Here is a 57,671-nt window from a genome sequence, read left to right on the forward strand (position 1 = left end):
ATTGTAGATAATCAATAGCAAAAAAGTGCGCCAAGCTTAACATAAACTTAGCGCACCTTATTCTTTCGATATCATTATCAGTAAGGAGTATGGTTACTCTGTACTGTTTACTATTTGCGCTTTTACCAAACGCGCGCCAGGCTTGCCCATTCAATCATACTGTTCGGTAGTATCCCGAAAAAGAGAATAGCTAAAGTTACGCCAATGACCATAATACCACCAGTACGCAAGCCCCACTGTCCAGAGACATCGAATTCTACGTAAGCCTTTGGACGCTTAAATAATGTCAGCATCACGCGCAGATAATAGAACAGACCGATTGAGCTACCTAAGATAATCATCGCCGCCAAGAACCAATTGGTACCTTGCACCGCGGCAAGTACTGCGAATAGCTTAGTAATAAAGCCTGCCGTCAGCGGAATACCAGCGAGCGATAACATCATAATCGTCATGACTGCAGTCAACACTGGGCGACGCCAAAACAGCCCCTGATAGTGCACTAACTCGTCCGCCTCCCCTGATAATCTGTAAGGGCTTGACATCAAAGTCACCACACCAAAAGCACCGATAGAGGTAAAGGCATATACCGCCATATACATGCTAGAGATGCTATCAGCGCCCGCGCCGAGGCTCACAATAACGATCAGCACATAACCCATGTGCGCGATAGAAGAATAACCAAGCAGACGCTTAAGGTTCGTCTGACGTACCGCGAGCAAGTTACCGACCAAGATAGATAAAGTCGCCATCACCATCAACAGCATCTGTACAGAGGGCAAAGCCAACAATGAGGTATCAATTAAGAACCGCACCGCTAATGCCATCATCGCCACTTTAGAGACTGACGCCAGATAAGTGGCGATAGGAGCAGGCGCGCCTTCATAGACATCAGGCGTCCACGCATGAAAGGGCGCCGCTGATAATTTAAAGGCGATACCGAACATCATCATGGCAACGCCAAGTATCAATAGGGGCGACTCAAAAGAGCCTGCCAGCATAATACTAATAGACTTAAATCCTAGCGAGCCTACCTGCGCGTATATAAACGCCATACCCATGAGCAAAGTCGCTGAGGCCGCCGCTGATAACACCAGATACTTAAGCCCTGACTCCAGAGATTTCTCACGCAAGAACGTATAAGCGAGCAAGCCATATAGCGGTACTGATAACAGCTCTAAGCTCATAAAGAACGCCGCTAAATGCTGCGCACAGACCATAAGTAGCGCGCCCACAGTCGACAGTAAAATGAGCATGTATAGCTCTTCTTTATTGTCTTTTAAATTGGCAAGATAAGCATAAGATAGCGTACAACAAGCCAGCGCGCAGACCAGAATAATCATCATGTTGAACTGCGCAAAGTTGTCCACGACAAAGAGCTGCTCAGCAGTAGGCAGTAAGGCTCCGCGCTCAATCATGCCCAGCATCTGACCGATTAAGGTAAATAATGCAATGTTTAATCCGACAACGGTAATAGTGCCTGTGATCGTGTGTGAGCGCTTGATCGTAATGGCAATCATTACTAGCAGCACCGTAATCACCACGATAATAATAGGCGCATAAGGCATCAGCCCCATCAAATCATTCATCATAAAATCATTCATGACTTAACGTGCCTCCATTGCATCAAGTGATTGCAACACATCTGCTTGTGACACTTCACTATAAATATAAGCGTTATTGATCCACTGCATAGAGTGGCTTGAGGTATCGAGAATCGGCTGCGGATACAGTCCCAGCCAGACCAGACCCACTGCTAATACCAGCAGCAGTGAAATCTCGCGGCGACCCAAATCCTTAAGCGGACGCTCGGGCAGTCCATGTGAGCGCGTCTCATGTAAGGCAACTTCTTTGGTATTATTAGCGCCAAATAAGGCACGATAAATCAAGATAAGTGAGTACAATCCTGCCAGCACTAAGCTAAACGTCGCGAGTACCACAAACACTGGATACTGAGCAAAAGCACCGAACAAGATCATAAACTCGCCGATGAAGTTACCCGTACCTGGGATACCCAGTAGCGCGGCACAAAAGAACATCAAGATCGGCGCATAATAGCGGAACTGTCCCCACATACCGCCCATCACGGTCAGATCACGCGTATGCAAACGCTCATAGAGCTGTCCTGCCATAATAAAGAGAGCCGCCGAGCTCAAACCGTGCGCGAGCATCTGAATCATCAGTCCTTGTAAGCTAAGTAGCGTACCTGCGTAAATGGCTAACACAACAAAGCCCATGTGCGAGATACTCGTATAAGCAAGCAAACGCTTCATATCAGTTTGCATAAACGCAAGCCACGCGCCATAAAAGATACCTATCGTACCCAAAGTCATCGCTATTGGCGCAAACTCTTGCGAAGCGGCTGGAAACAGCGGTAAAACAAAACGAATCAAACCGTAAGCGGCGGTCTTAATCAGTACCCCAGCCAAATCCACCGAACCTGCAGTTGGCGCCTGCGCATGCGCATCAGGTAACCAGCCATGAAAAGGCATAATAGGCAGCTTGACCGCAAAGCCAATGAAGAAGCAGAGCATGATCGGATATTCCCAGCCACCAAGGTTAGTGCCGAGCAGATCATTGTAATTAAAGCTGACCACACCGCTTTGCGCGTAACTGATAATCACCAGTACCAAGATACCAATGAGCATAATAAGCCCAGAGGCTTGGGTATAGATAAAGAACTTGGTCGCCGCGTATTCTTTGGTTTTTCCAACGACATCATGACCCCAAATAGCGATTAAGAAGTAAATCGGAACGAGCATCATCTCCCAAAAGAAGAAGAATAAGAACAGATCAATCGCTAAGAATACCCCGATGACCCCGCCCAAACTCCATAGCAAGTTCAAATGGAAGAACCCAACGCGTCGCTGAATCTCGTTCCATGAGCACGCAACTGCCGCTACTCCTAACAAGCCTGTTAAGGCAATCATCAGTAGCGACATACCATCCATCGCCAGATGAAAACTAATACCAAAACTCGGTATCCAAGGCACACTAAACTCAGCGACCCAAGGCACTGCCGATTGCGGCGCAATGACCTGCTTGCTCATACCGCTAAAGTCGCCATATTGCCAGAGTACCAATGACAATAAAAACGTCAGTGTCATACCAATCAGAGCAATCCAGCGCGGTAAACGCTTGTTAAAGCGCTCAACCAACCAGCACAGCAGGCCTGCTATAAAGGGTATTGCAATGAGCGCCGGTAGCATCCACGTTTGTTGTAACTCAATCATCTTATACCACCGTTATCATGACCAATACGAGAAGTGCAGCAACGCCCAAGCCAAAGCTTGCGGCATAACCTCGAAGTGACCCTGTTTGTGTCACAGACAACATCTTATTACCTGCTGATGCCAGCATCGGCAATACATTCCACGTTTTATCAACAGGGTCAGCTTTAAACAAGCGGCCGATGAATAAAAAAGGTTTTACAAAAACTATATCGTATAGCGCATCAAAGCCCATACCGTGATAGCACCAGTAATACAGCGCGCCGCCGATACTTGAGCGCTTAAAGCGCGTCAGCATCCGACCTTTATCAACGACGTACAATACTGCGGCTATCACCAGTCCTGCGAGCATAGCGCCCATAGCGATATATTCTGCGGTGTGCTTAGCCTCTACTTGACCTGCCACTTCTAATAAGTGTCCGACACTCTCGGGCAATACGCCCTGTAGCGGCGGCGAAATTAAAGCGCCAACTGCAGTCGATAAAACCAGTAGTACCGTAAGTGGCAACCAATACGAGATGCCAGACAGTTTGTGCGCATGGGTCTTCTCTTCACCAAAGAAGATGATCCAAATCATACGGAAGGTATAAATAGCGGTTAAGAAAGCCCCAAACACGCCCATATAAAACAGCACTTGATGACCTGTTGCATAAGCTTCCCAAAGGATCGCTTCTTTAGAATAAAAGCCGACGGTTATCCAAGGAATAGCCGCTAGAGCGCCGCCACCGATGATATAGCACCAAAATACTAATGGAATCTTGCGACGCAAACCGCCCATCTTAAAGATGTCTTGCTCATGATGAACCGCTAATATGACCGCACCTGATGCCAAAAACAGCAAGGCTTTAAAAAACGCATGGGTCATCAAATGAAAGATAGCCCCTTGCCAAGCGCCAACGCCTAATGCCAAGAACATATAGCCGATTTGACTCATCGTTGAGTAGGCTAATATACGCTTGATATCAGTTTGTACTAGCGCACAGAATCCTGCGACGACCAAGGTTAATGCGCCCACTGCCCCAACCCAATACAATAAAATACCTGGAGTGAGGACAAATAATGGATGCAAACGAGCGATTAAATAGACCCCAGCAGTAACCATCGTCGCGGCGTGAATCAGCGCCGACACTGGTGTCGGACCAGCCATAGCATCAGCGAGCCACGTATGGAGTGGAATCTGCGCAGATTTACCCATCGCGCCGCCCACGATCATCATCGTGGTCAGGATCATTACCGGATCATTGACGCTGAACATCTCAGGCGCGCGAGTGATAATCTCTTGAATATTAAGGGTGCCAAACTCACGGAACAATAAAAACAAACCAAAGGCTAAGAACACATCACCGACGCGGGTGACAGTAAAGGCTTTCATCGCAGCGCGGCCATTGGCACGGTGCTCGTAATAAAAGCCGATAAGCAAATACGAGCAGATACCAACGCCTTCCCAGCCTAGATATAGCAGCAATAAATCATCGGCGAGTACTAGCAGTAGCATACTGGCGACAAACAAATTCATATAACTAAAAAAGCGTGCAAAGCCTTTATCGCCTTTCATGTACCAAGCAGCGAACAGGTGAATCAAAAAGCCAATGCCTGTAATGACGCCAGTCATGGTTAAGGCAAGACCATCAAAGCTAAGACCAAAGCTTGGTGCAAAATCACCGACTTGCATCCAAGTCCACAGCGGTACTTCTACCACCGTACCTGCAGGATAACTACCTAAAAAGGTGTAGCTGACAACCAAAGTACAAAGCGCTGATAGCCCCATACTGCCAACACCAACAAAGCTGGCGGCTTGTTCGGTGAGCTTGTCACGCATAAAGGCTAAGATTAAAAAGCCGATGAGCGGAAGTATAAAGGTTAAGGGTAATACACTCATGACATCATCCCCTCATCTCATTGGCGCTATCGACATCGAGATGCCCACGCTTATGATAAAACTGTAATAGTATGGCAAGACCGATCGAGGCTTCAGCAGCCGCTAAGGTAAGAATAAAAATAAACATAATTTGCCCATCTGGATCGACCCAGCGGCTGCCAGCGACGATAAACGCAAGCGCTGCGGCGTTCATCATAATCTCAAGGCTCATCAGCATAAACAAAAAATTGCGCCGAACCATAACGCCGCATAGACCGATGGCAAATAAAATCCCTGCCAAGATAAGCCCATGACTCATAGGTATAATACCCAGCACGTTTTGTACTTCAAGAGCAGGCGCTGCTAGGCCTGCTACCTCGTGGGCGAACGGCATAGTCGATACGTCCTGGGCTACGCTAACTGCTTGTACCATCAGTCTAACTCCTTGCGCGTAGCGGCTTGCTTACCGACATAATCATACGGGTCGACGTCTTTGTACTCATAAGGCTCGTTTGAATCAAGCGAATTGACGTCGCTATCATTATCGTGAGATAAGTCAGCGCTGCTGTTACGAGCGCTGCGGGTAGCGGTGTTAAGGGTTAAGCGCTTACTAGGATCGCGAATAGTGTCATCGATTACTATCTCATCATCTAGCGTTGGCTTACCTAAATGATAAGCGGCAACCAAAGCCCCAAGTAGCAATAGTGCAGCGACTTCTACGAGCATAATGTATTTGCTAAATAATGCCACACCGACCGCTTTGGCAGGTACGTTGACACCGCCAATAACTGCTGCCTCGTCATGATTGACACCGATGAACGCGTAAAGCACAACGGCGATAATCAGTGTCAATCCTGTCGGAATAGCCCATGTTCTCGCATCCAGCCAGCGCTCTTCTCGCGCCTCACTTGCCATGCCTAGGTTGAGCATCATAATGACAAAGACGAATAGAACTAAGATGGCACCGGCATAAACGATAATCTCAAGGGCACCTGCGAACGGCGCGCCTAGTATAAACATGATACCCGCAACTGCCAATAAGGAGACGATCATCGATAATATCGCGTGCACGGGGTTGGCATGGGTCACCACGCGTAAGCTTGCAAAAATAGCCACTGCCGCCAGCGCATAGAACCCTGCTAAGTCAGGATTATTCAAAATAGTCATCATGGCAGCAAGCTCCTTAGATCAATAGGCGCTGCTTCGTTTTGCGCAGAACCTTTAGGTTTGTCTGCGACAGCCATACCAGTGACGCGGTAATAATTATAGTCAGGATACTTGCCAGGGCCTGAGATGAGTAGATGCTCTTTTTCATAGACCAAGTCTTGACGATTATACTCGCCAATCTCAAAATCAGGGGTCATCTGAATAGCAGTAGTCGGGCAAGCTTCCTCACACATTCCGCAAAAGATACAGCGCGAAAAGTTAATACGAAAAAACTCAGGATACCAGCGCCCATCATCACGCTCCGCCTTTTGTAAGGAGATACAACCGACAGGGCAAGCGACCGCACACAAGTTACAAGCTACGCAGCGCTCGTCCCCATCTGGATCGCGGGTCAAGATAATACGTCCACGAAAGCGCGGCGGCACAGGTACGGCCTGCTCAGGATAGAGTATGGTATCGCGCGGCCTGAGCGCATGGCTATTGACCATCCACATACTACGAACGATGGTAAACATACCCACGAGCGTCTTTTTTATAGCGGTAATCATTGTCTTATTATCCTTGTTGGCGGGCGCCCTATCTCATTAGCAAAATGACAGCGGCGGTAACCAGCAAATTAATCAAGGTTACAGGTAAGCAAACTTTCCAGCCAAAGTTCATCACCTGATCATAACGGGGGCGCATGAGCGAACCCCGTGCCAAGATAAACATCGTCATAAAGAATAGCGTCTTTATCATGAACCAAAATGCAGGCGGTACAAAAGGAATATCTAAATTGAAGGGGGCAAGCCAACCACCAAAGAACAGACAAGTCATCAGGGCTGAGATGAGTACAACGTTGACATACTCTCCAATAAAGAACATACCAAACTTCATGCCAGAGTATTCAACATGATACCCCTCAGCAAGCTCCTGCTCAGCTTCTGGCTGATCAAAGGGATGCCTGTGAGTGACCGCAACACCTGCGACCACAAAGGTCAAAAACCCTAAGAACTGCGGGATAATGTACCAGCCGTCTATTTGTGATTCAACGATTTCACGTAAGTTAAAGGAGCCTGTCAATGCGACCACGCCCATCAAAGACAAGCCTAAAAATACCTCATAACTAATGGTTTGTGCCGCTGAACGCAGACCGCCTAATAGCGAGAATTTGTTCGCTGACGCCCAGCCGCCAAACATCACCGCGTAAACAGCAATACCTGCCATAGCAAAAAAGAACAAAATACCAATATCCCAGTCCGCAACCCCAAGGGTTGGCGAGATAGGAATAATGGCAAAAGACGCCAAAGCGGTAAACATCGCTACCGCCGGTGCTAAGGTAAAGATAAACTTGTCAGTGAAGTTTGGTGTCCAATCTTCTTTAAAGAAGATTTTGAGCATATCTGCGACCAGTTGCAAGGAGCCAAAGGGACCGACGCGATTAGGACCATAACGATCCTGCCACAATGCAAGCATACGGCGCTCATAGACGATCATCAAAGCGGCGACGATAACCACGACCAAAAATATCACAATCGATTGCACAACCAAAAACAATATAGACCAAGCATCAAAGGTCATCATGTTTGCCAAAAGGGCGGGCACATCAGGGATAATACGAGTCACTTGCATTTTACGCCCCTTGATCGCTAATTGGTGCTACGAGCTCATCATCTAAAGCATCTGTATCATTGACCATGTCATCAGCCATGCTACCTGCGATAGTGACTGGCGCATCAACGCGGCGTACTGAGGCTGGCAATGTCGGATGAATAATGCTGACTTGCCCAACTGGGTAGCCGATACAGCCCTCTGCTAGGTACTGCACTAACTGCACGGGCAGTGTTATCTGCCGATTATCAATCTCTATCGCCAAATAGTCTCCAGCGAGCAGACCCCAAGCCTTGGCATCATCCATACCAACGCGCCAACTGGCAATTGGCAACTGCTTAGCTACAATGGGACTGCGCGAGGCCATCATAGAGCTGGCGTAGATATTATAGATTGGCACTAATTTGGCGCGGCCCTCTTGCATATCAGTTGCCGCGTAAGACGCTGCTTCTGGTGCTACGTACTGACGGCTAGGCAGGCGCTCAAAGCTATCGAACAAGCGCACCCCAGGGTCGCCGCCTTTAAGATGACCGCCAACTTTATCTTGATATTTATTCCAAGCTTGCGGCGAGTTCCAGCCTGCAGCACTGGCAAAAGGAATCATCGCGCCCTTGGTCTGCTTGCCGCTATAGCCTTCCATCGAAAAGGTAAGACCGGTATCTAAGTCTTTGGGCTGCATAGGCTCGTGAACAGATATTGGCGCACGCATCGCGGTACGACCTGAGTAGCGGCGCGGCTGACGGGCGATTTTGAGTCCTGTAATACGGTAATCTGCATCGGGAGCCGCGCCTTTGATACCAGCCAGCTTAGGATGCGTTGCAATCAAAGCGTTAATGACATCATCAAGCTGTGTCCAATCGACCTCTTTGCCCTCGATGCTACTGTGTACCGCGTGCAGCCAGCGCCAACCTTCTTTGATACTGCTCATTGGATGATAGTAGTTGCTGTCGTAGACTTGAAAGAAGCGCTGAGCACGGCCCTCGCTTGACACAAGCGTTCCATCTGCTTCCGCAAAGCTCGCAGCTGGCAGTACAATATCGACGTCTTTATGCCATTCAAGCAGCTGATGATCGAGCGCGATAACCGTTTTATCGCTCAGTAGTTGCGTAAGCTTATTGGCATCAATAGCGTCTGTTAATTGGTTTTCAGCGACAATGACGACATCAAATTCAGTAGCTAATAACTCCTCTACTGAGTGACCGCCTAGCATACACACGCCCATGCTATTGGCATCAGAAACCGTCAGATAAATACCCGCTTGACCGTGATACTGTTTATTGACTTCTTTGAGTTCAAGAGCATCCGCAGGCTCGCGTTCAACGTCGTCTTGGGCATCTTTATTGGTACCCATTTGCGCTTTAGCTGGTTTGGCTTCTAACTCTTTGTCTTCTTCAGGCTGATCATTAGCAGCTTGTGCTTGCGCAGCTTTCACCCTCTCATTGTGCGCCTCAACCTGCTTTTGCTCAGTCGCCTTGATCGCTTGACGTTTTTGCGTAAGCGCTTGAGTAATCTGCGCCGCTGCCTCTATCAAAGCCGTAGATGACAAGCTACTACCTGATATCACTAATGGTCTATCTGCCTGAATCAAATCATAAGCGATCTGTTGAGCCAGCACTTGCATAGGATCATCGCTATCACTGTTACTTAGCTCAGATTTTTGCAGGTCTGCTATCTCTGACAAGTCATCAGCAAAATTGCTAATCTCATCAGCGACCCTAAAGCCAAGGCGCGTGATGTCTTCAGGCGTCGCAACTACGCTTGATTTACTAATATCATCAAGCTTAGTTTGAGTGACATCGATAATATAAACGGGGCTTAAAGCATCTTGAGCGATGCGTTTGACAGGTTCCGCAAGCCAAGACTGAGTCTTGAGCGCTGCCGCCATTTTCAGGCCTTCGTTCTTTGCTGCTTGACGTACGGATAGCGCCACTCGCGATGAGGTTTGAGTGATATCTTCACCCAAGATGAGCACAGCATCATGGCTTTCGATCTCATTCATACTTGGATTATGTATACCCTCAGTGCTGAGCACTTCGATACATTTATGCACTAAGTCTTGTTGCTGATGATTAAGACCTGTCGAGAAGTTGTCAAAACCAACCAAGTTTTTGAGGGCAAAGTTAGTCTCAAGACTCGCTCTAGGTGAGCCAATACCGATGACTTTTTTGTCTGTGAGGCGTTTGATAGTCTCATCTAACGCATAATCAATATTGATCTTGACGTGTTTGTCATTGATACGCTCAAGCGCCCCAGTCGGACGATCAGCACGGTTGACATAGCCATAACCAAAACGACCACGGTCACATAAGAAATAACCGTTGACCTCACCATTGTAGCGGTTTTCAATACGGCGCAACTCACCATAACGCTCACCAGGTGAGATATTGCATCCCGCCGAGCAGCCATGACAGATACTAGGCGCGTACTGCATATCCCATTTACGGTTGTAGCGCTCTGAGTGAGTTTGATCGGTAAACACCCCAGTTGGGCAGACTTCTGTTAAATTACCTGAAAATTCACTTTCAAACTGCCCGTCTTTGTCACGACCAAAATAAACCCGATTGTTTGAGCCATATACACCCAAATCCTCGCCACCTGCATAGTCTTTGTAGAATCTAACGCAGCGATAGCAAGCGATGCAGCGGTTCATCTCATGACCGATAAACGGGCCCAAATCTTGGTTATGATGAGTACGTTTGGTAAAGCGATAGCGGCGCGTATTATGACCTGACATATAGGTCATATCTTGCAAGTGACAGTGACCGCCCTCTTCACAAGTAGGGCAATCGTGTGGATGATTGGTCATCAGTAGCTCAACCATCGAGGCCCGAAACGCTTTGGCCTCGTCATCAGTGACTGAGATGTACATGTCATTGTCTGGCGCGACCATACAGGACATTACTAGTCGCCCCTTGCCCGCTTTCATGTCCTCTTCGTTTTGATACTGCTTAACCGCGCACTGACGGCATGAGCCTACTGAGCCAAGCGCAGGATGATAACAAAAATACGGTACATCAATACCTAGAGATAGACAGGCTTGTAGCAAGTTATCGCTGCTATCTACTTCGACAGTGGTGCCGTCAATATGGATGACTGCCATGCCGCTCTCCTTATTTCACTACTGGCTGAGGATTGGCCGCGGCGTCTATGACGTCAGCACCAACCGCCTGCGCGATTTTTTGATCAAACTCAGGACGGAAATATTTGATAGCACTCATTAGTGGCTCCATCGCTCCTGGCGCGTGGGCACAAAAGGTTTTGCCAATCCATAAATCCCGAGTTAATCCTTCTAATTTTTCGACGTCGCCGATTTGCCCTTCGCCGTCGTTAATCGCAGTGAGCAATTTGACGCCCCACGGTAGACCATCACGGCATGGCGTACAAAAGCCGCACGATTCGCGCTGAAAGAAAATCTCTAAGTTACGTAATAAAGGCACCATATCTTGTGCTTCATCTACGACCATAATAAGACCGGTGCCCATACGGCTACCTGCGTCTTGAATACTATCAAAATCAACGACAATATCTAAATGATCAGCGGTCAAAAAGTCTGTGGACGCCCCACCAGGCAACCACGCTTTTAGCGTCTTACCCTCTAACATACCGCCTGCAAAGTCTTCAATAATCTCACGCGCAGTATAACCAAAGGGCAGCTCCCATAAACCAGGATCCTTGACCAAACCTGAGCAGCCAAATAGCTTGGTGCCAGGGGTTTTGCTTTTGCCTTTAATCTCAGACAATGACTGATACCAGTCTACGCCGTGATTTAGAATAGCTGGCATGTTGCACAAGGTCTCAACATTATTGACAACCGTTGGACGACCCCAAGCGCCAGAGATTTGCGGAAATGGCGGTTTGGTACGTGGGTTAGCACGGCGACCCTCTAGGCAATTGATCAACGCCGTCTCTTCACCGCATATATAACGCCCAGCGCCCGTATGTACGTGCAGATTAAAACTAAAATCTGTCCCTAAGATATTATCGCCCATCAAGTTATTGGCGATACACTCATTAATAGCAGTAACCAAACGCTCGGCGGCCAAAATATACTCGCCGCGAATAAAGATATAGCCGTCGGTAGCCCCAATCGCATGAGCAGTAATGAGCATGCCTTCGATGAGCTGAAACGGTAGGCGCTCCATTAACAAGCGATCTTTAAAGGTGCCCGGCTCCATCTCATCAGCGTTACAAATAAGATAGCGCGGCAAGCCATCTGGTGGCGACATAAAAGACCACTTAAGACCAGCATTAAATCCTGCGCCGCCGCGGCCTCTAACATTGGCCGCTTTGATCATATTTTCGACGTCTTTAAACGGCTTATCTAGTGCCTTTTTTAGCCCATCAAAGCCTTGTAGCGATTGATATGTAGCTAAATCAAGTACGGCGTCATGGTGTGCAAGACGCCATGTAAGCGGCATAGTTTCGCTAGTGGCGCTCGCCTTGTCGCCATAGATGGGGATACGTTGCTCATTGAGCTGGCTTGGCGCTTTGCCTTGCCCGCGCTGAGCGATCTGTTCAGATAAGGTCAGTCTCATGCGTATAGCTCCAGTAGTTGCGCGACCTCAGTAGGCTCAATAGGACCATAAGTGTCCTCATCGATGAGCACCGCAGGGCCTTTATCACAATTGCCCAGGCAGCAAATCGGCAACAAGGTAAAACGGCCATCAGGAGTTGTTTGCCCATATTCGATACCCAATTGCAAGCGTAGCTCAGCCGATAGCGCTTCGTATCCTGTCAAGTAACAGGCTACAGAATCACAAATCAAAATCACGTGACGACCGACAGGCTGACGATAAATACGATTAAAAAAAGTAGCGACGCCGTCCATATCAGTCACGGGAATATCTAAAAGATTGGCAATAGCGTTCACTTGAGCGTCATCGACCCAGCCGTTGCGCTTTTGCACGATTTTGAGGGCATCTAATGAGGCGGCGCGAGCATGCGGATAATGATGCATAAACTCGTGAATCGCATCAATCTCACTTACGGTCAAAATACTAGCCACATCTACTTTTGGCATTTTGTCAGAAACAATTCTCATAATCTCTTGTCAATCCTTACTTATCTTGCGCTCAATTGTTTAGCGATCACAATCTGCCATAACGATATCAATTGAAGCCAAATACATAATAGCGTCAGAAACCAAAGAGCCATTAATCACAGAGGGCATTTGTTGCAAATGGGCAAACGTCGGCGTACGAATACGAGTACGATAGCTCATAGTCGCCTTGTCCGAGGTAATATAATAACTGTTCAAGCCTTTGGTGGCCTCAACTATCGTTGCGCACTCACCCGCTGGCATAACAGGGCCCCAAGAGACAGAAATAAAGTGATTAATCAAGGTTTCGATATCGTTCAAAGTGCGATCTTTAGGCGGTGGTACCGATAGAGGATGATCCGCTTTATAAGGTCCTTGAGGCATGTTATCCATACACTGGCGGATGATACGCAAGGACTGGCGCATCTCTTCGACTTTGATCATACAGCGATCATAAGCATCACCGTTATAACCAATAGGCACTTCAAAATCATAGTTCTCGTAGCCCATGTACGGGCGAGCCTTACGCAAATCAAAGTCTATACCCGTTGCGCGCAGACCTGCTCCTGTCACGCCCCAAGCGAGTGCTTGCTTGGCATTGTATTGAGCGACGCCTTGGGTACGACCTTTGAGTACGCTGTTTTGTAATGCGGCTTTGACATACTCATCCAAGCGCTTAGGCATCCAGTCCAAAAACTCACGAACTAGGCGCTGCCAACCACGCGGTAGATCGGCTGCCGTACCACCAATGCGAAACCACGCTGGATGCATGCGATAGCCGGTTACCGCCTCAATGACGTCATAAGCTTTCTGGCGATCAGTGAACATATAGAATACTGGCGTCATTCCGCCCGCATCTTGAATAAAGGTGCCGACAAAGAGCAAATTATTCGTAATACGGAAAAACTCACTCATCATGACGCGAATGGTCTCAGCGCGCGGCGGAATAGTAATGCCCGCGAGCTTCTCGACCGACATAATGTATGGCAGCTCGTTCATCACCCCGCCAAGGTAATCAATACGGTCAGTGTAAGGAATATAAGAGTGCCAAGTCTGGCGCTCTGCCATCTTCTCAGCGCCGCGGTGGTGATAGCCTATATCAGGGATACAATCGACGACTTCTTCGCCGTCAAGCTGGAGCACCAAACGAAACGCACCATGAGCAGAAGGGTGATTGGGGCCGATGTTCAAGAACATAAAGTCCTCGTCACGTCCCGAGCGCTTCATGCCCCACTCTTCTGGAACAAAACGCAGATTTTCTTGCTCGTATTGTTGTTTAGCGGCATTTAGAAAGTATGGGGTAAATTCTGTCGCGCGCGCATGGTACTCTTTACGTAGCGGATGACCTTCCCAATACTTGGGCAATAAGATACGCGTTAGATGCGGATGCCCGCTAAAGACGATACCGAACATATCCCATACTTCGCGCTCATACCAGTTGGCATTGGGCCAAATATTGGTCGCGCTTGGCACCGTCAGATCGTCTTCATCTAGTGCCACTTTGATACGTACATCACTGTTGCGCTCAAAGGACATCAGATGATAAAACACCGTAAAGTCGCTATCAGGCAGGCCTCGACGATGCTGGCGTAAACGCTCATCCATCGCCGACAGATCAAATAGCGTGACATAGGGTTTGGGTAGCTTACGCAAAAACAGGAGAATATCTAGCAAGTCGGCACGCGCCACCCATACGGTTGGAATCTCATCGACCGTATGCTGCACAACGAACTTACCCGCGTACTTATGGGTCAGCTCTTGAATGACTACCGGTACAGGTTTGATCTTGGGATCTATGTTATCAACTACCGTGACCATGAATGAGGGTTTCCTTCATTACTCATAACTGACTGATAAGCGCAAAGCTAATCTCTAATGCTTAAATACAAAGCTAATCTCTAAATACTATCTGGGCTACGCAGGTTTTTGACTGCGATGCGATCAGCTTGCTTGCGATCGCGCTCAGGCGTCATTTGCGGCTGATAAATGCCCTGTTCATTGACATGAATACCTAGCGGACGGCGCTCTTTAGTAATCGACTCTTGAAGTAACATCAAGCCTTGAATCAGCGCTTCTGGGCGCGGCGGGCAGCCCGGCACATAGACATCAACGGGGATGATTTTGTCCACGCCTTGTACGACAGAATAGATGTCATACATACCGCCTGAATTGGCACATGCGCCCATAGAGATGACCCACTTTGGCTCAAGCATCTGCTCATAAAGGCGCTGAATAACAGGCGCCATTTTGACAAAGCAAGTCCCCGCAACGATCATTACATCAGCTTGACGGGGTGATGCGCGAATGACCTCAGCACCAAAGCGTGATAAATCATGCACAGCGGTCAAAGTGGTTGCGTATTCAACGTAACAGCAAGAGGTGCCGAAGTTAAAGGGCCACAGTGAATGCTTGCGACCCCAGTTGGCGGTCGAGTGTACCATGTCCTCCAAGCGGCCCATAAAGACGTTTTTATTGACTTCATCCTCTATCGGATCGTTGACCGTTTGACGGGTCTGGGCAGGATAAATATCGGCATCAGGATTGGCTTTTGTTAGCGTGTACTTCATAACAGATAACCTTTATTTAAATACGCGGCGGTATTTGATAGATGGTATTAGCTATATGAGAGCCATTATTTGGACGGTTTTTGCACATTATTGTTTTTGTGCTGAGCTGATTCTGCAAAGTCTACCGTGGTCACATTACCTGTTGTATTGATATGATCGATGTTTTGCAAGTGACGACGGTTAGTCTCGATGTTGTTTGAGACATTGATCTGACCTGAGGACTGCGCAGGTATCTTACCTGTCGGATCAACCATCAACTCATCTACGCCATCAAACTTGGTAATACTGGCCAAATTAAACCCTGCAGGCGCGGCGGTTAGACGGGCAGTTTTACGGCGCTTATCAGCAGGTGCCCAGTTCATCGCACCCAGGCTTAGCTCATAGACCAAGCCTATGAGTAGAATAATAATAAAGACAGCGGCAGCTGCAAAACCCACCCAGCCTGCCTCTACGACTGAGACCGAATAAGCATACAAATACAAAGCTTCTAGATCGAAAATCACAAAGAAGATGGCAACCAAATAAAATTTGGCAGACAAGCGAATACGGGCGTTACCAGATCCGACAACGCCTGCCTCAAACACTTCTTCTTTTTGTGAGCCGCTTGAGCGTCCGCCGAGTAATCGCGGTACAACCAGCATGAATACGACCAAACCAATAGCGGCTAAAATAAAAGCAACTGCTGACCAATCAAAAGCAGACATGATAATCCTTGCTCCTCACCTAATCTGTACAAGTGCGCCTCAATAGAGGCATCATACAGATAAAAACACAGATACGCTGTGCTGGTAATGACCAATTATCAGTATTACTGACAACTCACCTTGCGAAGTTAGTATTTTAGGCAATCACAAAGAGTAAAGCGCCATAAATAAGTTAAGCTTGCGAGCGACAAACATATCAAATCAATGTCTTATTCATTGATTTAATAGCTCATAACACAAGGTCAATAATAGGGTGACAACTGGCATAAAATGTTTACATACTATACGCATATCAAGGCTTAAAAGCCAGTTTTTAGATGTATTAACTGGTCATTTTATATGCTACAAAACGTGTATTTTCGTGCTTTTATTTTGGCATAAAGACTACTGATTATGCTTGTTATAATAGCGTATAAACCCTAATACTAAAGCGTTGTAGCAAAGACAAAAACAGACTACTTGCCCCTAGAGTTAAATAGTAATTTTTAGGTATTTAGCAAACCCGATTTTTAAGATAAAAAAAAGGACAAGTCCGATAATGGCTTGTCCTTTTATATTTGAAGCTTGCTGGTATTTTAAGCCTACTGATTGATAACGTCAACGCCTTTTGGTGGCGTGAATTTAAACTGACTGCTATTAATACTCGGATTGAGCTTGATATTGCTAAACTTGATTGAGGTAGTTTGACCCAAAGTATCGTTAAGCACCATCATGACAGGCTTACCGCCACTAAAGCTCATCGACAAACTCTTAAAGCTGGCATCGCCTGATTTGGGATAAAGCACGTAATAGTTTTTGGTTGCATAAGGCTGAGTGACTTTGAAGTTTTGGGCGATTTTGCTTGGGTCACCTGACAATAGTAGCGCTGGTGTATTGCCCACTTGAGTGTCGACCCCTTGCTTAGTGGCCTGCTCTAAATCTTTATCATAGATCCACATTGAGCTACCGTTAGCGACAATGAGTTGCTCAGAGGGCGACTTGGTTTCCCAGCGAAAGTTATTGGGACGCTCAACGCTCATCGAGCCTTTAAAAGTGCCGCTACTTGCGCCTTTGGTCGTTTGGGTAAAGTTGGCGCTCATGCTTTTAGTATTAGTAAGCAATTTATTTAAGCGCTTAGCAGCGGTCAAATTGTCAGCAGGTGCTGCGGTAGCGGTTTGCGTCATCGCTATCATGGGCGCAGCGACCCCTAATGAGGTGACCAAAACGCTAGCTAAAGCGCCGCCCATCAATTTTTGCTTAAAAGTGCTTTGTTTATTTAAATTATTCATAATTATTCCTCTCTAAAATGCACGATCGCATTAATAAAAAATCAAAGTGTTATTCGATACTTAATGACCTTATGCCTTTTTTCTTGAGTGCTATTAGGCAATGACGACAGTGTGCCAGTTTTTTTATTACGCGCCTAGACATGATTTGCAATCATTACTACGCGTGGCATACGCGCTTGTAACGCTCACAGCAACGTCAAATGCCACAAAGATAATATGAGCTGTTTATTATGTGCAGACTCGTTTGTCTGTTTTATACTCTATACATATAAAAAGTCCCTACTACCAATAGGTAATAGGGACTTTATTGCTTGCTCTGCTACGATCTAAAAAACATGACCTAAGCAACAGTATCTAAAAAAGATCATAGATAGCGTGCAATTATGCGTTTTCAACCATAACGTAGCGACGGTTGAATTTGCCTTTAGTTGCAAACTTAACCACACCGTCGTTCAGTGCAAATAAAGTATGGTCGCGGCCCATGCCAACGCCTTCGCCTGCGTGGAATTCTGTACCACGTTGACGAACGATGATGTTACCAGCGGCGATCGTTTGACCACCAAAGATTTTTACACCAAGCATTTTTGGGTTTGAATCACGACCGTTACGACTTGAGCCGGCAGCTTTTTTATGTGCCATGGATAATTCTCCTTGTTAATGTGACTTACCGCTGATGCGATAACTCTTAAGCATTCTGCGCTATATCATTTAGCTTTTGAGCCAAATTCAAAATTAAGCGTTGATCGCTTTGATTTTTAACAAGGTGTACCATTGGCGGTGACCTTGCTCTTTGTGATAATGCTTACGACGGTTGTGCTTGATGATACGGATTTTTTCGCCGCGACCATGCTCAACCACTTCAACTTCTACGCTTGCGCCGTCTACAACAGGCTGACCGATTTTGACGTCATCGCCATCAACAACCATCAACACGTCTTCAAATTTGATCGTTTCGCCTTTCTCTGCCTTTAATAGTTCAACTTTTAAAAGCTCATCGACGACTACACGGTGCTGTTTGCCACCAGTTTTGATTACTGCGTACATTGTCTGACTCCGTTTAACCCGTGTGCCGTGGCTGATATCATACCAGCGCTTTTATGACGAACACGACAGGGAAAAATTAAAGGCAAGATTTTACTTGTCTTTTGCAGCAAAAGCAAGTCATCTCTCTTGTTCGCTCTGCGCTTTTAAATCAGTATACTCACCACTTAGTAAGTAGTCACTCAGTAAGTAGTTAATCTGATAATCTTATAGCACAGCGCTCGCTATTATAGCCTATCTAATCAACGACTTACAAACAGCATTTTGACCTGATAAGATGATATATTAATTATGTCTGTTAGTAGCAATTTTGCTGACTATTTAAGCACCGTCTTAATAGCTGCACGCAATGAGTACGTCTTTTAATACAGCGATTAGACTTGCCAGCTATGCTATTATAAGCGCATTTGCAACTTCATCATTTTTTGTAGACCGATTATTTGCTCATTTTTAAGTGAGTTTTTATTCCTTTGATATGACGATTGATTATGACTAGTGCCCCTTTATCTGCATCAAAAACACCCTCTACCCTAAGCTATAGCGAGATTCAAAGCATCGTTGCAAGCGACTTTGAGATCATGGATAAGCAAGTCTTTGGTAGTCTTAATTCAAAAGTACAGCTGGTGATGAGCGTCTCTCAGCATGTGATTAATGCTGGCGGCAAACGTATGCGCCCGCTGATAACGCTGCTTTGCGCGCGGATGCTAAATGATGAGCCCTCAACGCAGGCCATGCATTTAGCGGCGATTACTGAGATGCTGCATACCGCCACTTTGGTTCATGATGATGTGATTGATGAGTCAGGACAGCGCCGCGGCAAACCCACTGCCAATGCCACTTGGGACAATGCCACCGCTGTGCTCGTAGGCGACTACCTAATTGCCCGCGCTTTTAATTTGCTTGTCGGTTTTGGAAGTTTGTCTCTATTACAATTGTTCTCCGATGGCACTTGTGATATCGCTGAAGGGGAGGTGTTGCAGCTTCAGCATCAGCACAATCCTGCGGCAACTGAGACGGATTACCTGAACATTATCGATGGCAAAACCTCACGGCTGTTTATGATGGCAACCCAAGGCGCCGCCATTTTGCAAAAGCAAGAACAGCATATGCAGGCGCTCTCTGATTTTGGTCAGCACTTTGGCAATGCCTTTCAAATCATTGATGATGTGCTTGATTACAGCGGTGATAGCGAGCTTATGGGCAAAAACTTAGGGGACGACTTAAGTGAAGGCAAACCTACCTTACCGACGATTAAAGCGTTGGAGCTCCTAAAGGGTAGTGACTCAAAAGGTTATGAGCAACTGCGGGTAGCCGTTCAGACGGGCAAAACACCCAATGCTAAGCAGCTTATTGATTTGGTACGTCAGTCAGGAGCGCTTGACTATTGTACTGCGCGAGCATTAGAAGAAACTAAGCTTGCACAACAAGCTCTTAGCACTCTACCTGACAATCGCTATCGACTTGGACTATATCAATTAACTGAGCTTGCCAGCGCACGACTGTTATAGAGTATTATTTGAATCTATAACAAAAGTTAACAATTTTTTATAGGGAATAATTTTTTATTGCTAGTGCTCGATTGTTAAGCCAGCTTATAGGCTACGCGCTTTGTAAGTAGATAAAATACATAGATCTTAATATAAAGCGCTTTATGACGACTTGACTATAGGGTGTACCCAATAGTTTATAATAGCGAATAATTTTTCACTTATACTTTTTACGCATACTTGTTGTTCATACTTAGTTATTCATATTTAGCTTAAACCCCATTATTAGATAGCTTCTAGACATAAAATGATGAGTACCTCAATGGCATTTATCAGCTTAACGGTTATCTACTTTACTTATATCGTATCTATATCGACGAGGACCTTGATGAAGCACTCTACTCTTGCGCTTGTAATGGCCACTGTACTATCTGGAGCTGTACTGGTTGGCTGTGACAAAAAAGACGAAGACGCCGCAGCGGCGCAGCAACAGATGCCGCCCGCTGTTGTCAATGTTCAAGCCGTCACCTTTGGATCCGTTCCTCAAGTTCAAACCTTTTCTGGTCGTACCGCCGCCTTTGAGACCGCCGATGTGCGTCCACAAGTGAGCGGCGTGATTGAAGAGGTATTGTTCCGTGAAGGCAGTAACGTTAAATCAGGTCAGCCGCTTTATCGGATTAACACCGATAACTACGCGTCATCTATTACTAGTGGTCAGGCCGCTATCGCTCAAGCACAAGCCAATCGTCAGACCGCAATAGCCAATAATGCTAACGCCAAAGCTGAGCTCGCTAGCCGTCAAGCGTCGCTTGCACAGGCCCAAAACGATTTGCAGCGACTGCAAGGCTTGGTCGATATCGATGCGATCTCCAAACAGCAATATGATCAAGCCGTCACGCAGGTTCGTACCGCGCAGGCCGCTTTGGAGAGTGCGCGCGCGGCAGTAGGACAAACGCAAGCTGGTATATCTAGTGCAGAAGCAGGCATTCAAAGCGCGCAGGCCGCCCTAGACGCGAGTACTTTGGATCTTAATCGCACCATTGTCAGAGCACCCATTGCAGGTCGTACGGATCGCTCAAGCGTCACCGCTGGTACTTTGGTTAGTGCAGGTCAGCCCGATCCCTTGGTTACCGTCTCACGTCTTGATCCCATCTATGTCGATATTAGTCAGTCTTCATCCGAGCTACTTAAACTGCGCCAACAAATATCTGAAGGCACAGCCCAAGCTGGTATGAATACAGTTGAGCTAGTGTTAGAGGACGGTTCGGTATATCCAGTACGCGGCAGGCTCGCTTTATCAGAAGCTAAAGTGGATCAATCGACAGGCGCAGTCACGCTGCGGGCTATATTTCCAAATCCAAATAACGTTCTGCTTCCAGGTATGTATGTCTCAGCGCGCTTGACGCAAAGCGTTATCACCAATGCCGCCTTACTGCCACAGAGCGCGGTTATGCGTACGCCTAAGAGTGAAACGCAGGTGTATATCGTCGATCAAAACAACAAAATTCAAGTGCGACCCGTTACGGTCAACGGTACTTTCGATGGTCAATGGGTCATCACTGACGGCTTACAAGCAGGCGATCAAGTGGTCATTATTGGCGGCGCTAAAGTCAAACCTGAACAAGAAGTCGTTGCCAAACCGCTTGAGAGTGCCAATCCTGCGCCATCGGCAAATACTGCTAGTGGCAGTGCTAATGCCAAAACGCCGCAGCAAGCTGCCAAAACGATGAATGAGCCAGCTGGCGATGACGCTTCTAATGACAATTCAGTTGAAGCTTCTGCTAACTAATTCCATTCAAAGATAGGAAGACTTAGGGATATACTATGTCAGTTTTTTTTATTAATCGCCCTATTTTTGCATGGGTAATGGCCATTTTGGTCATGCTTATCGGGGTCATATCGGTCATCAATCTGCCGATTGAACAGTATCCACGTATTGCGCCGCCGACGATTTCAGTGAGTGCCAGCTACCCTGGCGCAAATGCGCAAACGGTCGAGAACTCTGTCGTTCAGGTCATCGAGCAGCGCATGAAAGGCCTTGACGGTCTGATGTATATCTCATCGTCTAGCTCCTCTAATGGCGGAGCGACCGTTACGCTCACTTTTGAGAACGGTACTGATCCTGATACCGCACAAGTACAAGTACAGAACAAGCTACAATCGGCTATGAGCTCATTGCCTGAATCCGTTCAGCGCCAAGGGGTCAATGTCAACAAGTCCTCCAGTAGCTTTATGATGGTACAGGCCTTTATCTCAGAAGATGGGAATATGGACCGCGCTGATATTGCTGATTATGTCAGCTCAAATGTCGTCGATCAGCTCAGCCGCGTCGAAGGCGTTGGTGAAGTACAGCTATTTGGTTCTACTTATGCCATGCGTATCTGGCTAGACCCTGCGCGCTTACGTAGCTATAACATGGTGCCAAGCGACGTCGTCAATGCGGTTCGCGCGCAAAACGCTCAAGTCTCAGCAGGACAATTAGGCCAAGCGCCCGCCGATACCGACCAGCAGGTTATTAACGCGACGGTTACGGTACAAAGCTATCTACAAACGCCAGAAGAGTTCGCCAATATCCTACTCAAAACAGACGTCTCAGGCGCGCAAGTGCGCTTGGGTGATGTGGCAGATGTCGAGATTGGTAGTGAAAACTACGGCGTAGTCTCACAGTACAACGGTCAAGAGGCAGCAGGTCTGGGTATCTCGCTTGCAGGCGGCGCTAATGCCTTGGAAACTCGTGAAGCAGTCGCCGATCGTATGGCGCAGCTTGAATCTAACTTCCCAGCAGGTCTAGCTTCTGTTGTACCTTATGACACCACGCCATTTGTGCGCTTGTCTATTGAACAAGTTGTCATGACGCTGCTTGAAGCGATCGTACTGGTGTTTATCGTCATGTTTATCTTTTTGCAGAACTGGCGCGCGACTATTATTCCAACACTTGCTGTTCCTGTCGTTTTGCTTGGCACCTTTGCCGTCTTGTACGTCGCAGGCTTTAGTATCAATGTCTTGACTATGTTTGCGATGGTACTCTCCATCGGTCTACTGGTCGATGATGCCATCGTCGTCGTTGAGAACGTCGAGCGTATATTAGAAGAAGATCCGCATATCTCAATCAAAGACGCGACCATTCAATCAATGGGTGAGATTAGCAAAATTGTAATCGGTATTGCCCTTATCTTGTCGGCGGTATTTGTACCGATGGCGTTCTTTGGCGGCTCAACAGGCGTCATTTATCGTCAGTTCTCGATCACTTTGATTACTGCTATGGTGCTCTCAGCACTAGTCGCCCTTATCTTCACCCCTGCTCTATGTGTGACTTTGCTCAAACGTAGCAAGAGTCATGAAAAAGGCAATACTGAAGCGCAAAAAGGCTTCTTTGGTTGGTTTAACCGTAGCTTCTTTAAGCTCAGCCGCAAATACGAAGGCTTTGTGGGTAAAAGTATCCGTTTTAAATGGTTATATCTGGTTGGCTACGCGATCATCATCGGTATTATGACAGTGGTGTTCTTGCGTATTCCAGGCTCGTTCTTGCCAGAGGAGGATCAAGGTATTATGTTTACCTTAGTCCAGCTCCCAGCAGGTTCCACGCTCGATGAAACCCAAGATGTGCTAGAGAAAGTGCGTACTTATTACGATACCCAAGAGACGGATAATATCGCGTCAGTGTTTACCATTGCAGGTTTTAGTTTTGCCGGACAAGGACAGAATATGGGTCTGGCGTTCGTGCGACTCTCTGATTGGGAGGCGCGTGATGGCGACGAGAACACTGCGCAGGCCGTTGCGGGTCGAGCGATGGGCTACTTCTTTACTCAATTGAACGAAGCGCAAGTATTCGCTATTGTACCGCCTGCCATCACTGAGCTGGGTAACGCTAGTGGTTTTGATTTAATGATTCAAGATACCGGTAATATCGGGCACGATGGGCTGCTTGAAGCGCGCAATATGCTCCTAGGTATGTCCGCGCAAAACGATCAAGTCGCAGGCGTACGTCCTAATGGACAAGAAGATGCGCCGCAGCTTAAAGTCAATATCAATCAAGAGCAAGCGGCGGCCTATGGCTTATCGCTTGGTAGTATCAATAGCGTAATCTCAACCGCTTGGGGGTCAAGTTACATCAATGACTTTATTGATCGTGGCCGTATCAAGCGTGTGTTTGTCCAAGGTGAGCCTAATAGCCGTACCAACCCTGATGATATCGGTAAGTGGTATGTGCGTAATGAGACAGGTGATATGATCTCATTCGATGCCTTCTCAAGTAGTGAGTGGCAATCAGGCTCGCCGCGCTTAACCCGCTATAACAGTCTACCGTCTATGAACATTCAAGGTAGCGCCGCCCCAGGTCTTAGTACAGGTGAGGCGATGAGCGCGATGGAAAACATGATAAGCGAGTTACCCGAAGGTGTGGGTTACGAGTGGACAGGTATGTCACTAGAGGAACAAAAATCTGGTGCGCAGGCTCCTATGCTTTATGCGCTATCTATTTTGGTCGTCTTTTTATGTTTAGCCGCGCTGTATGAGAGCTGGTCTATTCCCTTCTCAGTGCTGCTAGTTATCCCGCTTGGGGTATTAGGTGCGGTCATCTTTACATGGCTGCGAGACTTTGCCAATGATATCTATTTGCAGGTCGGCCTGCTCACCGTCGTCGGTCTCTCTGCTAAGAACGCCATTTTGATTATTGAGTTTGCCAAAGAGCATCAAGAGGAAGGTTATAGTCTCAAAGAGGCGGTTATGACCGCAGCCCGCCAGCGTCTGCGTCCTATTATTATGACCTCGCTTGCCTTTGGCCTAGGTGTCGTGCCGTTATTTATCGCCAGTGGCCCAGGTTCTGGTAGTCAAAACGCGATCGGTACCAGTGTTGTCGGCGGCGTTCTGACAGCAACCTTTTTGGGTATATTCTTTATTCCTATGTTCTATGTTTGGGTACGTAGTCTGTTCCCGCATAAATATGGCAATAACAAACCGCGTGATCCAGATGATGATGGTCACGATAATGGCCCTAACGACGACTCAACAGATGACACTCAGACTTTAGTCACCTCTGAGAATTATCAGCCTGCAAGCTTTGGAGATAATACACAATGAGTAATCCCTCTATTACTGCCCATACAGTGCCCAAGGCAATCACTACAAAAAAGCGAATGCTCGCGTGCAACCCTGTAAAAAAAGCATTTGTAGGGCGCTCAACCCGCCTTTTGAGTTTGAGCGTATTAACGCTAAGTATGACTGCTTGTAACACCATACCAAAAGTAGATACTACGCCTGTGCTGGCGCAGCCAAATATTCCTATTAATGAGTCTTATAGTAATTTTGATAAAGAGACGGTTAGTACGCCGCAGCAGCCAAGCCTAGCTGGTCAGCGCTGGCAGGACTTTTATAGTGACGAGCGCCTAAAAGCACTTATCGCTTTGGGACTTGAGAACAACAAAGACTTTGAGAGTGCGCGTCTTGCGATTGAGCGCGCGCGCGCGCAGTACCGAATCACCGATATTCGCGATTTGCCTACGATTAACGGTCAGGTCGATTACTCTCGTCAAAGCCAAGCCACGCCTCGAACCAGTCTCCCTGGCGGCGGTAGTGTGGGTGGTCGTCAAACAACAGACAGTTATGGTGTCAACTTAGGTCTTGCCAGCTATGAGTTAGACTTTTGGGGTCGCATTGATAGCTTGAAAGATCAAGCGTTGCAGAGCTTTTTGGCAACGACAGCAGCAAAAGATGCCACCAAGATTAGTCTGATCAGTAATATCGCCCAAAGCTATGCTAATTTGAGCTACAGCCTAGCGCAGTTAAAGCTAGCAGAGGCCACTGTCGAGAGCCGTGAGCGCTCGCTATTTATTGCCAATGAGCGCTTTAAAGCAGGTATCGATCCCAAGCTGCCCTCACTGCAATCCTCAGCGGCGCTTGAGAATGCCCGCCTCGCCGTATTACGCGCTCAAAGCAGCATTTTGACCTCTCGTAACGCGCTACAGTTCTTGCTTGGTGCACCGATACCCGGAGAGCTTATCCCAGCGCCTGCGGTCAGTAATATTACAACTCACGAAGTCTTTAGCGCTGGTCTGCCAAGTGAGCTGCTACGCTTTCGTCCCGATGTCTTGCAAGCAGAATATAACCTTAAGGCTGCTGGCGCTAACATCGATGTCGCGCGCGCCGCATATTTTCCAACGATTAGCCTTGCCAGTAGCGTCGGTCTGCGTAGCGATGGGTTAAGCGATTTGTTTGATAGCGACTCCTTTGGTTGGTCGTTTGGTCCCAACCTTAGTGTGCCTATCTTTGATGGTGGCCTGCTTGATGCTAATTATGAAGTGGCACAAGTGGAGCGTAAGCAGAGTCTTGCTCAGTACGAGAGATCTATTCAAACCGCTTTTCGCGAAGTCTCAGACGTCCTTGCCACCCGAGCAACGCTTGGTGAGCAGTTAGCGGCGCAGTACCGTCTGCAAGATAACTTTGATCAAACGTATGAGATTGCTAATGCACGCTTCAAGGCAGGTATCGCAAACTATCTAGATGTTCTCGATGCTCAGCGCTCTTTGTTTTCGACTCAGCAGGGTATCCTAGATTTAGAATTGCAAAAAATCATCAGCCAAATTGAGCTATACCAAGCGCTTGGCGGCGGTGCTAATCTTGATGTACCAACTACCGCTATCCCTGTGCCGCAATATACTAATCTGACGAATATCGCAACGTTAGTGACCAATAACGCAGAAGCAAAAGCGGCTGAGGCGATTGAAGCGGCAAGCTCTGCCCGCGTAGTCTCTGTAGCCGAAGCTGTCGCTATCAAGCAGGAACAAGGCTCAGATGATATGACCTTTAAGCCAACGGCTATCGTCGATATTGATGATGACAACGATGCTGACGCGGCGGTAGGTTTACTTATTGATGAAAGCGCCGTTGAAACCGTGCCAGTCACGCAGATAAGTGAGCCATAGTTTATTTAGCGTTAATTTATAGATGTTACAGATAAAACGAGCTCTGCCGCTTTGGCGGGGCTTTTTGCTTTTATTAAAAACAATAAGGAATATCCATGTCTTATACCTTTAATCGTCAATTTCCTGAGACTCGTCTGCGCCGCTTGCGTTATAACGATAATGTGCGTTCGATGATCCGCGAAGTTGAATTGCACCCCAAACACTTTATCGCTCCTGTTTTTGTTTTGGAAGGGGAAAACCAGCGTCAAGCCATTGCTAGCATGCCAGGCGTTGAGCGTTTATCCATCGATTTGACCATTGAATATGCTAGAGCATTGTTAGCCGAGGGCGTCACCACTATCGATATCTTCCCTGTTATCGACAACTCGCTAAAAACGCCTGATGGCAAGGCCGCTTATGACGCCAACGGTCTTACTGCTCGCGCGGTCGCCGCTATCAAAGATGCGGTGCCAGAGATGGTCGTTATGACCGATGTCGCCCTTGATCCTTATACGTCTCATGGTCAAGATGGCTTACTCGATGATAGCGGTTACGTGGTCAACGATGCCACCGTTGAGGTACTCGTCAAGCAAGCACTCGTTCACGCGCGTGCAGGCGCTGATATTATCTCTCCAAGCGATATGATGGACGGTCGTATCAAAGCCATGCGCGATGCGTTTGAGTCCGAAGGTTTTGCTAATACCGCTATCATGGCCTACTCTGCCAAATACGCCTCTGCCTACTACGGCCCATTTCGTGACGCTGTCGGTAGTGCAGGCAATCTAAAGGGTGGACATAAAAAACAGTATCAGATGGACTTTGGTAATCGCGCGGAGGCCTTGCACGAGGTGGCAATGGATATCGCTGAGGGCGCAGATATGGTCATGATTAAACCCGGTCAGCCTTATTTGGATCTGATCCGCGAGGTCAAAAACACCTTTGGCGTACCAACGTTCGCATACCAAGTTTCAGGGGAATACGCGATGCATATGGCGGCGATTCAAAATGGCTGGCTGACTGATGCGGTGATATTAGAGTCGCTCATTGGCTTTCGCCGCGCTGGTGCCGATGGCATCTTGACGTATTTTGCATTAGAAGCGGCTCGCCAACTAAACCATGCTTAGTTTTTTATAACATTTAACCTCTAAAGCAAAAATATAGCGTCAGTTTACGCTTTAAACTGACGCTATATTACTTGTACATCAAGTACACTGTCCTTTTTTGCATAATATCACCTCACGGTCTTTAGACCAAACCCCAAAAACCCATCCTTTTGCTTTATAATAACCCACCAGATTTTAGGCGATGCTTTGTACGATTAGTCTCGCTTTATCATCAACATAGATAAGCTTTGTGATCACCAATAGTCAACTATTTTGTTTGATACAAAGCCACGTCTATTCTTTTTGTTTTTGTACTATTTGCCACAAAGGTCACCATATGAGTCAACTCAATCCTAGACAAAAAGAAGCTATGCTCTATGTATCAGGGCCGCTTTTGGTATTGGCAGGCGCAGGCTCAGGTAAGACTTCGGTGATTACGCGCAAGATTGCTTATCTTATCGAAGAATGCAATATGCCAGCTGAGCGTATCACCGCAGTGACCTTTACTAATAAAGCCGCGCGCGAGATGAAAGCGCGGGTCAGTAAATTGCTACCGAGTGAAAAGACGCGCGGATTGACGGTCTCGACGTTCCACCAATTTGGCTTACAGTTTTTGCGTTATGAGCTGATTCATACCCCGCTCAAAGGCAACTTCTCTATCATGGACAGTGATGATAGCAAGCGGCTATTGATGGAGCTGATGATGCGCGATAACTTATCAGGCGCTGAGAGTCGTGAGCTGGTTGGCAAAGCGATAAAAATGATATCGGATTGGAAGAATGATCTGGTTGAGCCTGATAAAGCGATGGAAACTTTAGATGATCCAGAGGACATGATTTTTGCAACTCTCTATGCCTTATATGAGCGTAATTTGCGCGCTTATAATGCCGTCGATTTTGATGACTTGATTGTCTTGCCAACCAAGATACTACGCGAAAATCGTGAGCTGCGTGATAAATGGCAAAATCGTATTCGCTACTTACTCGTCGATGAGTATCAAGATACCAATACCGCCCAGTATGAAATGATTAAATACTTAGTTGGGCCGCAAGGGCGCTTTACTGTGGTCGGTGATGATGACCAATCTATCTATGCGTGGCGCGGCGCCAAACCTGAAAATATGGCGCTGCTCAAAGAGGACTTTCCTAAACTCAAGATCGTTATGCTTGAGCAAAATTATCGCTCGACCAGTCGTATTTTGACCTCAGCTAATGCCGTTATTCTTAATAATGAGCATCTGTTCGAAAAAAAACTGTGGTCAGATAAAGGTCAAGGCGAAAAAATTCGTATCATTAATTGCCGTAACGATGATGATGAATCTGAGCGCGTGGCAAAAGAGATCATCACCCATAAACTGCGTTTTGGTAATGAGTGGGAACAGTACGCGGTGCTCTATCGCAGTAACTTTCAGGCGCGTATGCTTGAGGCACAATTGCGCCAATTACAGATACCTTATAAGCTATCGGGTGGTCAGTCGTTCTTTGCGCGCAGTGAGATCAAAGACATCATGGGCTATTTGCGCCTGATTCTAAATCCTGAGGATGATAGTGCATTTTTGCGTATTATCAATACGCCCAAACGCGGTATGGGGCCTGCGACTTTAGAGAAGCTTGGTCTATTCTCACAAGAGCATAGCATCTCACTACTCGCCTCCTGTACCCATGGCGGGCTGTCTCATGTGTTACCAAGCAAAGCTTATGGCACGCTCAAAGAGTTTGGCGACTTTATCGAGCACTATACCCGCGAGCTCGATCAGCACCCTGATCCAGTCCCTATCGTGCGTCAAATGATTGATGAGACGGGCTATATTGATTTTGTGCGTAGCGATGCTAAGACCCCGCAGCAAGAAAAAAACCGTATCGATAATATCGATATGCTCTATACCAGTATTCAATCGCTGATTAATCGCGCTGAAGAAGACGAAGACCGTACTATTGATACTATCATTCGTAAGCTCGTCTTGCTTGATATGCTCGAGCAGCAGCAAGAAGAAGAAAATACTAACAAGGTCAATCTGATGACCTTGCACGCAGCAAAAGGTCTGGAGTTTGATTTTGTCTACATTATGGGCTTAGAAGAAGAGATGCTACCGCATCGCAACTCTATCTTGAGCGAGACAGTCGAAGAAGAACGGCGCTTGATGTATGTCGGTATTACCCGCGCGCGCCGTGAGCTGACGTTAACTTTAGCGACTCAGCGCCGTGCAGGCGGACAGATGCGCGTGACCTCAGAATCACGGTTTTTGGATGAGCTGCCCGAGGATCATATTGACTGGCCTGCCAAAGCAAAAAAGAAAAAAGCCACCAAAGACCCAGAGGCTGTCGCTGATGAGTATCTGGCCAATATTCGAGCGCTGCTAGGCAATCGCTAAACGTAAATACTAACCCCTTATTTTTCCCCTTTAACCTATTGGATTGATTATGTCTGCTACTACGCCAAATCCTGATCGTCAGACCACGCTACCAGTAGACTATAATCCGTTAGAGTATAGCGCTGAATACAAGCTGTTATACTTGCAAGAATTAGTCGCTGATAAGTCCTATAACGCGATTACTGAGTTTTTAGCTAAGCAGTCTGAGTACGAAATCGCCAACCTGCTCGAGTCATTCCCGAGTCAAACCCGATTGCTAATTTGGGAGCAAATACCAGAGGAGCTAAAGGGCGAAGTGCTCGCGGAGCTAGAGGTCGAGACGCGCCAGCCCTTGATGGAGAATATCTCCTCAAAAGAGATTTCTTTATTCACCCAAGACCTTGACGCGCAAGACATCTCTGAGATCTTAGAGACCGTCACCGACACAGTGCGTACCTCAGTCATGGCGACCTTGGATGAAGACGTACGCGTTCAGGTCAATAAGCTCGACACCTATGAAGACTGGGAAGTAGGTAGCTACATGGATCCAGATATCATTCAGGTGCATGATGATATTAGTTTATCGCAAGTACAAGACTGGCTGCGCGCAGAAGAGGATTTGCTCGATGATCAAAGCCAAGAGCTACTCGTTGTGGATCAAAGCCAGCAGCTCCTTGGACTACTCAGCCTAGTGGATTTGATTAAACACGATCAAAACTTATTGGTCGCAGACTTCATCGATCCTGCGGTTACCATCAACGATCGCTTAGATATTCAGGACGCCGCTGCGATTTTTCGCTCAGAGGATATCCGTTATGCGCCTGTGATCAATGATTTTGGCGAGCTGGTCGGACAATTAAATGGCGAGGACATCATGGAGATTATCCAAGATGATGTCGATAGCACTATGAAGAATCTGGCAGGTGTCAGCCAAGACGAAGAGCTGTTCGCACCTATCTTGACCAGTGCCAAGAGTCGTAGCGTATGGTTAGGTATTAACTTGGGTACTGCGCTTTTAGCCGCAGCGGTCATCGGTCAGTTTGAAGAGGTGCTCGCGCAAGTAGTCGCCCTTGCTATTCTTATGCCCGTTGTAGCGAGTATGGGCGGCATCGCAGGCTCTCAAACGCTTACTGTGGTCATTCGCGGTATGGCGATGGGTCAAATTGGCGGGTCTAACCGTGTTTGGCTACTCAACAAAGAGCTATGGGTAGGCGCGATAAACGGTATTATCTGGGCGATAATTATGGCGTTTATTGCCCAATTGTGGTTTCATGATATCAAGATCAGTAGCGTCATCGGCTGCGCTATTGCCATTAATATGACCGCTGCCAACGTCTCTGGCATTAGCATTCCTTTGATGCTCAAACGCATGAATATCGACCCAGCTTTATCTGCTTCAGTTATCTTAACGACAGTGACTGATATCGTCGGCTTTATGTCGTTTTTGGGCTTGGCCAGCGTGCTAATTCTATAAACGAGTTAATTCTATAAACAAAATAAACAGCGAGTACGTTATGCAAGCGGTACAAGTCAAAGTTCTAAATCCTAGACTTATCAATGATGAGTCATTTGCGCTACCGACGCGCGCCACCGACGGCTCAGCAGGTATTGATCTGCGTGCTTGTATAGACGCGCCTTTGACGATTAAAGCAGGCACGACGCATCTAATTGGTACAGGGCTGGCGGTATATATCGCCGATCCCAATTATGCAGGCATGATATTGCCGCGCTCAGGTCTGGGTCACAAACATGGTATTGTACTTGGTAACTTAGTCGGATTAATCGATGCCGACTATCAAGGTGAGTTGATGGTTAGTGTCTGGAATCGTAGCGATGAGGATTTCGTTCTGAATCCTGCTGATCGTATGGCGCAGTATATCGTCGTACCGATTGCGCGTCCTGAGTTTGAGGTTGTAACAGATTTTACTGATATCAGCGCGCGCGGCGCAGGCGGTTTTGGTCATTCAGGTCGTCAATAACTTTCGATTTTTTATACCTATTATGTTGTTAGTTAAAATAAGGAGACGTAGTAATGACACCCCCCTTTGCTACGCAGCGCTCCTTGTTTCGTGCCTATGATATTCGCGGGGATAAGCAATACTTTACCAGCGTTTTTATACAAGCATTAGGCGACGCTTTTTTTCGGCTTTATAGCCGTGATTCTGATAGCAAATCTCGTAAGTATCTCACTGACGAACCGCACACGACTACTCCATCATCCTCTCAGTCTCGAGTCAAAGAGACCACCGTCATCATAGGTTTTGATGTACGCTGCGGTAGCGAGTGTATTGCTGAGGCTCTGACCAAGCGTATACAGCAGCGAGGGCTTCAGGTTATCTATTTAGGGCTTGTTACCACACCTATGATGGCCTTTTGGACAGAGCAGTATGACGGTCATGGCATCATGGTCACCGCCAGCCATTCTCCCAAAGACACTTTAGGCGTCAAATGGTTATGCGGTAACGCCTCTCCTAGCGAAGCAGATATCCAGGCACTTTTTGAAGATCTGTCACACTCTGCTGCTATCCATGACGATACTCGTCTAAATACAACGCCTGCTGTTATTAGCCTTCCTACTGATGCAGTAGCGACGCCTTATATTGAAGCCATTCAAGGTGTTTTTTCTGACATTTACAATCACAAACACCCATCAAAAGCAGTTAAAAAATCTGCTAAGCCAAAGCTTGATATGACTATTGTCATCGACTGTATGCACGGCGCAACCAGTCGCATCGCCGCACCACTTTTTACTACGTTTTGTGCGCGCGTCATTATTATCAATGATACCCCTGATGGTACGTTTCCGATGGGTAATCCTGACCCTACCGAGCCCAATCGCTTAGCACAGCTGCAACAGATGGTCATCGTCAATCAAGCTGATATCGGCCTTGCTTTTGATGGCGATGGTGATCGGCTAATGATTGTCGATGATCGCGGTAAGGTGGTGCTCTCAGATCACCTGCTTTACCTGTTGGCAAGGGTGGCCATTACTGAGCGCTCAAAGGCGAATATCAACCCTGACTTAACTGAGCACCATTTAACTCATAAAAGCTATGCACCAACACCGCAAGTATTATTCGATGTCAAATGCTCACATCACCTGCCTACTTTATTAGAGGATTTGGGCGCTGCGCCCGTTATCAGTAGAACCGGTAGCGGCTTTATGCGTGAACGGCTACGTTCTGATAATAGTCCTATTATATTTGCAGGGGAGTTATCAGGACATTTTATCTTTAATGATGGCTATTTTACCGCTTATGATGATGCGATGTACGCAGGCCTGCGCTTACTGCATTGGCTTGCATATACCTCAGAGCACAATCATACTTTATCGCCTGCATTTGACGCTTGGGGCGCGCCTGTAAACCGCACTACTCTTTATCGCTTAACAGATATTACCAACCAGCTTCCAAGTATCGTCATTACCTCGGATCATTATCTACCTATGATAGATAAGGTACCAGAGTGCTCTATCATAAAGCGCTTAGCGACGCACTGTCATTATTTGCAATGCTTAGTGAATACGGTTATTGACGACACTAGCCTTTTAGATAACAACAATAGCAATGATGATAAAGCTCATCAAAACCCTTTGTGCACAGCCGCTAGATGCAATAATACCTGCTGTCTGCCGCGCATAACGACTTATCAAGCGCAAGAGTTACTGCCCAAGGGTACTAAGATTACCTGTATCGATGGAGTGCGTTTAGATTTTGCACGCGGTTTTGGTGTACTGCGTCAATCCAATACCAGTCATAGTCTAACGGTGCGGTTTGCAGCAGATAGCAGCGCTGATCTAAAGACCATTCAAGCGCATTTTGTGACACTCTGCGAGTGGATTGATAAAGATTTAGCCAAGCAAATTGCTAGCATTTATCCTGAGTAACCCATTTTAATAAAAGCATCTGTATTTAAGATGCCGATTAGGAGTATATGATGTCTCTAAATTTGAACGATGCCAAAAACACCGCTGAGGTTTTGACTACCGCACTGCCCTACATTCAGCGCTTCGTCGGCAAGCTCATCGTAGTCAAATATGGCGGCAATGCGATGACCGACCCCAAGCTTGAAAGCTCATTTGCGCGCGATATTGTTTTACTCAAAACCGTCGGCATGCATCCTGTCGTCGTCCATGGCGGCGGCCCACAAGTCGATAATTTGTTAAAAGAGCTAGGTCGTCAATCTGATCGCATCGATGGTATGCGCGTTACGGACAAGAGCACCATGGATATCGTAGAGATGGTGTTGGGCGGTCATGTCAATAAATCTATTGTCAGTCTCATTAATAAGCATGGCGGCAGCGCTATTGGCTTGACGGGCAAGGATGCCAACCTCATCCAAGCCAAAAAGCTGGTCATGAGTAAAGTTGGCGCAGATGGCTCGCAAGTTCCTGTTGATTTGGGCTTTGTCGGTGATGTGGTCAGCGTCAATAAAGACGTCATCAATATGCTCATCTCCTCCAACTTTATCCCCGTTATTGCACCACTTGGGGTCGATTCTGAAGGCAACACTTATAATATTAACGCTGACCTAGTCGCCGGTAAAGTTGCTGAATTTTTGCAAGCGGAAAAGCTTATGTTACTTACCAATATCAAAGGCGTACTTGGCCGCGATGGCGAGGTGGTCACGGGGCTTACGCCCAAAAAGGTCGACGCCCTTATCGATGATGGCACCATCTCAGGCGGTATGATTCCCAAAATTCAGTGTGCGCTTGATGCGGTACGTAGCGGTGTCAAAAGTGCCGTTATCGTCGATGGTCGCGTGCCTCATGCCACCTTACTCGAAATCTTTACCAATGAAGGCGTCGGTACCTTAATCAGTCGTGAAATTGATGCAGCAATGAGCTAAACCCTTCTACTATAAAGATGATAGCCCAAGCTTATAACACTTGGGCTTTTTTGGAAGGTTAATTTTAAATCAATACGCACAAAACTCAACTGAGCTATGGCTGCTATTGCCATATACCTTCATGCGATGATTACCTTTGCGCTCAGTAAAATACGAATTTTCATTGTCATAACGATCGCCACTTAGTCGTCCATTAGGTCCTGTGACATAAGCCACGCTGATCTGATCGTCACCGACATTACGGATGACTAAATTTTGATTGGCCATCAGCCACAAACGAAATTCTTTACCGTCTTTGATATTACCAGTGAAGCTGCCGCAATAGCTGTTATCGGCAAAGGTAATCTTAGTCGAGGAATCTGCCGCTTGTGCGTTCATGGTCATCAAAGGGAGCACTGCCAGCATAGGGAGTAAAAGTAGATTTTTCATTATGTCATCCTTGTCAGTTATGATTCTAACTATGGTTTCAGCTATGATATGCAAACAGCCAACTTATATCTGCAAATCTATCATAAAACAGCCTATATGAGTGCTATATTTTATAATCTAAAACTAGGGTTTACTAAACTGCCTATCAAACACCTCTTCATCAAAGCCGCAAAGCAGTACTGATCGACCCTCAAACTGACCCTCTACTATTGGTCTTTTAATCATACTAGTATTTGCCACTAGCAAATCAATCGCGTCATCGATGCTGGCATCTGCAGCCTCTTTTTGCTCATCGGTCAATTTGCGCCATGTCGTGCCGCGTTTATTGAGTACTTTGTCTATCCTTAAAGCATCGACCCAGCGTTGTACGTCTATTTTGTTCACACCTTGCTTTTTATAGTCATGAAAACTGTAATCAACGCTAAGCTCATCGAGTTTAGCAAACGCCTTTTTCATAGTGCTACAGGATTTGATACCGTAAATGGTGAGGGTCATAGTTATTCCTAAGGTTTTTATGATCAGTAATTTTATTATCGATTTTTATAAGGGTAAGCACTTATTTATGATAAGTCTATTATTACGCTGCCCCATCGCATTTTTAGCCGATTTGCGCTATTCTAGCGTATCTAAATTTTTATTAAAATATTCAACTTTGAGCCAATTATGAACAACGCCGTAACCACAGACCAAACCATTTCTACTGACAACCAAAACGATAACAATCACTATCAGCCGCAGCTTATAGAAGCGGCGCAGCAAGCTAAGTGGGCCACGGACAAGCGTTATGAAGTGAGCAATGAGCCAAGCGATAAGCCCAGCCGCTACATGCTCTCTATGTTCCCTTATCCTAGTGGCAAGCTACATATGGGACACGTGCGTAACTACACAATCTCTGACGTACTCAGCCGCTATTACCGTCTAAAGGGTTTTGAGGTTATGCAGCCTATGGGCTGGGATGGGTTTGGCTTACCTGCTGAAAACGCTGCAATTGCCAACAAGACCCCACCGGCCGAGTGGACGTTTGCCAATATCGAAAGCATGCGCGCGCAGCTCAAACTACTTGGTTTATCGGTTGATTGGTCACGTGAGTTTGCCACTTGTAGCCCAGAGTATTACCAGTGGGAGCAGTGGTTGTTTTTGCAACTGTACAAAAAGGGGCTTGTGTATAAAAAGCTTGCTACCGTCAACTGGGATCCCGTTGACAATACCGTGCTGGCCAACGAGCAAGTCATAGACGGCAAAGGTTGGCGAAGCGGCGCGCCCGTTGAAAAGCGCGACATTCCGATGTACTACTTCAACATTACCGATTATGCCGATGAGTTACTCGATGATTTGGATCAGCTAGAGGGTCATTGGCCAGCAGAAGTGCTGACTATGCAGCGCAACTGGATTGGTCGTAGTGCCGGTATGGAGGTGCACTTTCCTTATCAGATCGAGGGTCAAGACAACACCTTAGACGTCTTTACCACTCGTCCCGATACCCTCATGGGCGTCACTTATGTTGCGGTTGCTGCCGAGCATCCCTTAGCACAGTACGCTGCTGAAAATGATGAAGTCATTGCCCAGTTTAATGCGCTATGCAAAAAAGGCTCTGTCGCCGAAGCTGATCTAGCCAAAGCCGAAAAAATCGGTATGGATACAGGACTTACGGTAACCCATCCGTTAACGGGCGAGGAAGTGCCTGTTTGGGTCGCCAATTACGTGCTCATGAGTTACGGCTCAGGCGCGGTCATGGCGGTGCCAGCTCACGACGAGCGTGATTATGAATTTGCAGTCAAATACGATTTGCCGATCAAACAAGTTATCAATACCCCCGAGGGCTATTTTGATGCTTTAAAGGCTGCGGCAAAAGCTGATGGCATCGATGTCAATCTGTCTTATACCGAGCGCAATACTTTAGTCAATTCAGGCGAGTTCGATGGTATGGATTTTGAGCAAGCCTTTGATGCTATGCTCGCCAAACTTGAACCACAAGAGCTTGCTAATAAAAAAATACAGTATCGTTTGCGTGATTGGGGCGTCTCGCGTCAGCGCTATTGGGGATGCCCTATTCCGATGGTCAATTGTGAGCATTGTGGTACGGTGCCTGTTGAAGAACAAGATTTGCCAGTAGTACTACCGACCAATGTCGTCCCTGATGGTCGCGGCAACCCACTCAAAAATATTCCTGAGTTTGTCAATACTACTTGCCCTAAATGCGGCAATGCTGCTGAGCGCGAGACCGATACCTTTGATACCTTTGTCGAATCGAGCTGGTACTATGCGCGCTTTGCTAGCCCGAATGATAATCAAAACATGGTCAACAAGTCGGCGGCGAATAAATGGCTGCCTGTCGATCAGTATGTCGGCGGCGTCGAACATGCGGTCATGCATCTGCTCTACGCGCGTTTTTTTCATAAGTTGATGCGCGATGAAAACTTGGTATCAGGCGACGAGCCCTTTGCCAATCTGATGACTCAAGGCATGGTGCTCGCAGGTACCTTTAACCGTGTCAATAGCGACGGCAGTACCACTTATTACTTTGCAGACGATGTCAATATCGACTACAACGAGCGCGGTCAACCGATCAAAGCCACGTTAAAGGCGGACGGCAAGCCTGTGACTATCGGCAAAATAGAAAAAATGTCCAAGTCCAAAAACAACGGCGTCGATCCGCAAACTACTATCGATCAATACGGCGCGGATACGGTACGCTTGTACACACTATTTACCGCGCCTGCCGATCAAACGCTTGAATGGTCAGATGATGCGCTCAAAGGCCCTTATAACTTCGTCAAAAAAGTCTGGCGTATTGCCAGCGACCATATGCAGGCGCTAACACAAGCAGGCTTAGAGCTAAACACGCTTAATACTACGGCATTAAACGTAGAGGGTTTGAGTAAAGAGGCCAAAAGTCTACGCCGTAAGACGCACGAGACCATTGGCAAAATTGATAATGATTTAGGCGAGCGCTTAGCACTAAATACGCCCGTATCTAGCCTTATGGAGCTCTCCAACGAGCTTGCCAGTTTTAAAGCCAGCAGTGAGCAGGACTTACAAGTACAGCATGAAGCGCTTGTTGATTTGCTGATTATGCTATCGGTCTACGCGCCGCACGTTGGCGAGCACTTGCTTGAGCAACTAGGTCTTGATACTCAGACCCTGAACTATCCTGCTGTCGATGCTAGCGCTCTGGTGCAAGATACGGTCACTATGGTCGTGCAAGTCAATGGTAAAGTACGCGGTAGAATGGACGTGCCACCCAACAGTGATCCTGAGACTCTAAAAGCACAAGCCCGCGAGCTTGAAAGCGTCGCTAAATTCATCACTGGTGATATCAAAAAAGAGATCGTCGTACCCAATAAGCTGGTTAACATTGTAGTAGTCGGCTAACTACTGACTGGCTTAGCAACTTGGTTGGTTAAATAGTAAAGGCTTATAACAGCACACAAGGATATATGTCCATGCGAAAACAAGGCAAAAACAAGCTTGCGTCTGCCCTTCTTGCCAGCTTACCGATGTTTGCTATGCTCGGAGCAGCAGGGGTCTTAACCGGCTGCGGTTTTCAGCTACGCGGTCTTGAGGCGCCGCTGCGTTTTGAGGCGCCCAAAACGGCTATTATTGTTGAAGACAACCGCATCTCATTTCCTCTAAAATTGCCACTTACGCGGCGTTTAGAAGCCTTGGGCGTTAATGTTGTCGATGGGATGACGATCATAGAAAACACCGGCGATATCAATAATGCCTCTGGTGAAATCGCCACCATTGCTGTTAACAATGTGCGTTTTCGCCGTTATGAGTTGGTTGGCGTGTTGACTGAAATTCGTTTAGTGCTATCTGCGGATGTCACTTATCAGACAACGCAAAATGGACAGCCAATAACCTTGTCTAACCCAATTCAAGTAGAGCGCAGCTACCAATATAATGAGGCTTCGGTCAGCACCGATGATCAGCAAGGCAGCCAAATTCGTGACTGGTTATACGACAGCCTAGCGCAGCGTATCACTGATCAGTACGTCGCCATCGGTCTACCTAAAGTCGCACCTACTGCCAATCAAACGGCCTCGCAGGTGATAGAAAACTCTAGAGTCCCTATCGTTGTTACGCCAGAGATAACAACGCCAAACCCTTAAGATTGATAATCTGATCCCCTTATGCAAGAGTCCTTTATACAAGCCTATCCTAAATTATTGCAGCCTGATATTCAGGTTGCAGGGCTATGGCTTGCGCATGGAGATGAGCCGCTGCTTCACCAATGGCTTATTGATGCGCTACGGGTGCAGTGGCGCGCACAGAATTATGCTATCAAACGTATCGAGCTGATATCTGTTAAAACTTGGCAAGAAGTGCTCTCAGAATTAGGTAGCCAGTCGTTGTTTGATGATGCCAGCGCGATTATCGTGACTGGCAATCACAAGCCTGATAAAGCCATCATTAGCGAGCTTGAGCGTTTTGCGACAGACGCACAAACAGGCGTGCATAGTAACAGCCTGCTCTGGCTGACGCCAAAACAAGACAAGCGCGCGCAAAGTAGCAAATGGTTCGCCCCTTTTGCTAAGTATGGTCATATCATCGATTGCAACTTTTATGACGAGCGTGCCCGCCAGCAGTTATTACAAATCCAAGCAAAACAGTTTGGTCTAAAACTATCAAAAGACGCCTGGCAGCTTCTTATGTCACATACCGAACATCACCTGCTAAGCGCCTACCAGACCTTATGGCGACTGTCTTACCTGTTTGCGCCGCAGCTAGCAGAACAAGGTGACGGTATTGCGCTAGATATCGGTGATTTGCAGGCGGCGCTGGTGAGCGACGCGCAGTTTAGTGTGTTTGATTTGTCAGATGCGATGCTGGCAGGTCACACCTCTCAAGTGGTCAAAATTATAGCTCAGCTTAGAGCGACTGATGAGCCGACGACCTTGGTACTTTGGGCAATCAGTAAAGATATGCGACATATAATGCAATTGATGGACGGTCAAGACCCTCAGAGCTTAGGTATCTGGCGCAGCAAACAAAGCCTCTACCAGCAAGCTTGCCGCCGTCACTCAAGAGAGACGACCGCAGCTTGGCCTGCGCTCCTTTATCGCTCAGATCAGGCAATCAAAGGTCTGGTTCGTCAGCCTGCTTGGGAGCTCTTATTACAAGCAGCGCTTGCGCTGTCAGGGCAAAGGTTGTTTTCATAGGTTAAATACAAATACCCTTCAACAAACAGATTGCCTTTAATCAGTAAGTAATCTCTTATCCGTAATACCTCCTCTGTTTTTACTTATATGTAGCTCAGTCATTACCTCAATTTAGTCTCTAAACGACTCCTCTCACCTTCTAGGTTTATACCCCCTTAACCTTTCGCAAACTAATTACCGTTTCATTTTGCCAATAGAGCCTTTACTATAGCTATACTCACAAGCTACACCTGATATCACTGCAATCGGATTAAATCATGGCCAAACTGAACCAGAAAACCGCTATCAAATGGGGCGTTATTGCTCTAGTTGTCGTCGCTCTAGCGGCTATAGCTTATAATTTTTTGAAGCCCACTGAGGAGGCGCCTAATTATTTGACTGCAAGTGCTTATGTTGGCGATATTGAAAACAACGTCATGGCGTCAGGTAAGGTCAAAGCTCTAAATACCGTTGATGTCGGAGCACAGGTTTCAGGTGAAGTCACCCGGCTTTATGTTGAGGTGGGTGATGAAGTACAACAAGGCGATCTCATCGCTCAAATCGACCAAGTGACACAAAATAATAATCTGAGCAATGAGCAGGCAAGCCTTGAGCAGAGTGAAGCGGCATTGCAAAGTGCGCAAGCGGAGGCCTTAAGCCGTGAAGCAGGCCTAAAAAGCGCCTACGCTGATCTTGCCAGCCGTCAGTCTGAGCTTAAACAGGCCCAGTCTGACTTTGCTCGCTTGCAAGATTTAGTCGCAATCGATGCAATATCCCAGCAAGAGTATGATACCCAAGCCACTCGTGTTGAGACCGCACAAGCTGCCGTCGCCAATGCACGCGCCGCTATCGACACGGCCAATGCCGCTATTGCAACCACCCAAGCTAACATAAACAGTCAGCGCGCCGCGCTACGCAAATCGCAAACTAACGTCAGTACAGCTGAGGAGGATCTGAGCTACACAACGATTCGCGCGCCTATATCAGGTACAGTGGTCTCGGTCACCACTGAGCAAGGTACTACGGTTAATGCCAATCAAACCGCGCCGACTATCGTCACCCTAGCTGACCTATCAACCGTGCGTATCAACGCGCAAATCTCTGAGGCTGATGTCATCAACGTCCAAGCGGGTATGCCAGTTTATTTTAATATTATTGGTAATCCTGACCAAAAGTACGACGCTACTCTAAAGGCTATTGAACCTGCGCCAGAGAATATCAGTGACACCAGCTCCACTGATGCTGCTATTTATTATGTCGGCTACATAGAGGTACCAAACACCCAGCGCCGCTTTCGCATTGATATGACCGCACAGGTCTATATCATTGTCAACGAAGCCAAGAATGCATTGCTTATTCCTTCGGCGGCTCTACAACCTGCCAGCGCCAGCAAAAGACCTGCTGATTCCTCTGACAACACTGATATGCGTAGCGATGATGACAAAAATAGAGCGCGTGCGGATGCTAATACTACTGATAACGCCTCAACCAGCGCTGGCATGGTTCGCGTACTCAAGGACAATGGCGAAGTCGTTGAACAACGCGTTACCGTTGGCATTAACAATCGCGTTAATGCGCAGATTTTGAGTGGACTCAGCGCAGGCGACGAAGTTGTTTTGGGTGAAGAAAAAGCAGAGGGTAGCCAAGGCGGTAGAGGCGGACGTCCCTTTTAGGGCTTGATGCTATCTACTCCTACATCGCATTTTTATATCTGATAAATATAGGTCGTCGTACCCATGGATCCCATCACACCCAGCGCTAATAACACAGCAGATGTGCCCTTGATGCAAGTTAAGGGTCTGATCAAAGAGTTTCGTGCCGGTGAGCAGACAATACGCGTGCTCCATGATATAAACCTGACTATCAATCAAGGCGAGATGGTCGCTATCATCGGGCAATCAGGCTCTGGTAAGTCCACTTTGATGAATATCTTAGGCTGCCTAGATCAAGCAACCGCTGGTGAATACCTGATATATGGTCAGCCCGTTAGTCGCTTGGACGCCGATGAGCTTGCCAAGCTGCGCCGTGAGCATTTTGGTTTTATTTTTCAACGTTATCATCTGTTAGGTGATATTAGTGCACAAGATAACGTCGCTGTGCCCGCTGTTTATGCGGGTATGGATGGGCAAGCTCGTAGCAATCGCGCTGAAAAGCTACTCTCAGATTTGGGATTAGCGGACAAGGTAGGTAATCGTCCCAATCAGCTCTCAGGTGGTCAACAGCAGCGGGTCTCTATTGCACGCGCTCTGATGAACGGTGGTGATATTATCTTGGCTGATGAGCCAACCGGAGCGCTCGATAGTAAGTCAGGCGAGGACGTTATGGCTATCTTGCATGAGCTAAAATCGCAAGGTCATACTATCATCATGGTCACTCATGATCCAGGTCTTGCGCAGCAGGCTGAGCGTGTCATTGAGCTCAAAGACGGCTACGTCATCGAGGACTACCGTACCGAGCACTATCAACAATCAGCCGTCGACAACAGAGTACAGCCAGAATCTATACTCGATACGCATCGTAAAGGTAAACTTGCCAGCTTTATAGATCGCTTGTTAGAGGCATTTAAAATGTCGCTACTTGCCATGCGCGCCCATAAGATGCGTACGCTTTTAACGATGCTTGGTATTATCATAGGTATCGCCTCAGTAGTCTCTGTCGTCGGCCTAGGCAAAGGCTCACAAGAACAGATACTAGCTAATATTAGCTCCTTAGGCACCAATACTATTACCGTAATAGACGGCTATCCTTGGGGAGATCCCAGACGCCAATATAACGATGATAATCTCACGCCTGAGGATGCGCAGGCAGTCGCTAATCAACCTTATGTCGTCAGCGTCAGCCCGCAGCTCGATAGCAATATGAGTGTACGCTATCGGAACGTACAAGAAGCGGCGAGCATAAGCGGCGTAGGTCAAGACTATCTCAACGTCAGCGGAGAGACTTTAGCGCAAGGTCAAGGTTTTGATGAGCAGAGCATTTTAAAACGCACGCAAGATATCATCATCGATGACAATGCTAAGCAGACCTTTTTTGCTGATGTTGACAATCCTATCGGTGAAGTTGTGCTCATCGGTAGCGTGCCTGGGCGAGTTATTGGCGTTCTTGAGCCTAACAACAGCGGCTTTGGTGGACAAGTTGAATCGCCTACGCTTTATATGCCTTACACGACAATGATGTCACGCATAGTAGGTAGTCCTAATATCGAGCGTTTTGTTGCTCTGATTGATAATAGCATCTCCTCTTCTGCAGCAGAATCCGCCATTTCTACACTTATGGAAGGTCGTCACGGTACCGATGACTTTCGTATTCGTAACTCAGACTCTATCCGCGAAACCATTGAATCTACGACAACGGCGCTGACTTTACTCATATCATCCATCGCTATTATCTCTTTGGTCGTAGGCGGCATTGGGGTGATGAATATTATGCTAGTCTCTGTCACCGAACGCACCAATGAGATTGGCGTACGTATGGCGGTTGGCGCTCGTCAAAACGATATCATGCAGCAGTTTTTAATCGAAGCCATACTGGTCTGCATCTTAGGCGGTCTACTAGGCATTGGCCTTGCTTTTGCAATTGGCGAGTTGATCAACCGCGTTGGCGGTGATAGCTTTAAAGTTATTTACTCTCCAACCTCAATCATTGCCGCTTTTGTTTGTTCAACGCTAATAGGTATTATCTTTGGCTTCTTGCCTGCCCGTAACGCGGCCAAGCTTGATCCTGTTGAGGCCTTATCTAGAGACTAGCGCGTTAATCGCGATAACTCTGATTTAAGCAAAACTGTTTTAGAACATACAGTGTGCCAACTCAAAAAAGGCAAATACTTACCTAGGATTCACCTTTTTTTGTGGTCATGGGGTTGTATTTGTCCCAATAATATATATAATGTGCTCTCACGTTTAGGGATAGAATATCTCTTAGAGTGAAGCAAGAGATTCGTTTTACAAATAGAGTTTTTAATCAGACATCATAAAGATGTCATTTAGACTTGATTTGTAAACATAGTTTTTAGGATTTTCCCTTTAAGGAAAATTTTCTTGCGAAGCTAAGAAAGCAGTGCTTTTTTCGTTAGACATCATAAAGATGTCATGTTTTAAGAAAATCCCCTTTAAGGTATTTTCTCTTGCGCGGCTAAAATTGTATACAATTTTTTTACGCCGCTCAGGGCCGATAGCTCAGTTGGTAGAGCAGTTGACTTTTAATCAATTGGTCCCGCGTTCGAGTCGCGGTCGGCCCACCATATTTAGTTTAATGTTTGTTGATCGCTCTACCCTATCCGGTAGTAGGTTAATAAGTTATAAACACTTTTAGAGTGTTATTTTTAAGAAAAATACCTAGTGTTGATATCGAGTTTCTTAGAATTTATAAAATTTAAATTTTCTTGCTAGACTAAGTATCAAAATTTAGGTTGTAAGCAGTACCTTTTAGAAATCCTATTTAAAGGATTTCCCTTGCGAAGCTAAAAAAGCAGTGCGATAGTTTTAAACCTAGTTTGGATATATAGCTCTTAGAATTTACGAAAATGTAAATTCTCTTGCGCTCGGACGAAGCAGTGCTTCGTTTTATCCTCGCTCAGGGCCGATAGCTCAGTTGGTAGAGCAGTTGACTTTTAATCAATTGGTCCCGCGTTCGAGTCGCGGTCGGCCCACCACATTTAGTTTGATATTTGTTTATCGTACTACGTAAAAGCCCAGACATTACTTATAATGTCTGGGCTTTTTTTTGGCTATTTTAACTAGCTAAGGGGTTTTAACTCTTTTACGGGCAAATCTAAACTTTACTATAGCACTACTCAAAACATTTTTTAACGAGGTCTTGCGGGGCTCTTTTGGCGCGCGAGCTATCAGACGATCAAAATCCTTATCGCATATCTTTGCTCTTTTATCATGCGCTAATAAGATAAGCGCTGGTTGCAACGATTTAACTTTATCTAGTGAGCTGCGGTAAGCATCAGGCAAAGTAATCAGATAAGGCGATACAAATTTGTCTCTAATAATCAGTATAAGATCAGCGGTATAAACTTGTTTCGTCTGCGCATGCCATAATGATAAGTCGCGATCCGTATGGCCTGGCGTCTCCAAGACCATCCAATCTGCAAAGTTCGGTATCGGGTCGCCATCTTGAACTTCAATATCAACGTTTAAGTTGGGATTGTACCAAATATTGGCAATTGACTTCCCTTGTCTGTGAGCTACGTAATAGGTCAATCCCAAATCATTTAAGTGCGAGATTCTACCCGATATACCTTGATACCAAGATTTTTCAGATTTTGCACTAACGATTTGACAGCCTGTTTTTTGTTTTAGTAACTCAGCGCCGCCCGCATGATCTGGGTGCATATGCGTGACCATGACTGTCTTAAGGTGCCCGGCGGGACGCTCTAATTTATCTGTAATGTATGTCAAAATATGCTCGACATCGCACAGACATCCTGAGTCAAGTAGTAATAACTTGTCAGGATACACCGCCATATAAGTGGTCTGAATATAGCCTTCAATAGCAACGATATCAATTAAACTCATAATAACTCTCAGCCTACTACTAAGCTTTATTTTATTTTTGGTAATTATTAAACAACCGTATAATTAACTTTATAAACCTCTATTTCAAGCTAATCTTATGATTAGCTTAGCGACTATATTTAGTGCTTTAGCATTTAGCATTATAACGTTTAGAGTTGTACAACTCGCGACATTCAGTGAACGCTTGTGACTATTATTTTACAGCGACTATTCAAAGTACTGCCTAGTTGCAAAAAATATAGCGCTAATAATGAACATTCGAACAAAAGCCTGAACTAGTATATAGTCTTGATAGGGTGTGCTAGAGAGTCATTGGATTTAGTTCTTAGAATAAAATCCTGTTATCCTTATAAGGTTTAATAAAGTAATCATCAGTGAGTGGTCTATGAATAGCGTTGCGGAGAATATAAAGTCGCCTACCCAACCTGTGTTAAATACCATTATTAAAGGGTTAGTATTAACACTCTTCACCACAGGACTGCTGGGGTTATCTATACCTGCAAGAGCCGGTGGCGGTGAATACTGCGGCTCTAATTTTTCATTGGACAATCGCACCTATAACGAATGCCAGATCAATTTTCCCACCCTCGATACTGGTAATGATACCCAAACCAATCTCTATTTATTGCTCGCTGATAAAGGCTTAATTGACTTTGACACCCTTGATGAGCTTGGCCCAAGATACTACCGTTATTATGATTTCCCATTACACTTAAGGACTCTAAGACATACAGCGGTCAATGAAGTCGAGAATCCCAAGCAAAGCTTTTTAGAGGACTCAGAAACCAGCAATTACGCTGAATATTGTAATAGCTTTTATACGGGCGAGGAAGCGCTAGAGCAAGCCCTAAAACTTGATCCTGAATTGACCTCTAAAGAGCGCGTGCAACTAATGCAGTTTCGCAGCGCTATTCGCAGTGAATGTACCGACTCGTTCAACCGTGCCACGCCATCATTAGCAGTAGAGAACGATGCCCCTGATGTCTCTAATGCACCTACCTTTCCCTTGCAATGGTCTACCAATGCTCAGCCATACGCCGACTATATCTTAGCCACTCAGCTGTTTTATTTGGGCGAAAAGTCAGACTTTGACAGTGCCGATAATCTCTATAGCGCTTTGACTAATATTAAAACCAATAATAATGCTGGGTTAGCTTGGCTGGTCGATACTGCCAACTATATGCTCATTCGTACGGGTATTAACCGCATTTATCAGCAGGGTATGGCAGACTACTACTATAAAAGCGAGAGCGTTGATCCAAAGCTATTTGCGGGCACGCAACAGGCCATCAACTCTTACCTGAGCCGCTTCAAAAACGGGCATCATACTGCTTCCGCTCGGGGCTTACAACGCAGGCTCTATTGGCTAGCCGATGAGCAACAAAAGCTAGTGGATGAGATCGAATGGCAAATGAATCATGCAAACTCGCTACAATTTAATCTCGATAGTCGCTCATTACCAGCAGAAATCGAACGACGAGTATTTTTCCCAAGTTATGATGAGTTAATCGATATCAACACTTTTAATAGCCCCATCCTACTGACCAGTTTTGCCTTGTACCGCTTAAGACCTGCCAGTTCTTCTAACTCCCCTACTCCTTTGACGTTAAGACAGCTTGAGCGTTTAAAACCTAAGTTTAAAGATCGCATGGATTTGTATCAGTATCTACTGGCGACTTATTATTTTGTACAGCAAAACAACCCAAAGCTTGCCTTACAGTACTTACCAAGCGATGCGCCTACTGTAGCAAAAAGCAAAATGTCGTATTCAAAATTTAGCCAATTCGTGCTAAAAGCAAAAGCATTGCAGCAAATGGGTAATGTTGATGAGGCAAATGCACTATGGGATCGTCTGCACAAGCTACCCAAACAGCCGTTTCAGAATATTGTAACCGAGCTGGCGTTAGCGCTTCGAGCGGATCAAACTAATGATTACAGCAAACTGTTTGGTAATAATGCCAACATGCAATCACAAGTTCTAAAAGTACGAATAATAAAGTATTCTGCTGATCCTGCGCTATTACAGCAAATTGCTAATAGTCATTCGCCAACCGATACTATTGGTGCAGAAGCCCGCTACGCGCTACTGAGCAAATCACTGATCCATGGGCGCTATAAAGACTACTTAACCTATAAGCCCTCCTATCTTCCGAAGAATGCTCAAGAATACTTGGGCTATGATAGTCAAGAGGAGACACTCAAATACTTGCCTGTTTTTAATGAATTTAATTGGCAAGGCAAAAAGATAAGTCCTAGTATCAACTGCCAAGACTTAACCAAAACCGTCACTCGCTTAAGCCAAAACCCAAAGGATAGACTACAAACTCTATGTCTGGCTGAGTTTATGTATGATACTAATGTCACAAGCTATCTCAACGATTATGACCAGTATTATCATACTGCTGATCAAAGCGATATGAGTTATCCTTACTTAGGAGACATACCCAGTCGTTTTAAGGGTAAAAATACAAGCCGATTAGATATGTATCAAGCTATATTTACCAATAATCCAGATGACGAATTATCTGCTTATGCCCTACACCGTGCCATTGGTTGCTTTGCAAGTGCTGGTAATAACCAATGTAGCGATGAGGACGTGGATATGTCAGTCCGTAAAGGGTGGTTTCAACGTTTAAAATCAGACTTTAGCAATACGACTTGGGCACAAAATCAAAAATACTACTGGTAATAACCCGTCTAAAATTAGAACGTGCTAAATATTGAGACGTGTTAAACATTGAGACGCGTTAAGCATTAAGATGTGTTAAGTATTAGGAAATATTGACTTGATAAATAAACAGCTCAAACTCAAAAGGTTCGTCTTAGGGTCTATTTTCTTAATCATTCTGCTCTTTGCGGTTTTTATTTATATTCAGTTTGAAAAATCTCTTGCGACTAGTCAGTCTGATAAGGTTCAACCAACCCATTCAGAGACTAGTCATCCTAATAGTGTTCATTCTCCAGACACAGATGCTTCTGTTAGTGGTAGTGGTGGCGATAGTGTCATTATCAATCCCAAGGACTACGAGCAATTTTGGATTTGGACGCCGTCCAAAGATGACACTAAACTTAGCCAAGCTCATACCTTATATCTTTTACAAGGTGAAATTCGTTCGCCCAATATTCCGTACTATCGTCCCAACACGCGTGAGAACGCGGCTCATGCGGCACCGGCAACGCTTACCTCTCAAGGTTTAGGCGTGCGCCCCTTACCTGACAAAAAGATTTGGCTGGTCTATCGGGCAACCAGTCAAGAGTGGTCAGATAAGGTTATACCGCAGCTTATTGAGCGCTTGGACAAATGGCAGCGTGCAGGTAATCAAGTCATGGGTATTCAAATAGACTATGACGCGCCAACCTATCAACTCGATAAATACGCCGAGTTACTCAAAGGTATTCGTCAGCAGTTGCCAGCGCAATATCAATTAAGTGTGACTGGATTGCTTGATTGGTCAAACCAAGCGGATGATCCTCAGTTTATGCAACTTAATGATGCTATTGATGAGCTGGTTATTCAAACCTATCAAGGGACAATGACTTTGCCCGATTACTCTCGATATCTAAAAAAGTTAGAAAACTTACCGTTTGATTTTAAGATTGGTGTTATTGAAGGCGGTCAATGGCAAGGCGCAGAATTTTTGGAAAATAACTCCCACTTTAAAGGTTATGTGGTGTTTTTGCGCTAGAGATTGATGTGGTTTGAGTAGTCTTTTATTGTGAAAAGAGCTAAACCATTTTATAAAAACCAAAAAACCCAGCACTTAGGCTGAGTTTTTTGCTAGTTATCAGTGAGTGATTAAGCTAAATCACGTACCTTTGGCTCACGCTCCCACAGACGAGTTTTGGCATTTTCGATAAAGCCATCAACATCATCAAGCGGGGTTACAAAAGCATCTTTTTCGATCGGCAATTTGCTCAATATGTGTTCTTCAGTTGCAGGGCAATAAGCGATGGCCTTGCAATGCGCATAAGCATCGGTGAACCAGTCTAATGCTGAGCTGTCCTCTGCAAGATTTTTAGCTGGTGGATGCATAATGATACTTACTACCGCATCAAAGAGCACTGATGGACCGCCAGCTAAGCGCTCGTCAGCTTGTACGCGAGTACCATCGTCTAACGTCACTTCTTTGTTCGGTGCGACGATTTTGACCATGCCGCCCTCAGCATTGACAGCGTCTTCAAATTTCTTGATTTCGCTATGACTTGAGCCTTCTGCGACTAAAATACCGACCAAGCGGCCTTTTAATGTCTTAGGCGATAGACCAATAGTCTGTACTGCTTTTGAGGTATCCATATCTATTACTGGCGCAGCAGGATCAGCGGCTTCAGGTAGCTCCATGCCCAGTGCTGTTGCTACGCGGTTTGCCAAATCTTCATCGATATTGCGTAAATGACTTAGCGTGCGAGTACGGACGTGAGCGGTGTCCACCTTACCAAGCTCAAACGCGTAAGCTGAAGCGATGTGAGCTTGTTCTGCAGGGGTCTGGCTGCGATAAAACATACGCGGCTGGCTATAGTGATCAGCGAAGCTCTCAGCACGTACGCGACCTTTGACGCCATCATCCAACTTTTCAGCAAACGACTCAAAACCCTTTTCAACACTCTCACGTGGACGCGTTGTATCTAGGCTTTGCGGCTCATAGAGTACGCGAGTTTTTGGCACCTGCATTTGCATATGGCCATCTTGCTGGTTGTTGGCAAACGGGCACTTTGGCGCGTTGATAGGAATTTGCACAAAGTTTGGTGAGCCCAAACGCTTAAGCTGAGTGTCCAAATAGCTAAACAAGCGACCTTGTAGTAATGGATCATTACTAAAATCAATACCTGGTGGCACATGAGATAAGCAGAAGGCAACTTGCTCAGTTTCAGCAAAGAAGTTATCTACATTACGGTTTAACACCATCTTACCCACTATTTTGACAGGTACCATCTCCTCTGGAATCAGCTTAGTTGAGTCTAGATGATCAAATGGGAACGCGTTAGCCTCTTCTTCTGTAAAGAGCTGAACGCCAAACTCCCACTCTGGATAATCGCTGTTATCAATCGCTTCATACAAGTCACGACGATGATAATCAGGATCTGCGCCAGAGATTTTGACAGCCTCATCCCATGTGGTAGATTGAACACCGAGTACAGGCTTCCAGTGAAAACGTACAAAGGTGCTCTTGCCATCTTTATCTAGTAGACGATAACTATGAATACCAAAGCCTTCCATCATGCGCAGGCTGCGTGGCAATGCTCTGTCACTCATCAGCCAAATCAGGTTGTGCATGGTTTCAGGGCTAAGCGAGACAAAGTCCCAAAACGTATCATGAGCAGAAGCAGCTTGTGGAAAGCCACGATCAGGCTCAGGCTTAACCGCGTGTATCAAATCTGGGAACTTGATCGCATCTTGAATAAAGAAGATCGGCATATTGTTGCCGACGATATCCCAGTTGCCCTCTTCGGTATAGACTTTTACCGCAAATCCGCGTACATCACGTGGGGTATCTTTTGAGCCTTTATTACCAGCAACAGTAGAAAAACGCGTGAACAACGGCGTCTGCTTGCCAGTCTCAGTCAAAATTTTAGCCGTCGTATATTCTTCTAATGATTCGGTCAATTCAAAATAACCGTGAGCGGCACTGCCGCGGGCATGAACCACACGCTCTGGGATACGCTCATGGTCAAAATGATTAATTTTTTCACGAAGGACAAAATCCTCTAGCAGTGTTGGCCCGCGTGCGCCTGCCTTTAGGGAGTTTTGGTTATCAGCGATAACGACGCCTTGCTGCGTAGTTAAAGCTTTATTGTCATCTCCTGCGCGTTGGTGCGTCTCGCCACCATTGCCGCGCGTAGGGTTCATATCAACTGCGGGGTCCGTATGATCTATATTGGTTTTCATTGGGCATCCTAGCTTTTTTGGTTGTCGATTATAGGTAAGCTCATAAAAGAGCGACCATTCATAGTACCCAAAAAACCTAGCCGATACATGGTTTACCTTGTTGATATTTAGTTAACTTTTGCATTACTCAAAGATAATTTTTGCCGCGTTTTGTATTAAATCTACATTAATAACTCATGCTTGTAATGTAGCTATTCTATAGGGTATGCTTTTATGCAAGCCTATAAGATATAGGTCATCTTCTTAGCATGCTCTTCTTTTAATTATTACACCTAATCATCTATAAAAAGAGGCTCTCTATGTCACTCCTGTCAAAGTCATCTACTCGCTCACTTATCGCTGGCGCATCATTAAGTCTGTTTGCTCTAACTGTGAGTCAAAGTGCACTAGCTATCACTGCTACAGACATTACCTATACGGTAGACAATCAAAACTATGAAGGATATTACGCCAAAGCGGATCGACCAAGCGCCCCTTTTATCTTACTTATTCATGATTGGGATGGACTCACAGACTACGAGAAAAAACGTGCCGATATGCTAGCTGCTGAGGGCTATAATGTCCTAGCCGCTGATATGTTCGGTGCTGGTATTCGCCCCACCGAAATGGCGGACAAAAAACGTCTGACTTCTGAGCTGTATGATGATAGAACCAAAATGCGCCGTTTACTTGCCGGCGCACTAACAGTAGGTCAGCAGCAGGGCAATAATGTTCGAAATGGCACCACGATGGGATATTGTTTTGGCGGAAGTGTGGCGTTAGAGCTTGCCCGATCCGGTTTTGAGCAAAAAGCATTTGTGCCCTTTCACGGCGGGCTTGAGCTTCCGACAGGTCAAAATTACAACACCACTCGCGGTGAGATTTTAGTCTTTCATGGCACAGCTGACGAAGCCGTTCCTTTAGAGGACTTTACCGCCCTTGGCAAGACTTTGGAGGCCAGTCAAGTACCGCACGAGATGATTACCTATAGCGGCGCGGTGCATGCTTTTACCGATTTTAATAATCCTGATAGATACAACGCCCGTGCAGATGAGCGCTCATGGAATCGTTATCTAACGTTTTTAGAAGACAGTTATAAATAGATCCATCAGCTTATATAACTTTTTACAAAGAGTATAAAGAGTATATAGATACTTTTGTTATTGACACACCCTAGTTCTAGACCTCTTAGCTCTAAACTAGGGCGTGTTGTCTTTAAAACTTAGGAAATACCAACAAGGAGGACGAGATGCTATTACAGAACGATATATTACGCGCGCGTGTCAGATTATTAGGGTCGTTATTGGGAGAGGCGATAGCTCGTCAATCTGGAGAGGACACATTGAACACTATTGAGACGCTGCGTAAGGGCTTTATTCAACAGCGTCGTGAGCCAAACGCGCAAAGCAAGCAGCATCTTATCGACCTTATTGCCTCCTTGGACAATCCAACCCTCAAAAACGTTATTCGTGCTTTTTCTATCTACTTTTTTTTGGCCAATTTGACAGAAGAGAACCACTCGCGTGAGCAGCGCCGAGTCATGCGCGCTGAGTCTAATCAAAGCTGGGAGGGCTCGTTTCGCCGTACTTTGTTGGAATGCCGCGCGCGCAACATTACCCCTGAGCAAATAAAAGTCCTTATCGATCAGCTAAAATTTATCCCTGTCTTTACCGCTCACCCGACTGAGGCACGCAGACGCACGACGATGAATATCTTGCAGTCTTTGTATGAGCATAGTGATGCACTAAATCACGTGTCTGAGGAGAGCTTAGCGTTTGAGCAAGCCAAACAAAAAACAGCTGAGACCATCGATCTACTGTGGTCATCAGATGAGGTGCGTACGCGCAAGCCTTTGGTTTATGACGAGATCAATAACGGTCTGCACTATTTTAATGCCAGTTTGTTCACCGCCATTCCCAAAGTGTATCGCAACATAAAGAACGCTCTTGTCGATATCTATCCTGAATTAAGCGACTATCCCCTACCAGCCTTTGTCAATTTTGGCTCTTGGATAGGTGGTGATAGAGACGGCAATCCTTTTGTCACGCACGAGACCACTGAGATGGCAGTCCTTATGCATGCCAATACGGTGCTGCGTCATTATCAGGTATTACTCAAGCAATTACGCCGTGAGCTTATTCATAGCGATACTGTCGTCACTATTGCACCAGACGTTTATGCTCGTATTCAAGACTATAGTGAGCTGGATAAAAAAGTGTTTGGCTATAATCTTAATGACTATAACAACGAGCCGTATCGTAGGCTGCTATCGATTATTCTTGCTAAAGTCAAAGCCACTAATGAGCATATTCAAAGCCAAGGCACAGATACGCAAGCTGCATTTGACGCTTACCTGACGCCACAAGATTTATTAGATGATTTACGCCTGATTCGCCAGAGTGTTAATAAGCATGATAAGGCACATGCCGACGGCGCTCTGCTCGATATGATACGCTTGGTCAAAACCTGCGGATTTCATCTAGCGGCGCTTGATATCCGTCAAGACTCAGGCTATCACGGCGAGGTTATCGCTGACATTTTCGCCAATGCCTCAAACCTACCTGATTATCACAACCTTAACGAATTAGAACGTCAAGAATGGCTAACGCGCTTGCTCAAAAACCCAGGGACACCGCTTATTTATAGTGATCATTTGAGCGAGCAAACCCGTGAACAACTGGCTTTAATGCAGACAGTAGCTAATCTTCGTAAACTGGTCGGCGATGATACCTTTGGTAGTTATGTCATCTCAATGACCAACAACGCCAGTCAGATTTTAGAAGTGCTACTACTCATGCGTTTTGCAGGGTTATCTGGTATTGATGATAAGGGGCATTTATTTGCAGCACTACCTGTTGCGCCCTTGTTTGAGACGATCGATGATCTTAAAAATATCGATAAGATATTACCTACTGTCTTAGACAATCCACTGTATCGCCAGCTCCTTGAGCAAACCGATAATACTCAAGAGATTATGCTGGGCTATTCTGACTCTTCAAAAGATGGCGGCATAATAACCTCAGCTTGGCAGTTATACAGCGCCCAGCAGACCATCACGCGTATCGCTAATGAATACGGAATCCATACGCGTCTATTTCATGGTCGCGGCGGTTCAATTAGCCGTGGTGGTGGCTCAACTCATCAAGCTATTGCCGCTCAACCTACAGGCACTCTAGATGGTCAAATCAAATTCACTGAACAAGGTGAAGTACTATACGCCAAGTACGCTAATCCAGACACTGCCGTTTTCCAGCTGACTATGGGTATCACAGGCGCACTCAAAGCCAGTTCTTCTAAGTTTTTAGAACAGCCTCAGCACTTAGAGCGTTATGAGGATTTGTTCGCGCGTCTGGCCGATGCTGGTGAAACCCAATATCGGGCACTCACTGATCACACCGAAGGATTCTACTCATTTTATTCGCAGGCGACCCCTGTACAAGAGATATCCCTGCTCAATATCGGCTCGCGTCCTGCGCATCGTAAAAAAGGCTTACCGAGCAAGTCAACGATTCGCGCCATACCTTGGGTATTTGGCTGGTCGCTGGCGCGTTTTACCCTACCTGCGTGGTACGGCGTTGGTAGCGCTTTGAATAGCGTTAAACAAGACGAGGAGCTGATGAAGGAGATGAACGCCAACTGGCCTTTCTTTACTGTCTTTATAAGTAACATAGAGATGGCATTTACCAAGTCTGAGATGGACATTGCGCGCGCCTACAGCTTACTCTGCGATGATGAGAGTCTGCGCGAGCATATTATGAATGATGTAGTCAAAGAGCATGAGCTAACTCACTCTGGTCTTAACTCACTGCTCAACCAGCAGTCTTTATTATCCAACCAACAAGAGCTATCGGCATCGCTAGAATGGCGTAATGCCTACTTAGATCCGATTAACTACATCCAAATTGAGCTGCTCAAACGCTTACGGCAAAAGGGTGATGCTGATGACGACAAGGATAAGCTCGCTGTAGAAGATCCCCTGATTCGTAGTATAAATGCTCTCGCAGCAGGGTTACGTAACACAGGATAGCAGTGGCATCTCTACCTTATGCCTGCACTCTTTTTTGAAACACCAATATTTGGTTGTTTGCAGGCATATCGTATTGCGTTGATAACTGTAAATCATGCTTCTTTGCTAGAGTGAGGACGTCCTCTTTGTCACGGATACCACTAGCGGCATCACGTTGTTTTAATGATAAATCAAAACGTTGATTACTCTCGCTTGTGTACCTGCCATCTTCATTGAACGGGCCATAGACAATGAGCTTGCCATTCATAGGTAATGCATCACCTACCAATTCAATCAAGGTCTGAACCAAAGACCAGCTGATAATATGAAATGTGTTGGCAGTAAACACAGCATCGTAAGAGTCTTTGACATTATCAGTCAGTGGAATGGAATCACAAGTTAAATCAAATGCCAATGGCGCTCTTAAATTGGTCGTAGGATAAGTATCATGCCAAGCTTTTATATAAGAGTGGTTGCTCACAACATCACTAGTCTGCCAAATCAAATGAGGCAAGTTTGGTGCAAAATATACACTATGCTGACCCGTTCCTGAGCCTATCTCTAGCACCCGCGTATAACCTTGCAGCTCTACTTGCAAAACCTTTAGGATAACGTCTTTGTTATTTTCGCAAGCTTGAGAAAACGGTAATGGAGAAGTCATAGCTTTTTGGTCCAAATTACTTAGTTTGATCTTAGTGCTCTAAATTCTGTTTATATCTTCGTTAGCTATTTAACTAATAAATACCTGCTTCTACCCCAGCAGCTAAAGTCATAGCAAGTTCTTTTACTTGCTCAGTAAACTCCTCTTGCCACTCCCCTTTTAAAATGAGCGTATCTTGAATTTGATTCCAGCGCAGACCCGTGATGATCGTCTTCATAGCCAGTTTAGTCCCTGTACCATCAAACCCTGCTCGGATATACAGTGCGAGAGGTAGGCCTTGCTTGTGCTCCAAAACCGGATAATAACAGCGATCAAAAAAATCTTTGGTCAATCCTGCCATGTAAGATAAATTCTCTGTCGTGCCTAATAGCAAAGCATCTGCTGCCATTATATCTTCAGGCTGCGTATCTTGCGGAGACTTGAGTACCACATTGATATTAATATCGGGATGGTTGGCGCCATCAAAAGCTGCTTGTGCTAGTTTTTTGGTATTCTTTGAGGGCGAATGAGCAACTATGAGTAATGTCTTGGTCGTCATATTAACCACCATCTGCATAGCTAAAGGTTACGTTTTGAACCACGTCTGGGTGGAGGCTACGAGCCACAGGACAAGTTAATGCTGTGTTGTAAAACACTTTTTGTGTTTTATCATCTAGCTTCTGTAAAAAATGCATAGCGACGTGTATCTCACTAACTCGTCTTGGATCAGATTCCATGATCTTAGTCACTTCAGCTGTAGTGCCCGTAATATCAATACCCATATCAGCAGCTTTAATACCGATAATAGTTAACATACAACTGGCTAAGCTGGTCGCTAACAAATCCGTTGGCGAAAACGCCTCGCCTTTACCTTGGTTGTCCGTTGGCGCATCTGTGATAATTTCGTTGCTAGATTGCAGATG

At 46.1% G+C, this 57,671-nt stretch carries 42 protein-coding genes and 2 tRNA genes (1 of these 44 running past the window's edge); 21 read left to right on the plus strand and 23 right to left on the minus strand.

The window, feature by feature from the left end; translation table 11 throughout:
* Positions 1-122: 122 nt before the first annotated feature.
* The 16 genes from ACTXGE_RS11100 to rplU all read right to left on the minus strand — a co-directional run bounded on the left by ACTXGE_RS11100 (position 123) and on the right by rplU (position 18,463).
* On the minus strand, positions 123-1,601 hold the full coding sequence (locus ACTXGE_RS11100; protein ID WP_317200276.1) for an NADH-quinone oxidoreductase subunit N: 1,479 nt from the start codon (positions 1,599-1,601) through the stop codon (positions 123-125).
* A gap of 3 nt (positions 1,602-1,604) precedes the next feature.
* Positions 1,605-3,230: an NADH-quinone oxidoreductase subunit M gene (nuoM, locus tag ACTXGE_RS11105; protein WP_443543491.1), complete on the minus strand. Its 1,626-nt coding sequence runs from the start codon at positions 3,228-3,230 to the stop codon at positions 1,605-1,607.
* Between the two features lies 1 nt (position 3,231).
* Positions 3,232-5,106 carry an NADH-quinone oxidoreductase subunit L gene (gene nuoL, locus ACTXGE_RS11110; protein WP_443543488.1) on the minus strand — a complete coding sequence of 625 codons (1,875 nt, stop codon included), beginning with the start codon at positions 5,104-5,106 and terminating at the stop codon, positions 3,232-3,234.
* Positions 5,107-5,110: 4 nt separating this feature from the next.
* Positions 5,111-5,419, minus strand: coding sequence for an NADH-quinone oxidoreductase subunit NuoK (nuoK, locus tag ACTXGE_RS11115; RefSeq protein ID WP_317200318.1), 309 nt, complete (start codon positions 5,417-5,419; stop codon positions 5,111-5,113).
* A 98-nt stretch (positions 5,420-5,517) separates the two neighbouring features.
* Positions 5,518-6,255, minus strand: a complete 738-nt coding sequence (gene nuoJ, locus ACTXGE_RS11120) for an NADH-quinone oxidoreductase subunit J (protein WP_443543486.1) — start codon at positions 6,253-6,255, stop codon at positions 5,518-5,520.
* The gene (nuoI, locus tag ACTXGE_RS11125; RefSeq protein ID WP_435951016.1) at positions 6,252-6,788 is read right to left on the minus strand and encodes an NADH-quinone oxidoreductase subunit NuoI; all 537 of its coding nucleotides are present in this window, start codon (positions 6,786-6,788) and stop codon (positions 6,252-6,254) included. The genes nuoJ and nuoI overlap by 4 nt, the downstream gene beginning before the upstream one ends.
* Before the next feature lie 40 nt (positions 6,789-6,828).
* Positions 6,829-7,815, minus strand: a complete 987-nt coding sequence (gene nuoH, locus ACTXGE_RS11130) for an NADH-quinone oxidoreductase subunit NuoH (RefSeq protein ID WP_317200319.1) — start codon at positions 7,813-7,815, stop codon at positions 6,829-6,831.
* 49 nt (positions 7,816-7,864) lie between these two features.
* A complete protein-coding gene (gene nuoG, locus ACTXGE_RS11135; RefSeq protein WP_443543484.1) occupies positions 7,865-10,942 on the minus strand; it encodes an NADH-quinone oxidoreductase subunit NuoG in 3,078 nt (1,025 codons plus the stop codon).
* Positions 10,943-10,952: 10 nt separating this feature from the next.
* Complete coding sequence (nuoF, locus tag ACTXGE_RS11140) at positions 10,953-12,377, minus strand: NADH-quinone oxidoreductase subunit NuoF (protein WP_435950428.1); 1,425 nt, start codon at positions 12,375-12,377, stop codon at positions 10,953-10,955.
* A complete protein-coding gene (gene nuoE, locus ACTXGE_RS11145) occupies positions 12,374-12,883 on the minus strand; it encodes an NADH-quinone oxidoreductase subunit NuoE (RefSeq protein WP_435950427.1) in 510 nt (169 codons plus the stop codon). Before nuoE ends, nuoF begins: the two co-directional genes overlap by 4 nt.
* Positions 12,884-12,922: 39 nt before the next feature.
* Entirely contained in the window at positions 12,923-14,698 is a 1,776-nt protein-coding gene (gene nuoC, locus ACTXGE_RS11150; protein WP_317200284.1) for an NADH-quinone oxidoreductase subunit C/D, read from the minus strand.
* Between the two features lie 80 nt (positions 14,699-14,778).
* Positions 14,779-15,447, minus strand: a complete 669-nt coding sequence (locus tag ACTXGE_RS11155; protein WP_443543481.1) for a NuoB/complex I 20 kDa subunit family protein — start codon at positions 15,445-15,447, stop codon at positions 14,779-14,781.
* Positions 15,448-15,512: 65 nt separating this feature from the next.
* Positions 15,513-16,151, minus strand: coding sequence for an NADH-quinone oxidoreductase subunit A (ndhC, locus tag ACTXGE_RS11160; RefSeq protein WP_443543479.1), 639 nt, complete (start codon positions 16,149-16,151; stop codon positions 15,513-15,515).
* A 581-nt stretch (positions 16,152-16,732) separates the two neighbouring features.
* A complete protein-coding gene (gene lolA, locus ACTXGE_RS11165) occupies positions 16,733-17,419 on the minus strand; it encodes an outer membrane lipoprotein chaperone LolA (RefSeq protein ID WP_443543477.1) in 687 nt (228 codons plus the stop codon).
* A 381-nt stretch (positions 17,420-17,800) separates the two neighbouring features.
* Positions 17,801-18,058, minus strand: a complete 258-nt coding sequence (rpmA, locus tag ACTXGE_RS11170; protein ID WP_435950423.1) for a 50S ribosomal protein L27 — start codon at positions 18,056-18,058, stop codon at positions 17,801-17,803.
* A 93-nt stretch (positions 18,059-18,151) separates the two neighbouring features.
* Complete coding sequence (gene rplU / locus ACTXGE_RS11175) at positions 18,152-18,463, minus strand: 50S ribosomal protein L21 (RefSeq protein WP_058025937.1); 312 nt, start codon at positions 18,461-18,463, stop codon at positions 18,152-18,154.
* Positions 18,464-18,948: 485 nt separating this feature from the next.
* Here rplU and ACTXGE_RS11180 point away from each other — a divergent pair, with 485 nt between their 5' ends.
* The 10 genes from ACTXGE_RS11180 to argB all read left to right on the plus strand — a co-directional run bounded on the left by ACTXGE_RS11180 (position 18,949) and on the right by argB (position 35,147).
* Entirely contained in the window at positions 18,949-19,968 is a 1,020-nt protein-coding gene (locus ACTXGE_RS11180; RefSeq protein ID WP_443543474.1) for a polyprenyl synthetase family protein, read from the plus strand.
* A gap of 367 nt (positions 19,969-20,335) precedes the next feature.
* A complete protein-coding gene (locus tag ACTXGE_RS11185) occupies positions 20,336-21,736 on the plus strand; it encodes an efflux RND transporter periplasmic adaptor subunit (protein WP_435950421.1) in 1,401 nt (466 codons plus the stop codon).
* A 35-nt stretch (positions 21,737-21,771) separates the two neighbouring features.
* Complete coding sequence (locus ACTXGE_RS11190) at positions 21,772-25,026, plus strand: efflux RND transporter permease subunit (protein ID WP_435950420.1); 3,255 nt, start codon at positions 21,772-21,774, stop codon at positions 25,024-25,026.
* A complete protein-coding gene (locus ACTXGE_RS11195; protein ID WP_443543472.1) occupies positions 25,023-26,867 on the plus strand; it encodes an efflux transporter outer membrane subunit in 1,845 nt (614 codons plus the stop codon). Before ACTXGE_RS11190 ends, ACTXGE_RS11195 begins: the two co-directional genes overlap by 4 nt.
* A gap of 95 nt (positions 26,868-26,962) precedes the next feature.
* Positions 26,963-27,970, plus strand: coding sequence for a porphobilinogen synthase (hemB, locus tag ACTXGE_RS11200; RefSeq protein ID WP_443543470.1), 1,008 nt, complete (start codon positions 26,963-26,965; stop codon positions 27,968-27,970).
* Between the two features lie 316 nt (positions 27,971-28,286).
* A complete protein-coding gene (locus ACTXGE_RS11205) occupies positions 28,287-30,320 on the plus strand; it encodes a UvrD-helicase domain-containing protein (RefSeq protein WP_443543468.1) in 2,034 nt (677 codons plus the stop codon).
* A 49-nt stretch (positions 30,321-30,369) separates the two neighbouring features.
* Entirely contained in the window at positions 30,370-31,773 is a 1,404-nt protein-coding gene (mgtE, locus tag ACTXGE_RS11210; RefSeq protein ID WP_317200295.1) for a magnesium transporter, read from the plus strand.
* A 40-nt stretch (positions 31,774-31,813) separates the two neighbouring features.
* Positions 31,814-32,278, plus strand: coding sequence for a dUTP diphosphatase (dut, locus tag ACTXGE_RS11215; protein ID WP_443543466.1), 465 nt, complete (start codon positions 31,814-31,816; stop codon positions 32,276-32,278).
* Positions 32,279-32,331: 53 nt separating this feature from the next.
* Entirely contained in the window at positions 32,332-34,185 is a 1,854-nt protein-coding gene (locus ACTXGE_RS11220; protein WP_443543464.1) for a phosphohexomutase domain-containing protein, read from the plus strand.
* Positions 34,186-34,235: 50 nt separating this feature from the next.
* Positions 34,236-35,147 carry an acetylglutamate kinase gene (argB, locus tag ACTXGE_RS11225; protein ID WP_317200298.1) on the plus strand — a complete coding sequence of 304 codons (912 nt, stop codon included), beginning with the start codon at positions 34,236-34,238 and terminating at the stop codon, positions 35,145-35,147.
* Between the two features lie 69 nt (positions 35,148-35,216).
* Here the strand turns inward: argB and ACTXGE_RS11230 are convergent, their stop codons facing one another.
* The gene (locus tag ACTXGE_RS11230; protein WP_435950415.1) at positions 35,217-35,576 is read right to left on the minus strand and encodes a hypothetical protein; all 360 of its coding nucleotides are present in this window, start codon (positions 35,574-35,576) and stop codon (positions 35,217-35,219) included.
* A gap of 123 nt (positions 35,577-35,699) precedes the next feature.
* Positions 35,700-36,071, minus strand: coding sequence for a Spx/MgsR family RNA polymerase-binding regulatory protein (locus ACTXGE_RS11235; protein WP_435950414.1), 372 nt, complete (start codon positions 36,069-36,071; stop codon positions 35,700-35,702).
* 168 nt (positions 36,072-36,239) lie between these two features.
* On the opposite strand from ACTXGE_RS11235, the gene leuS reads away from it, so the two are divergent.
* From leuS to ACTXGE_RS11270, 7 genes are all read left to right on the plus strand, one after another.
* Positions 36,240-38,948, plus strand: a complete 2,709-nt coding sequence (gene leuS / locus ACTXGE_RS11240; protein WP_443543461.1) for a leucine--tRNA ligase — start codon at positions 36,240-36,242, stop codon at positions 38,946-38,948.
* 65 nt (positions 38,949-39,013) lie between these two features.
* Complete coding sequence (locus ACTXGE_RS11245) at positions 39,014-39,688, plus strand: LPS-assembly lipoprotein LptE (RefSeq protein ID WP_435950412.1); 675 nt, start codon at positions 39,014-39,016, stop codon at positions 39,686-39,688.
* Between the two features lie 21 nt (positions 39,689-39,709).
* Positions 39,710-40,738, plus strand: coding sequence for a DNA polymerase III subunit delta (holA, locus tag ACTXGE_RS11250; RefSeq protein ID WP_443543458.1), 1,029 nt, complete (start codon positions 39,710-39,712; stop codon positions 40,736-40,738).
* Positions 40,739-40,995: 257 nt separating this feature from the next.
* Entirely contained in the window at positions 40,996-42,390 is a 1,395-nt protein-coding gene (locus ACTXGE_RS11255) for an efflux RND transporter periplasmic adaptor subunit (RefSeq protein WP_443543456.1), read from the plus strand.
* A gap of 63 nt (positions 42,391-42,453) precedes the next feature.
* Entirely contained in the window at positions 42,454-44,463 is a 2,010-nt protein-coding gene (locus ACTXGE_RS11260) for a MacB family efflux pump subunit (RefSeq protein WP_443543454.1), read from the plus strand.
* A gap of 418 nt (positions 44,464-44,881) precedes the next feature.
* Positions 44,882-44,957, plus strand: a tRNA-Lys gene (locus tag ACTXGE_RS11265).
* A gap of 335 nt (positions 44,958-45,292) precedes the next feature.
* Positions 45,293-45,368, plus strand: a tRNA-Lys gene (locus ACTXGE_RS11270).
* Between the two features lie 88 nt (positions 45,369-45,456).
* Here the strand turns inward: ACTXGE_RS11270 and ACTXGE_RS11275 are convergent.
* Positions 45,457-46,239, minus strand: a complete 783-nt coding sequence (locus ACTXGE_RS11275) for an MBL fold metallo-hydrolase (RefSeq protein WP_317200306.1) — start codon at positions 46,237-46,239, stop codon at positions 45,457-45,459.
* A 385-nt stretch (positions 46,240-46,624) separates the two neighbouring features.
* On the opposite strand from ACTXGE_RS11275, the gene ACTXGE_RS11280 reads away from it, so the two are divergent.
* Entirely contained in the window at positions 46,625-48,928 is a 2,304-nt protein-coding gene (locus ACTXGE_RS11280) for a hypothetical protein (RefSeq protein WP_443543452.1), read from the plus strand.
* A gap of 97 nt (positions 48,929-49,025) precedes the next feature.
* The gene (locus ACTXGE_RS11285) at positions 49,026-49,925 is read left to right on the plus strand and encodes a DUF3142 domain-containing protein (protein ID WP_443543450.1); all 900 of its coding nucleotides are present in this window, start codon (positions 49,026-49,028) and stop codon (positions 49,923-49,925) included.
* 110 nt (positions 49,926-50,035) lie between these two features.
* Here the strand turns inward: ACTXGE_RS11285 and ACTXGE_RS11290 are convergent, their stop codons facing one another.
* Entirely contained in the window at positions 50,036-52,123 is a 2,088-nt protein-coding gene (locus tag ACTXGE_RS11290; protein WP_443543448.1) for a catalase, read from the minus strand.
* Positions 52,124-52,422: 299 nt separating this feature from the next.
* On the opposite strand from ACTXGE_RS11290, the gene ACTXGE_RS11295 reads away from it, so the two are divergent.
* Positions 52,423-53,205 (plus strand): dienelactone hydrolase family protein, encoded by a 783-nt coding sequence (locus ACTXGE_RS11295; protein WP_443543446.1) that lies wholly within the window; start codon positions 52,423-52,425, stop codon positions 53,203-53,205.
* A 146-nt stretch (positions 53,206-53,351) separates the two neighbouring features.
* The gene (gene ppc, locus ACTXGE_RS11300; RefSeq protein ID WP_443543444.1) at positions 53,352-56,129 is read left to right on the plus strand and encodes a phosphoenolpyruvate carboxylase; all 2,778 of its coding nucleotides are present in this window, start codon (positions 53,352-53,354) and stop codon (positions 56,127-56,129) included.
* A gap of 16 nt (positions 56,130-56,145) precedes the next feature.
* Here ppc and ACTXGE_RS11305 read toward each other — a convergent pair whose 3' ends face one another.
* From ACTXGE_RS11305 to ACTXGE_RS11315, 3 genes are all read right to left on the minus strand, one after another.
* Positions 56,146-56,769: a DUF938 domain-containing protein gene (locus tag ACTXGE_RS11305; protein ID WP_443543443.1), complete on the minus strand. Its 624-nt coding sequence runs from the start codon at positions 56,767-56,769 to the stop codon at positions 56,146-56,148.
* A 73-nt stretch (positions 56,770-56,842) separates the two neighbouring features.
* Entirely contained in the window at positions 56,843-57,307 is a 465-nt protein-coding gene (locus ACTXGE_RS11310) for a flavodoxin family protein (protein ID WP_443543442.1), read from the minus strand.
* 1 nt (position 57,308) lies between these two features.
* Positions 57,309-57,671 carry the 3' portion of an OsmC family protein gene (locus ACTXGE_RS11315; protein WP_317200314.1) on the minus strand. Its footprint extends 51 nt past the window's final position, so the window shows 363 of its 414 coding nt (coding positions 52-414); its start codon lies off the right edge, out of view; the stop codon is at positions 57,309-57,311.

Source organism: Psychrobacter sp. T6-4 (assembly GCF_052258425.1).
Classification (GTDB): domain Bacteria; phylum Pseudomonadota; class Gammaproteobacteria; order Pseudomonadales; family Moraxellaceae; genus Psychrobacter.

Coding starts and splice junctions, on each gene's coding strand:
- ACTXGE_RS11100 (WP_317200276.1), bottom strand. CDS start 1,601: ATGAATGATTTTATGATGAATGATTTGATGGGGCTGATGCCTTATGCG.
- nuoM (WP_443543491.1), bottom strand. CDS start 3,230: ATGATTGAGTTACAACAAACGTGGATGCTACCGGCGCTCATTGCAATA.
- nuoL (WP_443543488.1), bottom strand. CDS start 5,106: ATGAGTGTATTACCCTTAACCTTTATACTTCCGCTCATCGGCTTTTTA.
- nuoJ (WP_443543486.1), bottom strand. CDS start 6,255: ATGATGACTATTTTGAATAATCCTGACTTAGCAGGGTTCTATGCGCTG.
- nuoH (WP_317200319.1), bottom strand. CDS start 7,815: ATGATGACCTTTGATGCTTGGTCTATATTGTTTTTGGTTGTGCAATCG.
- nuoG (WP_443543484.1), bottom strand. CDS start 10,942: ATGGCAGTCATCCATATTGACGGCACCACTGTCGAAGTAGATAGCAGC.
- nuoF (WP_435950428.1), bottom strand. CDS start 12,377: ATGAGACTGACCTTATCTGAACAGATCGCTCAGCGCGGGCAAGGCAAA.
- nuoE (WP_435950427.1), bottom strand. CDS start 12,883: ATGAGAATTGTTTCTGACAAAATGCCAAAAGTAGATGTGGCTAGTATT.
- nuoC (WP_317200284.1), bottom strand. CDS start 14,698: ATGGTCACGGTAGTTGATAACATAGATCCCAAGATCAAACCTGTACCG.
- ACTXGE_RS11155 (WP_443543481.1), bottom strand. CDS start 15,447: ATGAAGTACACGCTAACAAAAGCCAATCCTGATGCCGATATTTATCCT.
- ndhC (WP_443543479.1), bottom strand. CDS start 16,151: ATGTCTGCTTTTGATTGGTCAGCAGTTGCTTTTATTTTAGCCGCTATT.
- lolA (WP_443543477.1), bottom strand. CDS start 17,419: ATGAATAATTTAAATAAACAAAGCACTTTTAAGCAAAAATTGATGGGC.
- rpmA (WP_435950423.1), bottom strand. CDS start 18,058: ATGGCACATAAAAAAGCTGCCGGCTCAAGTCGTAACGGTCGTGATTCA.
- rplU (WP_058025937.1), bottom strand. CDS start 18,463: ATGTACGCAGTAATCAAAACTGGTGGCAAACAGCACCGTGTAGTCGTC.
- ACTXGE_RS11180 (WP_443543474.1), top strand. CDS start 18,949: ATGACTAGTGCCCCTTTATCTGCATCAAAAACACCCTCTACCCTAAGC.
- ACTXGE_RS11185 (WP_435950421.1), top strand. CDS start 20,336: ATGAAGCACTCTACTCTTGCGCTTGTAATGGCCACTGTACTATCTGGA.
- ACTXGE_RS11190 (WP_435950420.1), top strand. CDS start 21,772: ATGTCAGTTTTTTTTATTAATCGCCCTATTTTTGCATGGGTAATGGCC.
- ACTXGE_RS11195 (WP_443543472.1), top strand. CDS start 25,023: ATGAGTAATCCCTCTATTACTGCCCATACAGTGCCCAAGGCAATCACT.
- hemB (WP_443543470.1), top strand. CDS start 26,963: ATGTCTTATACCTTTAATCGTCAATTTCCTGAGACTCGTCTGCGCCGC.
- ACTXGE_RS11205 (WP_443543468.1), top strand. CDS start 28,287: ATGAGTCAACTCAATCCTAGACAAAAAGAAGCTATGCTCTATGTATCA.
- mgtE (WP_317200295.1), top strand. CDS start 30,370: ATGTCTGCTACTACGCCAAATCCTGATCGTCAGACCACGCTACCAGTA.
- dut (WP_443543466.1), top strand. CDS start 31,814: ATGCAAGCGGTACAAGTCAAAGTTCTAAATCCTAGACTTATCAATGAT.
- ACTXGE_RS11220 (WP_443543464.1), top strand. CDS start 32,332: ATGACACCCCCCTTTGCTACGCAGCGCTCCTTGTTTCGTGCCTATGAT.
- argB (WP_317200298.1), top strand. CDS start 34,236: ATGTCTCTAAATTTGAACGATGCCAAAAACACCGCTGAGGTTTTGACT.
- ACTXGE_RS11230 (WP_435950415.1), bottom strand. CDS start 35,576: ATGAAAAATCTACTTTTACTCCCTATGCTGGCAGTGCTCCCTTTGATG.
- ACTXGE_RS11235 (WP_435950414.1), bottom strand. CDS start 36,071: ATGACCCTCACCATTTACGGTATCAAATCCTGTAGCACTATGAAAAAG.
- leuS (WP_443543461.1), top strand. CDS start 36,240: ATGAACAACGCCGTAACCACAGACCAAACCATTTCTACTGACAACCAA.
- ACTXGE_RS11245 (WP_435950412.1), top strand. CDS start 39,014: ATGTCCATGCGAAAACAAGGCAAAAACAAGCTTGCGTCTGCCCTTCTT.
- holA (WP_443543458.1), top strand. CDS start 39,710: ATGCAAGAGTCCTTTATACAAGCCTATCCTAAATTATTGCAGCCTGAT.
- ACTXGE_RS11255 (WP_443543456.1), top strand. CDS start 40,996: ATGGCCAAACTGAACCAGAAAACCGCTATCAAATGGGGCGTTATTGCT.
- ACTXGE_RS11260 (WP_443543454.1), top strand. CDS start 42,454: ATGGATCCCATCACACCCAGCGCTAATAACACAGCAGATGTGCCCTTG.
- ACTXGE_RS11275 (WP_317200306.1), bottom strand. CDS start 46,239: ATGAGTTTAATTGATATCGTTGCTATTGAAGGCTATATTCAGACCACT.
- ACTXGE_RS11280 (WP_443543452.1), top strand. CDS start 46,625: ATGAATAGCGTTGCGGAGAATATAAAGTCGCCTACCCAACCTGTGTTA.
- ACTXGE_RS11290 (WP_443543448.1), bottom strand. CDS start 52,123: ATGAAAACCAATATAGATCATACGGACCCCGCAGTTGATATGAACCCT.
- ACTXGE_RS11295 (WP_443543446.1), top strand. CDS start 52,423: ATGTCACTCCTGTCAAAGTCATCTACTCGCTCACTTATCGCTGGCGCA.
- ppc (WP_443543444.1), top strand. CDS start 53,352: ATGCTATTACAGAACGATATATTACGCGCGCGTGTCAGATTATTAGGG.
- ACTXGE_RS11305 (WP_443543443.1), bottom strand. CDS start 56,769: ATGACTTCTCCATTACCGTTTTCTCAAGCTTGCGAAAATAACAAAGAC.
- ACTXGE_RS11310 (WP_443543442.1), bottom strand. CDS start 57,307: ATGACGACCAAGACATTACTCATAGTTGCTCATTCGCCCTCAAAGAAT.